This window comes from Pseudomonas sp. NFIX10 (genome assembly GCF_900111955.1).
Lineage (GTDB): Bacteria > Pseudomonadota > Gammaproteobacteria > Pseudomonadales > Pseudomonadaceae > Aquipseudomonas > Aquipseudomonas fluorescens_AA.
Genome location: NZ_FOKH01000007.1, coordinates 39,966 through 95,809, shown reverse-complemented (window position 1 = coordinate 95,809; position 55,844 = coordinate 39,966). Strand labels below are relative to the sequence as shown.

Genomic DNA, 55,844 nt, shown 5'->3' with positions numbered 1-55,844 from the left:
TGCGCGTGGTTGCCACTTAGCAACACGTCGGGAACACGCTGATCCGCATACACCTCCGGTCGGGTGTAGTGCGGGCAATCCAGCAGACCATCCGTAAAGGAATCTTCCTCAGCGGAATCTGCATGCCCTAAAGCTCCAGGCAGCAGTCGTGTAACCGCATCGATCAGGACCATCGCCGGCAGCTCGCCGCCAGACAGTACATAGTCGCCAATCGACCACTCTTCATCGACATGAGCTTCAATGAAACGCTCGTCAATGCCTTCATAACGGCCGGCAATCAGGATCAATGCATCCGATTTCGCCAGCTCGCGTACCGCCGACTGAGTCAGCTGGCGGCCTTGGGGCGACAGGTAGATCACCTTCGCACCCTCCCCGGCTGCCGTCCTGGCCTGAACCAGCGCATCTTCCAGGGGCTTGATCTTCATCACCATGCCCGGACCACCGCCAAACGGGCGATCGTCCACAGTGTGATGCCGATCCGTGGTGTAGTCCCGCGGATTCCAACAGGTGAGCTGCAACAGCTCCTGTTTCACCGCGCGGCTGGTTATGCCGTACTCGCTGATGGCGGAAAACATCTCGGGAAACAATGTAATGACTTCAACGCGCAAATTAGCCACGTTTAGAAATCCGCATCCCATTCCACCTTCATCTCGCCTGCGGCAAGGTCGACGGCCAACACGCATTGCTCGGTATAGGGCAACAGGCGTTCGCGATCATCCAGGCTGCCGACGCAAGGCTTGACCACCATGACATCGTTCGAACCGGTCTCGAGCAGGTGATCGATTTTCCCGAGCAATTGCCCGAGATGGTCGATGACCTTCAGACCCACCAACTGGTACCAGTAGTACTCGCCGTCGGTCAGTTCAGGGAACAGGTTGCGCGGCACGCAGATCTCATAACCGGCCAGAAGACGCGCTTCTTCACGATCATCGAGACCCTTGAGCTTCGCGACCAGGAACTTGTCGTTCCCGCGTCCGCTGACCAGCTCCACCTGTTTCACGCTACCTTCGCGCTTGAGCGTCCAGGTTTTGTAGTCCAACAGGTTCTTGATCGGATCAGTAAAGGAATACACCTTCACTTCGCCGCGAACGCCATGTACAGAATAGATCTTGCCGACAACGATCAAATCATCAGCATCTTTTGGCGTCGCGTTCATATTGCTCAGGCCGCAGCCTTAGCCGATTCCTTCAACAACTGAGCAACGCGCTCAGAAGGTTGTGCACCAACGCTCAGCCAGTAGGCTACGCGCTCTTGGTTCACGGACAGACGAACTTCCTGACCACGGGCAACAGGGTTGAAGAAACCAACCTGCTCCTTGTGGGAACCGTCACGCGGGTTGCGGCTGTCGGTTACGGTCAGGTGGTAAAACGGGCGCTTTTTGGAGCCGCCAAGGGCAAGACGGATTGTTAGCATGTGAACATCGTTCCTGTAGTCGGTGCTGCAAATCTAAATGCACAGCGGGCATAGGTGCCCGAAAGGCCGCATATTCTAAGGAATATCCGGACTTTTGCAAATGTCTTTTTCCGGCGCCATGCGCCATGCGATCAAGATTTGCCATAGAGCCGTCATGAAAAACGGCAGGTCAGCTCCCGCATAGCACGGGTTTGCTGGAGATCCCCGCATCCGTGCGGGGCAACGCCGGCACGACAGCCGGCGCAGATTCTTTACATTTTCGGCATGCCGCCGCCGGGCAACATACCGCCCATGCCGCGCATCATCTTGGCCATCCCGCCCTTGGCGGAGAATTTCTTCATCATCTTCTGCATCTGCTTGTGTTGCTTGATCAAGCGACCGATGTCCTGCACCTGGGTGCCGGAACCCATGGCGATGCGGCGCTTGCGCGAACCGCTGATCAGCTCAGGGTCGCGGCGCTCGGCCGGGGTCATGGAGTTGATGATCGCTTCCATCTGCTTGAACTGCTTTTCAGCCGCGCCCTGGGCATTGCCCATCTGCGCCAGGTTCACGCCACCGATGTTCGGCAGTTTGTCCATGAGGCCGCCAAGGCCGCCCATGTTCTTCATTTGTTGTAGCTGGTCGCGGAAGTCTTCGAGGTCGAAGCCCTTGCCCTTCTTCAGCTTCTTGGCCAGTTTGTCGGCCTTGTCCTTGTCGAGGGTCTGCTCGGCCTGCTCGATCAGGCTGAGCACGTCGCCCATGCCGAGGATGCGCGAGGCGATACGCTCGGGGTGGAACGGCTCGAGCGCTTCGCTCTTCTCGCCCATGCCGATGAACTTGATCGGCTTGCCCGTGATGGCCCGTACCGACAGCGCGGCACCGCCACGGGCGTCACCGTCGACTTTGGTCAGGATCACGCCGGTCAGCGGCAGTGCATCACCGAACGCCTTGGCGGTGTTGGCCGCGTCCTGGCCGGTCATGGCATCGACCACGAACAGGGTTTCCACCGGGTTGATCGCGGCATGCAGCGCCTTGATCTCGCCCATCATCTCTTCATCGATGTGCAGGCGACCGGCGGTATCGACGATGACCACGTCGATGAACTTGAGCTTCGCTTCCTTAATAGCCGCCTGGGCGATGTCCACCGGCTTCTGGCTCAGGTCGGACGGGAAAAACGTCACGCCGATGTCGTTGGCCAGGGTTTCCAGCTGCTTGATCGCCGCCGGACGGTAGATGTCCGCCGACACCACCATCACCGACTTCTTCTTGCGCTCTTTAAGGAAGCGCGCCAGCTTGCCGGCCGTCGTGGTCTTGCCCGCGCCCTGCAGACCGGCCATCAGCACCACCGCTGGCGGTACGGCGGCGAGGTTCAGGTCTTCGTTGGCGACGCCCATCAGGCTTTCGAGCTCGGCCTGGACGATCTTCACGAACGCCTGGCCCGGCGTCAGGCTGCGCGACACTTCGGTGCCGACGGCGCGTTCCTTGACCGAATTGACGAAGTCCTTGACCACCGGCAGGGCGACGTCGGCTTCGAGCAACGCCATGCGCACTTCGCGCAGGGTGTCTTTGATGTTGTCTTCGGTCAGTTTCGCCTTGCCGGTGACATGGCGCAGCGTCTGCGAGAGACGGTCGGTTAGGTTTTCAAACATGCGCGATCCTTTCAGGCCCAGATGAGACCGGGATAATGGCGGCCCAGACCGTGAAAAATGTGCTCGGCGAGCCTGCGGCGTGGGCAGGTCGCGGATTATAGCGAAGAAGCGTGCGGCGTACACCTGCTGTGGTCTTTCGTGTGGAGGGGGTTCTATGCCAAACTCAGCGCCTTTCGGGCTTGCCTAACAGGATTTATGCTCCCCTTGTCACCCAGCTTGCTTGCCACCCTCGCCGCCGCTTGCCTTTATGCCGCTGCGACCTTCTATCAAGGCACCCGCCTGGCCACCGGTGCCAAGGCGAACAAACGCCTGCTGGTCACGCTTGGCGTGCTGGCGGTGCTCGGCCACGCGGCCAGCCTTTATACCCACCTGATGACGCCGATCGGCCTGGGCCTGGATTTCTTCAACGCCGCCAGCCTGATCGCCGTCGCCGTGATCGCCCTGACGTTGCTGGCCTGCTCGCGCATCCCGGTGGAAAACCTGCTGGTGCTGCTGTTCCCACTGGGGCTGGCCACGGTGTTGCTGGCGCAGTTCGCGCCGTCGGGCACCGTGCAGATCATCGACGAAGAGCCGGGCATCCTCGCCCACATCCTGCTGTCGATCCTCGCCTACGGCCTGTTCACCATCGCCGTGTTCCAGGCCCTGTTGCTGCTGGTGCAGGATCACCAGCTCAAGAACAAGCACCCCTCCGGGCTGATCCGCAACTTCCCGCCGCTGCAAACCATGGAAAGCCTGTTGTTCGGTTTCCTCTGGGCCGGCTGGAGTCTGCTGTCGCTGTCATTGATCTCCGGCTGGTTGTTCGTCGAGAACCTGTTCGCCCAGCACCTGGTGCACAAGACCCTGCTGGCCTGCCTGGCGTGGGTGGTCTTCAGCGTGCTGCTGTGGGGCCGCAACCGCCTCGGCTGGCGTGGGCACAAAGCGATTCGCTGGACCCTGGCCGGTTTCTGCCTGCTGATGCTGGCGTACTTCGGCAGCAAGCTGGTCCGTGAATACATCCTGCATATCTGACGGACGGCCCTGATGGATACGTTGCCCGTAGCGCCGTTGTTCGCCGTGCTGGTGGTGCTGATCCTCTGGTCGGCCCTGTTCACGGCCATCGAAGCCGCCCAGCAATACCTGCTGGCGCAGCGCACGGCTTCGCGCGCCAGTGACAAACCACTGGCGACATTGAGCTTCCCGCTGCCCAGCCTGATCCTGTGCAATACCCTCTGTCGCGCCCTGGCCGTGGTCATCGGCACCTTGCTGGCGATTTTTACCTGGCTGGAAAACGGCCCCTGGGTCGCCTGGCTCGGCACCAGCGCCGCCCTGCTGGTGTTCGCCGACTACCTGCCGCGCACCCTGGCCAGCCGCCAGCCCGACGCGGTACTGGCACTGGGTAATACCTTGCTGGGCATACCATTGAAGATCCTCTATCCCTTTGCCTGGCTGTTGAATGGCACCAGTCAGTTGTTGCTGCGTCCATTTGCCCGCAAGCCCGGCATGGTGCAGCAGAGCGACGACGAAATGCCCGCGCCACCACGCAGCGAGCAGGAGTCAGAGCAAGGCAGTGGCCGGCTGCATCCGATTTCCGGCATCCACGCCCTGGACAACATCACCGTCAACGATATCCTCGTGCCCCGCAGCGAGGTCGATGGGATCAACCTCGACGACCCCATCGGCGAGATCATCGAACAGTTGCGCCTGAACCGACGAACGCGCCTGCCGGTGTTCCACAGCGATATCAACCAGGTCGAAGCGGTGCTCAACACCCGCCAGATCCGTCACCTGCTGGCGGACGCGAGCCTGACCAAGGAAGCGCTGCTGGCCGCCTCCCATGAACCCTACTTCGTGCCCGAAAGCACACCCTTGCAGCTGCAACTGCTGAATTTCCACAAGCAGCAGCGGCGCCTGGGCATGGTGGTGGACGAATACGGCGAAGTACTGGGCATCGTCACCCTGGAAGACATCCTCGAAGAAATCGTCGGCGAATTCGAGAGCCAGCACAGCCTCGACAACCCCCACGTCCATCCCCAGCCCGATGGCCGCCTGATGATCGATGGCGCGGCGTCGATCCGCGAATTGAACAGAACCCTGGGCTGGCATCTGCCTTGCGACGGCCCCAAGACCCTCAACGGGCTGGTGACCGAAGCCCTGGAAACCATCCCCGAAAGCCCGGTCTGCCTGAAAATCGGGCGTTATCGGCTGGAAATCATCGAGACCGTGGACAACCGCGTCAGCCAGGTGTTGGCGTGGCATAACAGTTCGGTGCCTGCCACCTCTTAGTTCCCAACAGTCCCAAAGTGAAACACAGTTGTGGCGAGGGGATTTATCCCCGTTGGGTCGCGCAGCGGCCCCAAACTGTTAGTCAGTTGCCTCAGATTCGGCGCAACGTCTTTTTGGGACTGCTTCGCAGTCCAACGGGGATAAATCCCCTCGCCACAAAAGCTCGTTTCGGCGTCAACAGGTATTGTTGATTCATTAGCCCCCTTCCTATACTCAACCCGCTTACCCAGCTCCGCCCGAACCCCGTGCCTACCCCGCGCCCGGTCGGTTCCGGCCAGACCATCGACAAAATCCGCATCAGCCCTGGGACTGTTCCTACCCGAAACAGCGACGGGATACCCGCCCCCATCCCTGGGCGTTCGACCATAATAATTCGCTCCAACGGAGCACATGACTGTCAGGGATAACCGCATGACGACCGCTACCTGCAACGAGGCTGTGCCTGCCCAGCCGACCAACTCGGCCACTCGCGTGGCGACCGCGAGTTTCATCGGCACTGCCATCGAGTTCTACGACTTCTACGTCTATGCCACGGCGGCGGCCCTGGTGATCGGGCCGGTGTTCTTCCCACAAACCTCAGGCACGGCACAGATGCTGTCGTCATTCCTGACGTTCGGCATCGCCTTCCTCGCCCGTCCGCTGGGTTCTGCGCTGTTCGGCCATTTCGGCGACCGGATCGGCCGCAAGTCGACGCTGGTGGCCTCCCTGCTGCTGATGGGGGTGTGCACCACGCTTATTGGCGTGCTGCCCGGCTACGCCAGCATTGGTGCCTGGGCGCCGATCCTGCTGTGCCTGCTGCGATTCGGCCAGGGCCTGGGGTTGGGGGGCGAATGGGGCGGAGCGGCGCTGCTGGCCACCGAGAACGCGCCCAAGGGCAAGCGCGCCTGGTTCGGCATGTTCCCCCAACTGGGGCCTTCCATCGGCTTCCTGGCGGCCAACGGGCTGTTCCTGACCCTGGCCATGAGCCTGGATGACGAGCAGTTCCGCGCCTGGGGCTGGCGGATTCCGTTCCTGCTCAGTGCCGTGCTGGTGATCGTCGGCCTCTACGTGCGGCTCAAGCTCCATGAAACCCCAGTGTTCGCCAATGCCATGGCCCGCCAGGAGCGGGTCAAAGTGCCATTGGTCGAGCTGTTCGGCCAATACTGGGCGCCGACCTTGCTGGGCGCGGCAGCGATGGTGGTGTGTTACGCGCTGTTCTACATCTCGACGGTGTTTTCCCTGAGCTACGGCGTGTCCACCCTCGGCTACAGCCGCGAGACCTTCCTGGGCCTGCTGTGCTTCGCCGTACTGTTCATGGCCGCCGCTACGCCGTTGTCCGCCTGGGCCAGCGACCGCTACGGGCGCAAACCGATCTTGATCATCGGCGGCCTGCTGGCGATTGCCTCGGGTTTCCTCATGGAACCGTTGCTGACCCACGGCTCGACCGGCGGCGTGGCGCTGTTCCTGTGCATCGAGCTGTTCCTGATGGGGGTGACCTTCGCCCCCATGGGCGCCTTGCTGCCGGAACTGTTTCCGACTCACGTGCGCTATACCGGCGCCTCGGCGGCCTACAACCTGGGCGGTATCGTCGGCGCCTCGGCGGCACCGTTCTTCGCCCAGAAACTGGTGGCGATGGGCGGCTTGAGCTATGTCGGAGGCTATGTTTCAGCAGCCGCGCTGCTCAGCGTCATCGCCGTACTGTGCCTGAAGGAAACGCGCCACAACGACTTGAACCGGGTCGCCTGACGCGCCTCTCGTAGGAGCTGCCGCAGGCTGCGATCTTTTGATCTTTCACTTGAGACTCAAGCGTCAGAGGAAAGATCGCAGCTTCGCTTCGCTCGGCAGCTCCTATTGGGTAAACCGGCCAATGAAATAACCGTTAACAATCGCCCACCATTGAAACCACCCCCCACCTGCCCCATCTAAGACCCATACCCCATTGCGCAGGTGCCCCATGAGCGACCAGCACTCTACTGAAGCCACTAACGACTACGCTGATTCCGAACACATCGAACACACGTCCTCCGGCACTGGCCTGGCGCTGCCCGGCCAGAACCTGCCGGACAAGGTCTACATCATCCCCATTCACAATCGCCCCTTCTTCCCGGCCCAGGTGTTGCCGGTCATCGTCAACGAAGAACCGTGGGCCGAGACCCTGGAACTGGTGGCCAAGTCCGATCACCACTCCCTGGCCCTGTTCTTCATGGACACGCCCCAGGAAGACCCGCGCCATTTCGATACCTCGAAACTGCCGCTGTACGGCACGCTGGTGAAGGTCCATCACGCCAGCCGGGAAGGCGGCAAGCTGCAATTCGTCGCCCAGGGCCTGACCCGCGTGCGCATCCGCACCTGGCTCAAGCACCATCGCCCACCGTACCTGGTGGAAGTCGAATACCCGCACCAGCCGAGCGAGCCAACCGACGAGGTCAAGGCCTACGGGATGGCGCTGATCAACGCGATCAAGGAACTGCTGCCGCTCAATCCGCTGTACAGCGAAGAGCTGAAGAACTACCTCAACCGCTTCAGCCCCAACGACCCTTCGCCGCTGACCGACTTCGCCGCCGCGCTCACCTCCGCCACCGGCAATGAGCTGCAGGAAGTGCTCGACTGCGTGCCCATGCTCAAGCGCATGGAAAAAGTGCTGCCGATGCTGCGCAAGGAAGTCGAAGTGGCGCGGCTGCAGAAAGAAATTTCCGCCGAGGTCAACAACAAGATCGGCGAACACCAGCGCCAGTTCTTCCTCAAGGAGCAACTCAAGGTCATCCAGCAGGAACTGGGGCTGACCAAGGACGACCGTAGCGCCGACATCGAACAATTCGAACAGCGACTGGAAGGCAAAGTGCTGTCGGCCCAGGCGCAGAAGCGTATCGAAGAGGAGATGAACAAACTCTCGATCCTGGAAACCGGCTCGCCGGAATACGCCGTCACCCGCAATTACCTGGATTGGGCGACTTCGGTGCCGTGGGGCGTGTATGGCCAGGACAAACTCGACCTCAAGCATGCGCGCAAGGTGCTCGATCAGCACCACGCCGGCCTGGACGACATCAAGGACCGCATCCTCGAATTCCTCGCAGTCGGTGCCTACAAAGGCGAGATCAGCGGTTCCATCGTGCTGCTGGTGGGCCCGCCGGGCGTGGGCAAGACCAGCGTCGGCAAGTCCATCGCCGAATCCCTGGGCCGGCCGTTCTATCGCTTCAGCGTCGGCGGCATGCGTGATGAAGCCGAGATCAAGGGCCATCGACGCACCTACATCGGTGCCCAGCCGGGCAAGCTGGTGCAGGCGCTCAAGGATGTCGAAGTGATGAACCCGGTGATCATGCTCGACGAAATCGACAAGATGGGCCAAAGCTACCAGGGCGACCCGGCCTCGGCCTTGCTGGAGACCCTCGATCCGGAGCAGAACGTCGAGTTTCTCGATCATTACCTGGATTTGCGCATGGACCTGTCCAAGGTGCTCTTCGTGTGCACCGCCAATACCCTGGACTCGATCCCCGGCCCGCTGCTGGACCGGATGGAAGTGATCCGCCTGTCGGGCTACATCACCGAAGAAAAAGTCGCCATCGCCAAGCGCCACCTGTGGCCCAAGCAACTGGCCAAGGCCGGTGTGTCCAAGGGCAGCCTGAGCATCAACGACAGCGCCCTCAAGGCCCTGATCGACGGTTACGCCCGTGAGGCCGGGGTGCGACAGCTGGAGAAACAGCTGGGCAAACTGGTGCGCAAGGCGGTGATGAAGCTGATCGACGACCCGAAAGCGGTGATCAAGCTCGGGCCGAAGGACCTCGAGGCCTCCCTGGGCAAACCCGTGTTCCGCAACGAGCAGGTGTTGTCCGGCATCGGCGTGATTACCGGCCTGGCCTGGACCAGCATGGGCGGTGCGACCTTGCCGATCGAAGCGACGCGCATCCACACCCTCAATCGCGGCTTCAAGCTGACCGGGCAACTGGGAGAGGTGATGAAGGAGTCGGCGGAGATCGCCCACAGCTACGTCAGTTCGCACCTGAAGCAATTCGGCGGCGATCCGAAGTTTTTTGACGAGGCCTTCGTCCACCTGCACGTACCGGAAGGCGCCACACCCAAGGACGGCCCGAGCGCCGGCGTGACCATGGCCAGTGCCCTGCTGTCCCTGGCCCGCAACCAGCCGCCGAAAAAAGGCGTGGCCATGACCGGCGAACTGACCCTCACCGGGCACGTCTTGCCAATTGGCGGCGTACGCGAGAAGGTCATCGCGGCGCGCCGGCAGAAAATCAACGAACTGATCCTGCCAGAAGCCAACCGGGGCAACTTCGAGGAATTGCCGGACTACCTCAAGGAAGGGGTGACGGTGCACTTTGCCAAGCGGTTTGCGGATGTGGCAAAGGTGTTGTTCTGAGGGTTTTGTAGCGGCTGTGCCGGCCTGATCGCGAGCAAGCTCGCTCCCACAGGGGATTTGTGATGTTCACAGCATTTGTGATCCACACCAAACCCTGTGGGAGCGAGCTTGCTCGCGATGGCGCCATCAGCAACAACACATCCCCACCTGACACACCCAGTAGCATCTTCGGTTATGCTCGCCGTTCGTCGTGAATGCCGGAGCCGTTGCCCTTATGTCCCCCACTCGCCTGCTCGTCCCCCTCAGCCTCGCCCTGCTGAGCGCTTGCGCCACGCAAACCAGCAACAACGTGACCGTGGAGAAACTGAGCCAGTGCCCCGTGAGGCTCAATAACGGACAGAGCCTGATCCTGAGCCTGCCCAGCAACCCCAGCACCGGTTATCGCTGGGCGATCCAGGATTCGGCCGGTGGCGTGTTGAAGGGCTTGGGGCCGGAGGTTTATCGCAACCCGGAAGACGCCGGCATCGTTGGCGCCGCGGGTGTCTCGACCTGGCGCTTCCAGGCGTTCAGCACCGGCACCGGGCGCTTGCGCCTGACTTATCAACAACCTTGGGCGCCGGAAGTACCGCCCGTGGAAACCTTTGACTGCGCTATCGCGGTGAACTGACCGTGGGTTGGCTGATCCTCGCACTGATGGGTGCGGCCACCTACCTGTACGGCCTGGCCATGCATGCCACGCTGCTGTGCCTGCTGGTCAAGCCCATGCCGGTGCTGGCCCTGCTCGGCTGGCTGCACGATGCGCCGCCCAGCGAATATCGGCGCTGGATCAGCCTCGGGCTGATTTTTTCGCTGATGGGCGATGTGTTGCTGGCCTGGCCGGGGGATCTGTTCGTGTTCGGCCTTGGTGCGTTTCTGCTGGCGCACCTGGCCTACCTGAAAGCCTACCTCAGCGACTGCCGCCGACCGGCGCTGCTGCCCTTGGTCCTGGCCTTGGGCATCGGCGCGGTGCTCCTGGCAATCCTGGTGGCGAGTGGTCTCGGGCCGTTGCTGGTGCCGGTGGTGATCTACGGCCTGGTCATCAGCGCCATGCTCTGGCGGGCGTTGGCACGACTGGGCACCGACGTCCCCAAACGTTCGGCGTGGCTGGCCGCCGCCGGGGCGCTGGCGTTTGTGTTTTCCGACAGCCTCATCGGCATCAACCGGTTCGTGCAACCCTTCCATGCCGCGCCTTACCTGATCATCGTCAGTTATTGGCTGGGCCAATGGGGCATTACCGCGTCGGCGTTCGCCCAAAAACCACACTGAGCCAAATAATGTGGGAGCGAGCTTGCTCGCGATAGCGGTCTGTCAGTCAACATTATGGCCGGCTGAACCATCGCCATCGCGAGCAAGCTCGCTCCCACTGGTTTTTTGGTTAAAATGCCGGCCTTTTCACCACCCATGCCGCTGGAACCGCCGTGAGCAAAGACCCTGATCGCCTATTCGCCCAACCCCTGGCCCAAGTGCCGGACTTCGCCTTCAACGAGGACGTGGTGCGGGTGTTTCCGGACATGATCAAGCGTTCGGTGCCGGGTTACCCGACCATCGTCGAAAACCTCGGCGTGCTCGCCGCGCAGTTCGCCCAGCCGGGCAGCGTGCTCTACGACCTCGGCTCGTCCCTGGGCGCGGTGACCCAGGCCCTGCGCCGCCATGTGCGCACCGACGGTTGCCGGGTGATCGCGGTGGATAACTCGACGGCCATGGTCGAGCGCTGCCGTGAATACCTCAACGGCCAGGACTCGATGTTCCAGGAGCTGCTGCCGGTGGAAGTGATCGAAGGCGATATCCTCGCCCTGACGTTCCAGCCAGCCTCGGTGGTGGCACTGAATTTCACTCTGCAATTCATCGCGCCGGACCAGCGCACCGCCCTGTTGAGCCGCATCCGCCAGTCGTTGCTGCCCGGTGGCGCCCTGATCCTGTCGGAAAAATTGCGTTTCAACGATGCAGAGGAACACGCCCTGCTCACCGACCTGCACGTGGCGTTCAAACGCGCCAACGGCTACAGCGAGCTGGAGATTGCCCAGAAACGCAGCGCCATCGAAAACGTCATGAAGCCCGACAGCCTCGAAGAACACCGCGAGCGCCTCTTGGCGGCCGGCTTCTCGAAAGTCGTGCCGTGGTTCCAGTGTCTTAACTTCGCCTCGTTGATTGCCCTGCCATGATTGATCTGTCTCCCCTCGCCCGCCATCTGGCCGGCACGCCCCTGGCCGATTGGGCCGCGACGCTGCAGACGCAACTCGACAGCAAGATGGAAAAGGGCCACGGCGACCTGGAGCGCTGGCAAAGCGCCCTCGATGCGCTGCCGGTTTTGCAACCCACCACCGTCGACCTGCTGAATGGCCTGACGCTCGACACCGATTGTTCCGACGAAACCCGCGGGCAAATGCGTACCGCGTTGATGGGCCTGTCACCCTGGCGCAAAGGGCCTTTCAACCTGTTCGGCGTGCACGTGGACACCGAATGGCGCTCGGACTGGAAGTGGTCGCGGGTGGCTCCGCACCTGGATCTTGCGGGCAAGCGCATCCTCGATGTGGGCTGCGGCAACGGTTACTACATGTGGCGCATGCTCGGCGCCGGGGCGGACACGGTGATCGGCGTCGACCCCAACTGGCTGTTCTTCTGCCAGTTCCAGGCGGTACAGCGCTACCTGTCGCAGCCCAACGCCTGGCATTTGCCATTCCCCTTCGAGGCCCTGCCAGCGGAACTGGAAGGCTTCGACACGGTGTTTTCCATGGGCGTGTTCTACCATCGCCGTTCGCCGATCGAACACTTGCTCGCCTTGAAGGATTGCCTGGTCAAGGGCGGCGAACTGGTCTTGGAAACCCTGGTGATCGAAGGCGACGAACACCAGGTGCTGGTGCCCGAGGACCGCTACGCGCAGATGCGCAACGTGTGGTTCCTGCCGTCGGTCCCGGCCCTGGAACGCTGGCTGCGCCGCGCGGGGTTCAGGGACGTGCGTTGCGTGGACGTGAGCCTGACGACCGTGGAGGAACAGCGCAGCACCGAGTGGATGAAGTATCAGTCATTGAGTGATTTCCTCGACCCCGCCGACCACAGCAAAACCATCGAAGGGCTGCCGGCGCCGATGCGGGCGGTGATTGTGGCGCGCAAATAATTAGCCCACACACCACAACCCCTGTGGGAGCGAGCTTGCTCGCGATGACGGACGGTCAGTTAAGACAAATGTTGACCGACCCACCGCTATCGCGAGCAAGCTCGCTCCCACAAGGGCTCGGTGTTAGTCCGGGGCTTTGGCTCTTCGGGCCTTGAAGAACTCACTCAGCACCGTACTGCACTCCTCGGCCAGCACCCCGCCCTCGAACATCACCCGATGGTTCAGGAAATCCTGGCTGAAAAACTGCCCCTGGCTCTGCACGATGCCAGCCTTGGGCTCCAGGGCGCCATAGACGACCCGGGCGATACGCGAGTGGACGATGAGGCCGGCGCACATGCTGCACGGCTCCAGCGTCACATACAGGGTGCTGCCGGGCAGGCGATAGTTGCTCACCGCCTGGGCGGCAGCGCGGATGGCGACCATTTCCGCATGGGCGCTGGGATCGTGGCCGCTGATCGGGCAGTTGAAGCCGCGCCCGATGATCTCGCCGTCCTGCACCAGCACCGCGCCCACCGGCACTTCCCCCAGGGCGGCGCCTTGGGCGGCGAGGGCCAGGGCTTCGCGCATGAAGTCCTGGTCACGACTGCGGTCGATGATCCTGGCGGGGCGAATCTGGCGCATCACGCCACCTCGATGGCGGCCATCAGGCCGGTTTCCATGTGGTCGATCACATGGCAGTGGAACATCCACACCCCTGGATTATCCGCCACCAGCGCCACCTGCGCCCGTTCGTTCTTGCCCAGCAAGTAAGTGTCAGTGAAATACGGCACGACCTTGTGCCGGTTCGACGCGATCACCTTGAAGCTCATGCCGTGCAAATGGATCGGATGCTGGTACTGAGTCATGTTCTTCAATTCGAAAATGTAGCTCTGGCCTTTCTTCAGCGTGGCGATCGGCCGGTCGGCGCAGGTCTTGTCGGTGATGTCCCAGGCCTTGCCGTTGATCTGCCACAGGCTCGGTGGCTTGCCGTTGTCGACATTGACCGACACCGAGCCGACCCATTCGAAATTGAAGTTGAGTTTCTCGGCATTGGCCAGGTCCGGCTCGGACACCGGGTTGGCTGGCAGCGCTGGCGGCCATTGGGTCGGGGCGTCACTGTTGGGCACCGAACGCAAGGTGCCCAGGCGCACCGGGCCATTGCGCAACGACAATTCCTCGCCGGCCGGCGGCGCCTTGATCGCCAGGCAAATGCGCATGCCCGGGCCCAGCCAGTATTCCTTGCCCAGCGGGCGCGGTTCGATGGGGTTGCCGTCCAGCGCATAGATCTGCGCTTCAACCCCTGGGATGTTGAGACGGTAAGTCAGGGTGTTGTCGAGGTTGAGCAAACGCACCCGGGTGATCTGCCCGGCCGGTAGGTCGATCACCGCCTGCGGCACACCGTTGATGGTCGCCAACCGCCCGGCCGTACCGCCACGGGCCGCTTCACGGGGAATGCTGAACGCGACGAACTCGCCCTGCTCATCCACATGCCAGCTCTTGAGGCTCAGGGTCTGTTCGTATTTGAAGCCGGTGGGCTCACGCTCTTCGATGATCAGCGGCCCCACCAGCCCACGTCCCAGCTCTTCGCTGCTGTTGACATGGGGGTGGTACCAGTAACTGCCGGCGTCCGGCACGCGGAATTTGTAATCGAAATACTCGCCCGGCAGCACCGGCAACTGCGAGACGTACGGTACGCCGTCCATCTCCAGCGGCAAACGGATACCGTGCCAATGAATGGTGGTGGCGACCGGCAGGTGATTGATGAAGCGCACCCGCAACCACTTGCCCTGGCGCACCCGCAGCTCGGTGCCCGGCGCCGAAGGGCCGAACGCCCAGGCCTGGGTCTTGTGCCCGGCCACCAGTTCCACGTCCAGGGGCGCCGCGATCAGTTCATAGTCGTGACCGGCTTCGGCGTCGGCCCGCTTGCCCAGCCAGTACCGCGACGCACCGCCTGCACCCACACCAACGACAACAAGACCGGCCAGGCCACCGAGTATTTGGCGACGGGTAAAGGACATGGACACAACCACCTATTGAATCTGCGGCGAACCGGGAGGTCCGCAAAAGGCGAATACGATACACCCGCAGATGAGAAACAGTAAGGCCAGCGAAAATGAAAAAAACAAAATGAAAATGCCCTGGGGAAGTTATCCACAGGGCATTATTTCGTGCACATCCAAGCAGGCCTTTTCGGCAGAAGTCAGTCCACTCGCGGGTTACGTATTGCTGCGCCGCGGCGTGAAGAAGGCCAACGCCGCCGCAACGATGAACAACGCGGGCACATCGCCCACCAGATGGCCGACGTGGCTTGTCCCGTCCATCCCGACGCCAAAAGACTGCACGGCCATGATCGCGCCGTGCACGACGCTCGACCACACGGTGAACCAGATCAGGCTCAAATGTTTCATCGGATCGCGCGACGCCATCAGCAAGAACACACCGAGCGTCGCATAGATGCCGACGATCATCAGCGGGTACTGGGAATGGCCGCTGTGCCACGCCCAGCCGGACGGCCACAGGATCATCAGCGGCCAGATCGCGAATATGGCGATCAGACCGACGATGATCAAAACGATGCGCAAGGCGGCCAGTTTCTGAGTGTCATTCATGGCAGGCTCCTTATTGCGACCTGTTCATCGCCGCAATGGGTGCCAAGAGTATAGAACGCATCTAGCCTCACCGACCCAGTACAGACCGTTCGACGACAACGTATTTGTACATGGCTGGTTTACCGAAAGACCGCTTCCGTAAGCCCTTGCGACTCAATCCACAGCCTCGCAGCGACGCTCGTATCCAGTGCTTGCGCAGGAACCTTGGCAATGGCCGGATAGCCGCGTGTTTCGCCGAGCCTGTCCGGGCCGTAATAGGCGCCGCCTTGAGCCTGCGGTGACGTCGCGGCGAAGAGGGTCGGCAACGCCCCCTGCGCTGCCGGCTGGAACAGGAACCACATATAACGACGAGCCATGCCCGGAACGCTCCGTGCGCCGGCGCCATTGGGCAACAGATCGGTGCGCGAAATGCCAGGATGGGCAGCGATGCTCTGGATGCCCCAGCCCGCAGCATTGCTGCGGCGTTGCAATTCAAGGGCGAACATCAGGCAAGCGAGTTTCGATTGGCTGTAAACCGGCATCGGCTTGTAGCTGCGCTGAGCTTGCAGATCATCGAAGTCGATCGTGCCGCTTCGGGCGGCGACGCTTGAAAGACTGACCACCCGTGGCTTGTTGCCTTTGCGCAGCAGCGGCAGCAGTTGGGCAGTCAAGGCGAAGTGCCCCAGGTAATTCGTGCCGAACTGCAACTCGAATCCGTCACAAGTCACCTGACGCTTCGGCGGCGCCATCACTGCCGCGTTGTTGATCAGCAAGTCCAGGCTGTCGCGCGAACTTCGCAGACGCTCGCCGAACGACTCGATGGATTCGAGGCTGGCGAGGTCCAGTGCCCCGAAAGTCACATTCGCGCCGGGAACCCTTTGGCGAATCTGATCGACTGCTGCGGCGCCTTTCGACGGATTTCGACCGGCGATGATGACATTCGCACCGGCACGGGCCAGCGCCAGCGCGTCTTGCAAGCCAAGGCCGCCAGTACCGGTGACGACCGCCGTACGGCCGCGTTGGGAAGGGATGTCGGAAACTGTCCAGTGGGTCATGATCCTTGCCTGCCGAGAAGTTGGAATATACACTAGGTGCACATAAATATGCACTCAGTGCTAACTCTGCTGCACTTAGTGCAGAAATGCAATAGGCCATCGGAATGTCAGAATCCTTCCCTCCCGCAGATGCGGCACCCACAGAAGGCTTGCGGGAAAGCAAGCGCCGCGAAACACGCCAGCGCATCGCCGAGGCCGGCCAGCGCTTGTTCCTCGCCAACGGTTACGAAGGCACAACGCTGGACACCATCGCGGCAGCGGCGGGTATCTCGCGCCGCACGTTTTTCTCGTACTTCAAATCGAAGGACGACATCATCTTGTTCTGGCAGGACGCCGATTCGGCCAGGCTGATTGCCGATCTGCTGAAGACATCGCCCGACGTACCGCCCCTCGATGCCGTTCGCGATGTGATGGTCAAGCACATCGCGCGCTACACGACCGAGCAGATGACAGCCGTGGACAATCTCATGCGTTCGAGCGAATCGCTTCTTGCGCGCAAGCAGGCGTACTACGCGCAACAGGAACAAGCGCTGTTCAACACGCTGTGTGAGGTCTGGCGGCAACCTGAGCGGCGGTTGGCCCTTCGGATGGTGGCTGTGGTGTCCGTCGGTGCGATGAGACTCGCGCTCCAGGCGTGGCGGGATCAGACCGGCCAGCGAAAGCCGGTGGCCAAATTCCTGCAGGACGCCTTTGACAGTTTGAAAACAGAGCTTTGACTGTAGCGACGGGGCGTTTGCGGGTGGACATTGATACCGGACGCGGCAGAACTGCCGCGTCCGGTTCGGGAGAAGCCTCGGCGCGCGCCGAGGCCATGCAGCGAGGTCACGGGACCCGTGTTCAGCCGATCGCGGCTGTTGGTTAAAGCGTCGGAACGGTGCCGCCGTCGATCCGATACTCGGCCCCTGCGATCGAAGCGGACCGAGGAGACGCCAGGAAGGCGATCAAATCGGCCACCTCTTGTGGTGTGGCCGGTCGGCCCACTGGAATTCCTCCCAGCCAATCCATGATGATTTTCTTGCCGCCCTCGTAATCCGTTCCGGCGTCTGCCGCCATCCGCTGCGCAAACGCTACGGAAGCCTCGGTCTCAATCCAGCCCGGCGCAACGCTCAGCACGCGAACGCCCTTCGGCGTCACCTCTCTCGCCAGAGACTTGCTGTAGGTCGTGAGGGCCCCCTTGGCTGCGGCGTAGGCGGTGGTGGACTCGGGCAGAGGCAGCACGCGCTGGATGGAGCTGACGTGGATGATGACGCCGGAGCCCTGAGCCAGCATCGCTGGCAGCAACGCACGATCCAGGCGTACGGCAGGCATCAAGTTCAGGTTCAGCTCGGCGAACCAGTGCTCATCACTGATCGCGGCGAAACCGCCACCGGGAGTCTTCGAACCGCCGAGCACGTTGATCAGGATATCGACGCCGCCCCAGTCCTGCAGGAGGGTCTGAGCAAGGTGATTCGTACCTTGCGCCGTCGACAGATCGGCCGCCACGTAGTTGACGCCCTCCACCGGCTCCGCTGGCAGGGTGCGCGCGGATGTCGCCACCCGAGCGCCGGCCTCCACAAGGGTTTTCACGACGGCAGCGCCAAGGCCCAGCGTGCCGCCGGTGACCAATGTCCGCAGGCCACTCAGATGAAGGTCGAAGCTCATGCCGTGATCTCCAGCGATGCGATCAGGCCGCGTTCAAGGCGAAAGCGGTAGGACATAACGATCGGGCTGCCAGGGAAGTTGCCGGTGACGTTGGCGCGGACAACTTGAAAGCCGTCCTCTTTTTCAATGGCGAACGGCACGCTCGTCGCGCTGTACTTGGCCGATGCCTCGGCCATAAAGGCCTTGATGGCATCGATGCCCGTGTAGGTACGACCGTCGTCCTTCATGACGGCTTGCGCGGTGAAGCAATGCGCCAAGGCGTCGGGGTCGTGTTCGGCCGCGAAGTACGCGGCAATAGGCTCAGGAAGGGTCAACGTGTTCAAGTTTTGGCTCCATGGGGTCAGCGAAGGCCTCAGGATGCGCGTCAACGTGAATTCAGTGAATATACTAGAATCTTTATAGGTTATTTAGGAAACGATACAGAATGCGCGGATCCGATTTCGCTGAGCTGAAGGCCTTCGTAGCCGTCGTGGAACGCCAGAGCTTTGCCCGAGCTGCCGAGCATTTGGGCCTATCGCCGTCAGCACTCAGCCAGACCATCCGGCAGCTCGAAGGCCGCATCGGCGCTCGCCTTCTGAATCGCACAACTCGAAGCGTCGCGCCATCGGCCAGTGGCGAACGGCTCTACAGGCGCATAGCGCCATTGTTTCGGGAGATGGCTGCTGCAGTCGCCCAAGCCAGTGAGGCGACAGGACAGATGAGCGGCACGCTTCGCATCAACACGCTGGGGATCGCAGCGCGAACCATCATCGCGCCCCGGCTTTCACGCTTTCATCAAGCACACCCTGACGTGGTTCTCGACATCGTGGTCGACGACGCGCTCGCCGACATCGTCGCTGGCCGCTTTGATGCCGGCATCCGCGTGGGTGGGCAACTCGAGAAAGACATGGTTGCCGTCCGCCTCACGCCGGACCTGAACATGGTGGCCGTGGCCTCCCCGGACTATATCGCGCGTAAAGGAACCCCCAAGTCTCCTGCCGATTTGCATAACCATACATGCATCAACTGGCGGCTCCAGATGGACGGCAGGCACTATCGCTGGGAGTTCAAGAAACGAGGGCAGCGGCTCGAAGTGGCGGTGGACGGCCCCGTCGTCACCAATCATGCCGACATCGGCATTGCTGCTGCGCTGAACGGGCTCGGCATTGCCTATCACTTCGAGCGAGATGGCGTGGGCGAGCTCTTGGCCCAGGGACGGCTGGTCCAGGTCCTGCCGGACTGGTCGATTTCACGCCCGGGGCTGTTCCTCTACTATCCGAGCCGCCAGCATCGACCAGCCCTCCTCGGGGCGTTCATCGACTGTCTCCTGGATCGAAAACCGTTCGATCGGCGCTAGGCCTCAGGACGAGTCGCCATAGCGTCGGCAAACACCATGGAGTGGCCTATGGCTTCCAGCACAAAAGAGATGGCAGCAGCATGCGCATTTCCGCTTTTAAAGCGGTAAGTTCCAGGATTTGGCCATAGCACATTTATACTATGGTTTCGATACGAGGCTTAATTCTAAACTACTGACAGAATTCTAACTCACCCTAAAAAAATGAGAAAACCATGACAAAATTAAAACTCGTTGCAGCGGTTTCTGTTTTGGTGGCATTAGCTGGATGCAATGTCATTGCCAGCAAAACTAATGTACTCACTGATGACCAAATAAAATCCCAGGCTGGCGGGGCCCTCGGGTATTCTCCTGAAGAGCTGACTTTGATAAGCCGCCGGACGGAAGGAACCAATACGTTCGCCGCGTTGAAGTCCAAAGATAATCAACAGTTTAATTGCATTATCAACGGCGGGAATCTCTTGACGTTTGGCATGACCAACCCACCATCCTGTGCTAAAAAAGGCCAGCCACCCGTTAGCGCCACCCCATTCGGTGGTTGATTTTTAAAGACACTGCATACCAAGAGCTTCTTTAATATTTAGTTGAGTTTTACTCCTTATATAGAGTTGCTCTTGGCTTCCTGGAGAGAAGTGATTTCGAGTTATGAGTTTTCATAACTTGAATTTTTTGATTTTGATTAGACTAGTGTGCTGTTCGCCAGATAGGCTTGGTATCGGTCAGCATGGCAATCAATCGGATTCCATGTAAAAAATACCATGCTTAGAAAAGCACTCGCGCACAATGATAAAACCCAACGAAACCGGGCTTGTCATGAGATTTGATACCACGCCCTAGCCTGCCAAGGCGAAGCCCGGTGCTCCGGCGTCGTTCAGCAGGCGATCGATGGCGCGCTGGTCTTGGGGTGTCGAAGCGCCCGCGAACGCGAGCGCGACCGGCCCCAGGTCGAGGTCGAACAGGCGATTGCCTGCGCGGGATTGGTAGTAGTAGTCGCGCTTGGGCTGCGCGGTGGCGACGATCTCGATCTGTCGGCTGGTGAGGCCGAAGCCTTCGTAGATCGTGCGAATCTGCGGCTCGGTGGCCTGCGGGTTCGGGAGGAAGGTGCGGCTGGCGCACGTTGTTCGAGTTTGTCTAGTCGGCGGGCGCAAAGAGCCAGATCATGCCCTTTCGCTGCGAACTGACGAGCCATCTCAAAACCGATACCTGAACTTGCGCCGGTGATGAGAATTTTTTTCGGGGAGCGCGAGACATGACACAGCTCCTTCTCAACGAGCCACTAGACCGTGAAGTATCAAGCTCTCTGCCGTCGATACGATGACTTCATCATTTGGCCTCGGATTCCATTCAAGTACCCGATGTGCCTTCTCGCTCGTAGAGTCACGCTTCTTGCCCAGGTTAGGAACCATCTGACGAGCGTTGTTACTGAACAGCGCAGCCAAGCGGATTTGCCAACTCGGCAATTTCTTCGTCGGAACTTTCGTCGCAGCTTCGCCCAAGCGGCTCCGCAGGATGGAAGCGATCCCCGCCATAGACATCAAAGGACCTGCGACGGCAACGAAGCGCTCCCCCTTCGCTTCGGGTTTCTCCATCGCCCTCAAGTGCAGATCGGCCACGTCGCGGACATCCACGACGCCGAAATAGACATCTGGTAAGCCGGGCATGGCCCCCTCAAGCATGCCTTTCACGATGGCGATGGACGTAGAGTAGTCCGCACCCAACACTGGCCCGAAGATGCCGACTGGATTAACGACAGCCAATTCCAAACTGCCGCCTTCCGAACTAATAAAGTCCCATGCGGCACGCTCAGCTATAGCCTTGGAACGAATGTAGGGGGGATTGGGAAGCGCTGGATCAGTCCAATCCAATTCGGTGTACGTGCCCCCGGACTTCGGTTTACCGCCATAACCCACGGCGGCAAACGATGAAGTGACGACCACGCGCTTGACTCCCGCGTCTCGCGCAGCACGCAGGACTCGCAGCGTACCGTCTCGGGCAGGATGAATGATCTCGTTTTCGTCTTTCGGAACCGCGGACGGAAACGGCGAAGCGACATGCAATACGTATTCACAGCCCCTTCATCGCCGCTTGCCAACCATCGTCGCTCGTCAGGTCGGCCCGAACGAACTCAACGTCGCTCGCCGATATGGCGCCGGCAGACGTAAGCATCTTTTGCGTTTCCTTCACCTTCTCCTGCGAGCGCACGGTCGCCCTGACGCTATGCCCAGCATCCAGCAGCTTGAGGATGCAATGGCTGCCAAGGAAGCCGGAACCCCCTGTCACAAGAACTTTACTCATCATCAAATCTCCGTTACGGCATGATATTGCGGGCTAACATCCGACTCGACAAGTAGGATGGTTTTTCTTACCTAGTATGAAATTTCAGACCGAGGAAAAAAAAATGAACATCCAGTCTGTGCTACCGAGAACCTACAAAAGCGAGGACTGTGATGGCTGCGTCGGGCCGAGCGACGTTGACATCCTTCGATTTCAGAGAGCCATCCGTTCAATCACTGGCAAGTGGAAAATCGAAATCGTCTGCATGCTGATCGAGGGGCCAATGAGATTCGGCGTACTGAGGCGATCGCTTCCTGGCGTAACGCAGCACATGCTCACGGAGCAATTGAAGGAGCTTGCCTCCAACGGAATAGTGATACGCCGGGCTTATGCAGAGATTCCCCCGAGAGTCGAGTATGAACTCTCCCAAGCCGGAATCGACTTGGTACCCATATTTCAAAAGATGTTGGAGTGGTCGCTCAAGTACGATTCGCTGTTGAGCGAAGATGTAGAAAGCGAGGGCTAATTGATAACCAGAGGTGCGATCGCATGGCAATCAACAACGTATCCGCGGCCACCTTCCAACAGATCAACTCGGCCTTCATCGCCGACGATTCCTGGCCTTTTCGCTAAGACTCCAGCCTTCAACCTGTCTGAACGCTCTGCTCATTTGTCGCAATAGGATAGCTAACTCGGCAGCATCGCCGTTCCGGCGCACTTCAGAAAGCAACTCGGCAGCGTAGTGCGGATCGGCGTTAATCTGCTCGGCCATGAAATCGTCATGTGTTCGACTTTTCATCTGGTGGCATCCTCTTTGTAGCTAGGCGGTACAGGGCGCGTGATACCCGCTTAGAAGCGCTTGGACTTTGGTGGCCACTACCAATCGGCAGCAGACGATCAACACTGCCTGACGTCACCCAGCCCGCTAGGGTCGTATCCGCGCTTACCCATCACGACGTACCCCCTCTCTCAAGCCAGGTCCTTTCGCCGTTAATCGTCAGAGGGTCAATTCCGCGACACCTGTCCGTTCCCTGCGTATTCGGGGTGCCCAGGCTCTGCTCGCTGTCAGATCTATCCCGCTCTGGTGCCCTCAATCATCCAGTAGTGGCGGCTGCTCTCATGCCGTCAGCAGCCTCGCCGCGGTAGCGACGTGGCGCCAGCTAAAAAAAAGTTCGCTCGAGCACTATCACTTTTTTCTTCTCGCCGCACAGACCCTATAGAGAAGAAAAGATGAGGTGAGCTTGAACACTGCATGCCCCCATACCTTGTCCCTGGCCTCTTGTGTCAGATCCCTCTACGGGTCGCTGAATGGCAGTGAGGCCGTGCTGATCGGGATTGACCGGCGTGGCTGCGGCGGTCCGGATCAGGCACCGATAGGACGCTGCTTTCAACCAGCGCGCCGTGACCTCTCTCGCCTGCGGGTAGCTCGCTCGAGTGCAGGCTCTGCCCATGAATGATAGAGCCGGAATGATGACCAGTCTGAACCTGCAACTGAAGAATCGCCCCGAGCACCAGCCTTGGGTAACCACAATCACCGGCGTGATAGTCAATGCCGTCGCCTATTCGATACTGCTCTGGAATATTTCAGGGACCTTGGATTTCAAGATCGATGACACCCAGGTATCGATACCGGGTTATATGGTCTTTGCTGCCTATACCTATTGTGCCCTGCACCCCTGGCTTTCCCATTGGCCAGGGAAGTTGCTGATTGGCTTGAACAACCACAGACAGACGGTCGAGGCGGATTTTCGCTACCAGGGCATGCAAGTCCGGGAATACGCGGAGCAAGTCGCCTTCTACCGCGGCGGCGATATCGAGAACAAGCACCTGACTGACCGCTTCCAACGGGTTCGCGCCAATACCATCAGCATTATCAAGCGAACCTTCAAGGTCATGTTCGGCCAGCACATGTTCTCTCACCTGTTCAGCCTGCTGCCCACCTTGTTGGCGCCGCCGTTACTGTTGAATGGCAAAATCACCTATGGCGACACGGTGCGCATCACCGGCGCCTACGCGATGCTCTCCAATACCATCGCCTATTTTCCCCAGGCCTATATATCGTTCACCAATTGGTTGGCGCTGACGAATCGGCTGCGCGATTTCCAGTGGGCCATCAACCAGGCAGAGAACAGGGTCAGTGCCATCGAGTACAGCCACACGGCAGACGAATCGCTGTCTTGCACCCGGTTGCAGCTCCATACCCCTACCGACTGCTACAGCGGCCCAAGTATCTCTTCCTGGATGAAGCAACGAGCGCCCTGGACCTGGAGACAGAGCATCGCCTCTATCCGCCCTGGTCGAGGCGCTTCCCGATACCACCCTCATCAGCGTTGCCCATCGCACCTCCCTGGCGCAATACCACAGTCAGACGCTCAATCTCACCCCCAAGACTTAAGGAATTAACATGTCCACAGTAGTTAAGATCACTGGAGAGACGCTCGAACAAGACGTCCTCCATTCAAGCATGCCTGTTCTTCTCGATCTATGGGCACCCTGGTGTGCTCCCTGCCGCTCACTGGCACCGAATCTGGAGAAATTAGCGGTGCTGTCCGTCGGGACCTTGAAAGTTGCCAAGTTGGATGTTGAGCAATATCCAGACGCCATGGCCAATTTCAATGTTCGCGGCATTCCCACCCTCCTGCTGTTCAAGGATGGAAAAGAAGTCAGCCGCGAGGTAGGCGTCAAAACCCTCGACCAGCTGACGAAATGGATGACCGGCAACGGTATCGTGCTCGAGCGTCCGCCCGTGCTTCGTGCAGATACCCCCAAATATCCTGCGTTCTACGGCGATCCTGAACTCAAGAAGTTCTTGTTTTCTCGCTTGGAGCAGCAGGCTCTTGAAGGGCTGGTTCAAGCCAGCCCCCATCCCTTTTGGATAGAAGGGAAAGGCACTCTCGCGGCCGCCATGGTCCATAACGCCGACATCGAGGTATTCGAACGTATCAGTGGTATTCCCGCGGCCGTGGGCCATGCCCTGGACTTTGTCCAGGCAAGCTCCCCGGAAACGATCAGGTCACTCTCGCTGGCGCTGACCGTAGGCACCGATCTTAGCCGGGTACCGGCACTCGTCATCTACGACTACCTCAAAGAGCCTACCTTTGACTGGCCTGGTCTGCTGGCAGTTGCCGCAGATGCGGATGCCTTGCGCTGTGCCTGGTTGAAGGAATGCAAAAAGCATCTGCAGGGCGACCCTGTCGATGAAGCGGCCATGGACGAGATAAAACGCCGGGCGGAAAGCCTGCAACAGCATCCTGACCGGGCAATCCAGCGGTTGGCGAAGGTGCTCCTCGAACTATCCCCGATGCCAGGTTGCAATCAGCATGATGAATGGGCGGCGGTTTTTCGCCTCGCCGGAGACCTTTCATTCAGTGTCGGTCAACATCAGTGTGGCTGGACAGCGGAAGACCGCGACATGGAAAGAAGACGCTTCTACTGGTTCTCGGAGCGCGAAGCTCAGACTGCCACCGGCAAGGCTTCTCCAGAAGAGCTAACCGCCTTGCGTGCCCAGTGGCTTGAGGAGAACGGTGAATACCAGGCCAAAGAAGCAAGATTCATCGAAAACAACCTTCAAGGGCTGCATGGGGTGCATTCGGCGACGCGGGCTCATCTGATCGCCGCACTCAAGCAGGCACCGCAGCTCCTGCGTATCTGATATCGAAAGGAATTCGTGATGAGTGTACGGGAGAAGAGCTGGGCGATATCGCGCAAGAGATACTGAGCCTTGCGCGCCAACAGGGTGCAGACAAAGCCCAGGTCAGTCTCTCGCGCAGCCAAGGGCTGGCAGCTCGCACTCAAGCATCCACCGGCGAGATTGAAAGTATGATCGGCGGAGTGCAGCAAACAGCTGATCGAGCAGTTCACGCCATGGGTAGTAGCCAGGCGCGCGCCCAAGACACTCAGCACCTGGCCAAGGAGGCCGACCAGGCTTTAGCGCGGATCAATGAAGCCGTCGCTGGCATCAACGAACGCAATCTGGTGATCGCCAGCGCCGCCGAGGAGCAGGCGCAGGTGGCACGTGAGGTGGACCGCAACCTGAGCAATATCCAGGACCTCTCCACCCAAACTGCGGCAGGTGCTAATCAAACGAGCGCATCGAGCCAGGACCTATCGCGCTTGGCAACTTCCTTCAACCAGATGGTTGCCCGTTTCCATCTCTAAAACTGCATTTCAAGCAGCCAGCGGCCTTGGCCAGCGCTGCGCTAGTGCCAGCAATTAGCCAAGCCGCCCTTCCCCAAGCGCAAGCTCCCTCGCGAGGCGAAGGTTCTACCTGGCTGGAGACACTGAAAAACTACGGATTCGACCTCATCTCGCTGTTTGCCCTGGCCTTGTGCGCCCTCTGCCTGATCGTCGTCAAAGGCGACATGGTATCGAGCACTAAGCATGGCATTTGGCTCAGTCAATGCCCCGTACCATGCCACATAAACACAGTGCTTGGCGATGCACAAAGCTGCCAGAACTTGCCAGACCCAAAAAACCAAAAGCCCGCAATTACGCGGGCTCCAGGGCATTTCTTGCTAGATCGTGCCCGGCAATGCCGGACGTCCAATCATTCCCACTCAATCGTCGCCGGCGGCTTGCTCGACACGTCATACGTGACGCGAGAGATGCCTTCGATTTCGTTGATGATGCGTCCGGAAACGGTTTCCAGCAGCTCGTACGGCAGGTGTGCCCAGCGAGCGGTCATGAAGTCGATGGTTTCCACGGCACGCAGGGCCACGACCCAGGCGTAACGACGGCCATCGCCAACCACGCCCACCGATTTCACCGGTTGGAACACCACGAATGCCTGGCTGACCTTGTGGTACCAGTCGGCCTTGCGCAGTTCTTCGATGAAGATGTGGTCGGCGCGACGCAGCAGGTCGGCGTATTCCTTCTTCACTTCACCGAGGATCCGCACGCCCAGGCCCGGGCCCGGGAATGGGTGGCGGTAGACCATGTCGTAGGGCAGGCCCAGTTCCAGGCCGAGGCGACGCACTTCGTCCTTGAACAGTTCGCGCAGCGGTTCGACCAGCTTGAGGTTCATTTCCTCTGGCAGGCCGCCGACGTTGTGGTGGGACTTGATCACGTGGGCCTTGCCGCTCTTGGCACCGGCCGACTCGATCACGTCGGGGTAGATGGTGCCCTGGGCCAGGTACTTGATGTTGTCCAGCTTGCAGGATTCGGCATCGAACACGTCGATGAAGGTGCGGCCGATGATCTTGCGCTTCTTCTCCGGGTCGGACTCGCCGGCCAGGTTGTTCAGGAACTGCTCTTCGGCGTTGGCGCGGATCACCTTGACGCCCATGTTCTCGGCGAACATGGCCATCACTTGCTCGCCTTCGTGCAGGCGCAGCAGACCGTTGTCGACAAAGACGCAGGTCAGTTGGTCGCCGATGGCCTTGTGCAGCAATGCGGCAACCACCGAGGAGTCGACGCCGCCGGACAGACCCAGCAGCACGTTGTCGGTGCCGACCTGGGCGCGGACCTGGGCGATGGCGTCTTCAGCGATTTTCGACGGGGTCCACAGGGCTTCGCACCCACAGATGTCGAGGATGAAGCGCGACAGGATGCGGCCGCCCTGCTTGGTGTGGGTCACTTCAGGGTGGAACTGCACGCCGTAGTAACGGCGATCATCGTTGAACATGCCGGCGATCGGGCAGCTCGGGGTGCTGGCCAGGATGTGGAAGTCTTCCGGCATCTTGGTGACCTTGTCACCGTGGCTCATCCACACGTCCAGGCCGAACAGGCCGTCGGCGTCGATGTGGTCTTCGATGCCATCCAGCAGGCGACTCTTGCCGACCACGTCGACGCGGGCATAACCGAACTCACGCAGGTCCGAACCTTCGACCTTGCCGCCCAGCTGTTCCGCCATGGTCTGCATGCCGTAGCAGATACCGAAGACCGGCACGCCCAGGTCGAACACCGCCTGCGGGCAGCGCGGGCTGTCGGCTTCGTGCACGGACTCGGGGCCGCCGGCGAGGATGACGCCTTTCGGAGCGAATTCGCGAATCGCTTCGTCATCCATGTCGAACGGATGCAGTTCGCAGTACACGCCGATTTCACGCACGCGGCGGGCGATCAGCTGGGTGTACTGGGAACCGAAGTCGAGGATCAGGATGCGGTGAGCGTGAATGTCGAGGGCCATGACTCATTCTCATGTAGTGAATCAGAAACAACTCGGGGCTGAATGAACAGCCCCGGTGATTAACGTTTTGCTGGAAGCCTTAACCTACGCGGTAGTTCGGCGCTTCCTTGGTGATCTGCACGTCGTGGACATGGGACTCGGCCATACCGGCGCCGGTGATGCGCACGAATTCCGGCTTGGTGCGCATCTCTTCGATGTCGGCGCTGCCGGTGTAGCCCATGGAGGAACGCAGGCCGCCCATCAGTTGATGGATGATGGCGCTCAGGGTGCCTTTGTACGGCACGCGACCTTCGATGCCTTCCGGCACCAGCTTCTCGGCACCCGCAGAGGAGTCCTGGAAGTAACGGTCGGAAGAGCCCTGGGCCTGGGACATGGCGCCCAGCGACCCCATGCCGCGATAAGCCTTGTAGCTACGGCCCTGGAACAGCTCGATCTCGCCCGGCGCTTCTTCGGTACCGGCGAACATCGAACCCATCATCACGCAGTAGGCACCGGCGACGATGGCCTTGGACAGGTCACCGGAGAAGCGGATACCGCCGTCGGCGATCAACGGCACGCCCGTGCCTTCAAGGGCGGCGGCGACGTTGGCGATGGCGCTGATCTGCGGCACGCCGACACCGGCGACGATACGGGTGGTGCAGATCGAGCCAGGGCCGATACCGACCTTGACCGCGTCGGCGCCGGCTTCGGCCAGGGCCTTGGCGGCTTCGCCGGTGGCGATGTTGCCGCCGATCACCTGCACGTCAGGGAAGTTCTGCTTGACCCAGCGAACGCGGTCGATCACGCCTTTGGAGTGACCGTGGGCGGTGTCGACCACCACCACGTCGACGCCGGCATTGACCAGGGCAGCGACGCGGTCGCCGGTGTCCTTGCCGGTGCCGACCGCAGCGCCGACGCGCAGACGACCCTGGTCGTCCTTGCTCGCCAGCGGGTAGGCCTTGGCTTTTTCGATGTCGTTGACGGTCATCATGCCCTTGAGGGCGAATTTGTCGTCGACGATCAGCACACGCTCGATACGGTGCTTGTGCAGCAATTCGCGGACTTCGTCCTTGTCGGTGCCTTCCTTGACCGTGACCAGGCGCTCTTTAGGCGTCATCACTTGGCGGACGGAAGCATCGAGACGGTTCTCGAAACGCACGTCGCGGGAGGTGACGATGCCGACCAGGTCGCCATCGTGCAGTACCGGAACGCCGGAGATGTTGTGCATGCGGGTCAGTTCGAACAGATCCCGGACCGTGGCGTCAGCCTCGATGGTGATCGGGTCCTTGACCACGCCAGCCTCGAACCGCTTGACCTTGCGCACTTCGGCGGCCTGCTGTTCGATGGTCATGTTCTTGTGGATGATACCGATACCGCCTTCCTGGGCCATGGCAATGGCCAGACGGGCTTCGGTCACGGTGTCCATGGCGGCGGAAACCAGGGGGATATTCAGTTCGATGCCACGGGTGAGACGGGTTTTGAGACTGACTTCGTTAGGCAGTACTTCGGAATAACCGGGCACTAGGAGAATGTCGTCGAAGGTCAGAGCTTCTTGGCTGATACGCAGCATCGCGGGGGCTCCCGAGCGGGAAAATGGAAGCGCGCCATTATACTCATGGACCCCGCCTGGCTCAATGTAAAACTCTGTCTATTATTGCCGGGCTGATTGACGGGCTAAATCACTGACTGCATGCCAACCCATATTCCCTGTGGGAGCGAGCTTGCTCGCGATAGCGGCGTATCAGTCAACACCGTATCAACTGCCCCGACGCCATCGCGAGCAAGCTCGCTCCCACATTGGCTCATCGGCGCCCTTACAACTCCACCCGCACCCAACTCACCGGCTGATCGAGCCAATCGGCGAATTCATCGAGAAAGTCCTGCTTGAACCCCGCCTCCAGCCAATTATTGAAGATGAATCCCAGGTTGGAAAAGCCGCACGGCTGCAGGAACAGAAAACCGTTGATGTCATCTTCATGTCCGCATTCGGGGCAGGTGAAGTTGTCGGTGCGCGCTGGCATCCAGTCTTCCAGGCTTTCGAACAACGCTTCACCGATTTCCCTGCGGCACTCGGCACAGCCGGCTTCTTCGAGAAAGCCCTTGGCCGGTGTATAGATGCAGCGCGTGGTGATGATCTCCAGGCCGTTGACCGACTCGCCGAACGGCAAGGCTTGCGGGTACAAAACCACATCGCGGGCACCGGGGGCGATGGCGTGGGCCATGCGATTGCCGGTGCGCCCGCAGGTGGTCAGTTGTTCTTCGACGATATTTTTGCGCACCAACCAGCGCACGATCGCCCGGGCCCGGGGCTCGTGGACCGGCAGGGTGGAAATTTTCGGGACGATGATGCTTTGCGAATTCATGACGAGGCCTGGAGGTTCCCATGAGGGCGAATAAGGCCGGCAGCTTAATCCCTGGCCGAGCCAGGTCAAGCACTCAGGTAACGCCCGATCAAGGCAATGCCGCTGGCGAGCACCAGCCAGGTCACCAAGCGCACGAACGCCTCGCGCGACAACCTCATGGTCAGGCGACGACCCACCCACAGCCCCAGCGCCATGGCCGGCAACAAACACAGCGCCAGTACCAGCAAGGGTAGCTCGGCATACACGCCGGCGACGATAAACAGGCTCAAGCGCACCACGGTGCTGCAACTGATCAAGGCACTTTGCGTGGCCCGGGCCGGGTCCTTGGGCAGGCGGCTATTCAAGTAGATGGCATATAGAAAGCCGCCACTGCCAAACAACGCCCCGAACATCCCGCCGACCGTGCCCAGCGGAAACGCCCACCGCGATGACAGCTGCGCCGGCCGGGTTTTTATCGACAGGCTATAAATGGCATAGCTGCAGATGAACAACCCCATCAACAGTAACAAAAGGTCGGACTTGAGGTTGAGCAGGAAAATCACCCCCAGGGTGCAGCCCAGTGCCATGCACGGCAGCAACCGCAGCAGCTCCGGCCGGGACACATCCCGACGCGATGGCAACAGGTTGCCGAAGGCCGCGACAAAATCCAGCAGGACCAGCAGCGGGATGATCTTCGACAATGGCATGAACAGCAGCAGGATGGGCGCGGCCACCAGCGCCGTGCCGAACCCGGCGATGCCGAACACGATGTAGGCCAGTGCGATGGCCAGGCCGATCACCAGCCATTCCATGGGCGCGAATGCCCACTGGCCCAACCACGACAGAAGATTCATCCGGCACTTCCTTGATGGCGAAGCGGCGACTTTAGCCAGAGGCTGGGTGGTATATCCAGCATTTGTGGGGGCTGATCCACAGCATTCGCGAGCAAGCCCGCTCCCACAGGTACAGCGTCAACCTTGAGAGCGCTGATATCCCCTGTGGGAGCGGGCTTGCTCGCGAAGGGGACGACTCGATCTGACAGAAAGCGCACAGAAGGAATTGTCTGCACACATGGAGATTCACCAGCGAATGCCCTTATCATGCCGCCCATGATTAAAGATCCCTTTGCCCGACTGGGCCTGGACCGCGAGGTCCTGACTGTCAGCCAGCTCAACGGCCGTGCGCGGGTGTTGCTTGAAGACGTGTTCAGCAACATCTGGGTCGAGGGCGAAATCTCCAACCTTGCCCGTCCGGCCTCCGGCCATGTGTACTTCACCCTCAAGGACAGCGGTGCCCAAGTTCGTTGCGCACTGTTCCGGCAGAATGCCGCGCGGGTGCGCCAGGCCTTGAAGGATGGGCTGGCGGTGAAAGTACGCGGCAAGGTTTCGCTGTTCGAAGGCCGGGGCGATTATCAGTTGATCCTCGACACCGTGGAGCCGGCCGGCGATGGCGCCCTGCGCCTGGCCTTCGATGCCCTGAAGGAAAAACTCAGCGCCGAGGGCCTGTTCAGTGCCGAACGCAAGGTGCCGTTGCCGGCCCATCCGCAACGCATCGGCATCATCAGTTCGCCCACGGGCGCGGTGATCCGCGACATCATCAGCGTGTTCCGCCGCCGGGCGCCGCAGATCGCCTTGACCCTGATTCCCACCGCCGTGCAAGGCCGCGAAGCCACCGGGCAAATCGTCCGCGCCCTGAAACTGGCCGATGCCCGTGGCTTCGATGCGCTGATCCTGGCCCGGGGCGGCGGTTCGCTGGAAGACTTATGGTGCTTCAACGAAGAAGCCGTGGCCCGGGCGGTGGATGCCTGCGTCACGCCAATCGTCAGCGCCGTCGGCCATGAAACCGACGTGTCCATCAGTGATTTCGTCGCCGACGTGCGCGCCCCGACCCCGTCCGCCGCCGCCGAACTGCTGGCGCCGGATGCCGGCGACCTGGTGCGCCGGGTCGAAAGCCTGCATCGCCGGCTGGTGATGCGCATGCGCGACCGGCTGATGCGCGATCAACTGCGCCTCGAAGGCCTCACCCGGCGCCTGCGTCATCCCGGTGAACGCCTGCGCCAGCAAGCCCAGCGCCTCGACGACCTGGACATGCGCATGCGCCGGGCCTTCGAGCGCAGCCTCAATACCCGCCGTGAACGATTGATCCGCCTGGAAACCCGCCTCGCCGGGCAACACCCGGGCCGACAGCTGGCCATGTTGCGCCAGCGCCTGGACAGCCTGGCCGAACGCCTGCCCCGGGCCATGCGCGAAGGCCTCAAGGCGCGCCGTGTGCAACTGCACAACCAGATGCAGACGCTGCACATCGTCAGCCCCCTGGCGACCCTTGGCCGCGGCTACAGCATCTTGCTCGACGAACGTGGCCATGCGATCCGCAGCGCCGGGCAAACCCAGACCGGCCAGCGCCTGACCGCCAAGCTCGGCGAAGGCGAACTGCTGGTGCGGGTCGAAGACAATCACCTGACGCCAGTCACCCTTTCTTTACTGGACTGATTCATGCCGCGCTATCTCGCCCCATTGTTCTTGCTGTGCCTGACCTTCAACGCCCACGCCGACAGTTACATCACCCGTTTATTGAACAAGCCGGTGCCCGGCGGCGTGGCCGTGGTGGACCTGGGCAGCGCGGCCCAGGCCCCCAAAGCCACTTACCAGGGCAAGCCGGTGCTGGTGGTCAAGGAACAAAACAACTGGCTGGCGATTGTCGGCATCCCGCTGACGGTCCAGCCCGGCACCCAACAAATCAGCAGTGGCGGCGCCACCCAGCCGTTCGTGGTCGGCTATAAAAAGTACCCCGAGCAACACATCACCCTGAAAAACAAGCGCCAGGTCAACCCGAACCCGGCGGACCTCAAGCGCATCGACGCCGAACTGGCGGTACAACTGAAGGCCTATCGCAGCTTCAGCCCGAACACTCCCAGCAACCTGCTGCTGGACAAACCGGTCAACGGCCCGCTGTCGAGCAAGTTCGGCGTGCGCCGCTTCTTCAACGGCGAAGAGCGCAACCCCCATGCCGGCCTGGACTTCGCCGTGCCCGCTGGGACACCGATCAAGACCCCGGCCGCGGGCAAGGTGATCCTCACCGGCAATTACTTCTTCAATGGCAACACGGTGTTCGTCGACCATGGCCAGGGTTTCATCAGCATGTTCTGCCACATGTCGAAGATCGACGTGAAGGTCGGCCAGCAACTGGCCCGGGGCACCGTGGTGGGCAAGGTCGGCGCCACCGGCCGCGCGACCGGGCCGCATATGCACTGGAATATCAGCCTGAATGATGCGCGGGTGGATCCGGCGATTTTCATCGGGGCGTTCCAGCCCTGAGATTTGTGCTGAGGCTACTGGCCCCATCGCGAGCAAGCTCGGCTCCCACAGGTACGGCGCTGTTCTTAAAAGTACCTACTTCCACAGGTTCAGCGCTATTTCAGAAGTACCGAGCTACCCTGTGGGAGCCGAGCTTGCTCGCGATGGGGCCAGCAGTAGCACCGCCTCCCCCTGAATTGCCGAGCCACAAACATCGACGCAATAAAACTACAAATTTCCGAAGAACTCGCGATTAAATCTCGCAAAACCTCCCCAAAGCAAAACTTCTCTCAATTTTTCCCGACTGCTTGCGATCCGTCCCCCACGCGGTTAGGGTTGAGGCATGAAAACCTCTCACACCCTCATCCAGCTTCGCCAGCACCGCAGCCTGTGCCTCGTCAGCGCACGACTGCCGGGCTGAATCGCGGCACCTCGTCCCGGCTGTGAAGCCACCCCATTCGAACCACCGGCAGGCCGCCTTTTTCCGGCCACGACAATAAGGATTTCCCCATGAGCATGCTCAAAGACCCGTCTTCCAAATACCGTGCCTTCCCGAGCATCAACCTGCCGGATCGCACCTGGCCGTCGAAGACCATCACCGCCGCGCCGATCTGGTGCAGCTCCGACCTGCGCGACGGCAATCAGTCGCTGATCGAGCCGATGGACGCGGTCAAGAAGCTGCGTTTCTGGAAAACCCTGGTCGCGGTAGGCGTGAAGGAAATCGAGGCTTCGTTCCCGGCCGCTTCCCAGACCGACTTCGACTTCGTGCGCACCCTCATCGAAGAAGGCCACATCCCGGACGACACCACCATCCAGGTGCTGACCCAGGCCCGTGAAGACCTGATCGCCCGTACGTTCGAATCCCTGCGCGGTGCGAAAAAAGCCATCGTCCACCTGTACAACGCCACCTGCCCGTCGTTCCGCCGCATCGTGTTCAACCAGGACAAGGAAGGCGTGAAGGAAATCGCGGTGAACGCGGCCAAGCTGTTCGTCAAATACGCCGCCCAGCAGCCGGAAACCCAATGGCAGTTCGAATACTCGCCAGAAACCTTCAGCGCCACTGAGCTGGAGTTCGCCAAGGAAGTCTGCGACGCGGTGATCGAAGTCTGGAACCCGACGCCCGAGCGCAAGGTGATCCTCAACCTGCCCGCTACCGTGGAAGTCGCCACCCCGAACATCTACGCCGACCAGATCGAGTGGTTCCACCGCAACATCAGCCGGCGTGACAGCGTGCTCATCAGCCTGCACACCCACAACGACCGTGGCACCGGCGTGGCCGCCACCGAACTGGGCCTGATGGCCGGCGCCGACCGTGTCGAAGGCTGCCTGTTCGGCAACGGCGAACGCACCGGTAACGTCGACCTGGTGACCGTGGCGCTGAACCTCTACACCCAGGGCATCGACCCGGAACTGGACTTCTCCGACATCGACGGCGTGCGCAAAGTGGTCGAGGAATGCAACCAGATCCCGGTGCACCCGCGTCATCCGTACGTCGGCGACCTGGTCCATACCGCGTTCTCCGGCTCGCACCAGGATGCCATCCGCAAGGGCTTCGCCCAGCAGAAGCCGGACACCCTGTGGGAAGTGCCGTACCTGCCGATCGACCCGGCCGACATCGGTCGCAGCTACGAGGCGGTGATTCGCGTCAACAGCCAATCGGGCAAAGGCGGTATCGCTTACCTGCTGGAACAGGAATACGGCATCAGCCTGCCGCGTCGCATGCAGATCGAGTTCAGCCAGGTGGTACAGCGCGAAACCGATCGCCTGGGCCTGGAAATGACCGCCCAGCAGATCCACGGCCTGTTGCAGCGTGAATACCTGCAAGCCAACACCCCGTACGCGCTGGTCAGCCATCGCCTGCAGGAAGAGAACGGCAACAGCGCCGTAGAGGTGGAAGTGGCGAGCAAGGGCCAGGGCGAGACCAACCTGCACTGGCGCGGCAAGGGCAACGGCGCCCTGGAAGCGCTGGTGGCCGGCCTGCCGATTCCGGTGGAGATCATGGACTACAACGAACACGCCATCGGCGCCGGCACCCATGCCAAGGCAGCGGCCTACATCGAACTGCGCGTCAACGGCGAGCGTGCGGTGCATGGCGTGGGTATCGATGAGAACATCACCACGGCGAGCTTCAAGGCACTGTTCAGTGCGCTGAACCGCTCCCTGAGCCAGCCGGAAGCCAAGGCAGCCTGATTCCTGGGCTGAAATGCAAAAAGGCCCCGGGGTTGCGAACCCTGGGGCCTTTTTGTTTGGCTGATGGTTGGGTGCTGACTGTACTGGCCTCATCGCGAGCAAGCTCGCTCCCACATTGGGTCTTCAGTGGAGCCGAAATCCTGTGCCCACCTCAGCCCCCTGTGGGAGCGAGCTGGCTCGCGATGGCGGCCTGTCAGTCAATACAAGTCGCAACACCGTTCTTTAAGGCTGAGTCGTTTCAATTCGTGAATTCGAAGCGATCGGCATCCAGGTTCGCCGGAAACCGCGTGCGATACGCCGCCAGGTCCGCCGCCTGCAAACACACGGTGAACACGCCATCCGCGTCACCGGCGCTGAGCAAGGTTTCACCCTGGAAATCCAGCACCTGGCTGTCACCGGTGTAGGCGAAGCCCTTGCCGTCGGTGCCGACGCGGTTGACCGCCGCCACGTAGCACAGGTTCTCGATCGCCCGGGCCGGCAGCAGCCGGTTCCAGTGCATACGCCGCGCTCCGGGCCAGTTGGCGGTGTACAGCAACAGGTCGGTGTCCTCGGCGTCGCGGCTCCACACCGGAAAGCGCAGGTCATAGCAAATCAACGGACGAATCCGCCAGCCCTTGAGCTCGAACAGCACCTGTCGCTCACCCGGCGTGTAGTGGTTGTGCTCGCCGGCCATGCGAAACAGATGGCGCTTGTCGTAATGCAGCATTTCACCGTCCGGTCGCGCCCACAGCAAGCGGTTGCGGTGGCTGCCGTCAGCGTCCTGGATGATCACACTGCCAGTGATGACCGCGTCCAACTTCGCGGCCTGGGCCTTGAGCCAGTGGCGCGTCGGGCCGTTCTCCGGCTCCGCCAGGGTCTCGGACTCCATGGAAAAACCCGTGGTGAACATTTCCGGAAGGATGATCAGGTCAGCCCCGCGCGCCTGCTCCAGCAGCGCTTCGAAATGTTCCAGGTTGGCCTCGCGGTCGTGCCAGGCCAGGGTGGTCTGGACCAGGGCAATGTCGAGGTCCGGCAACGCACTCAAATCACGCATAGTTTTTCCGCCGCTTCGCGCAGCGTCTCCTCGCGTTTGGCAAAGCACAGGCGCACCAGGCGCTGGCCTTGGGGTGGGTCCTGGTAGAACACCGAGATCGGAATCGTCGCCACGCCATGCTCGCGGGTCATCCACACCGCCATGTCGACGTCGTTGAGGTCCGGGCGAATCCGCGAATAATCCACCAACTGGAAATAAGTGCCGGTCACGCGCTTGAAGCTGAACCGTGATGGGGCCAGCAGATCGCAGAACAGGTCGCGCTTGGCCTGGTAGAAGTCCGGCAGTTCGTCGACGTGTTCCGGACGCTCGGCCATGTAGTCGGCCAGGGCGTACTGCAACGGCGTCACGCCGCAGAAGCTGACGTACTGGTGCACCTTGCGCAGCTCTGCTGTCAGGGCCGCTGGCGCCACCACGTAGCCGGTTTTCCAGCCGGTGACGTGGTAGGTCTTGCCAAACGAGCTGACCACGAAGGCGCGGCGGTACAGTTCTTCGTGGGCCAGGACACTGGCGTGGGCGACGCCGTCGAACACCAGGTGTTCGTAGACCTCATCACTGACCAGGTAGATGTCACGGTCCCAAATCAGCGTCGCCAATTGATCGAGTTCGGCGCGGCTGATCAGGGCGCCGCTGGGATTGTGCGGCGAGTTGAGGATAATCATGCGCGTGCGCGGGCTCAGCGCTTCGCCGAGCTTCTCGAAGTCGATGGCGAAGTCATCCAGGCCCAATGGCACGTGCACGCAGCGCCCACCGGCCAATAGAACGGAAGGCTCGTAGCTGTCATAGCTCGGATCGAAAACGATCACTTCGTCACCGCTGTGGACCACCGCCGCGATGGCACAGAAAATCGCCTCGGTCGCGCCAGGGGTCACGGTGACCTCTTGATCGGCATCGACGTTGGCGCCGTAATTGCGGGCGATCTTCGCCGCGATCTGCTGGCGCAGCGCCGGCAGGCCGGTCATCGGCGAGTACTGGTTATGGCCTTGAGCAATGTGCCGGCCAACCGCATCGCGCAGGGCCTGCGGGCCATCGAAATCGGGAAAGCCTTGGGACAGGTTCAGCGCGCCCGTCTGCGCGGCGAGCTGGGACATCTGGGTGAAAATCGTGATGCCGACGTTCGGCAACTTGCTGGTGATCATGGAGGGTCCCTGCTCTGCACCCGGCTCTGGTGCGGCGCGGGAGAGGTCGAGGATAGCCCAATCGCCGGGCATGAAAAAGGGTGCCACAAAGGGCACCCTTCCTACGCTGACACAACTCATACCTTGTGGGAGCGAGCTTGCTCGCGATAGCGGTGGATCAGCCTGCATCCCTGTTGATGTACTGCCGCTATCGCGAGCAAGCTCGCTCCCACAGAGGATCTGCGCTGACTATCGATCAACGCTTGTCGCGGCGCTTCTTGTCGGCCTTCTTGTGGTGCGACATCAAGCGGCGCTTCTTGTTGACCTGGCGGTCGGTGAGCGTGTTCTTGTTGCCTTCGTACGGGTTCTCGCCGCCCTTGAACTCGATGCGGATCGGCGTGCCGACCAGCTTCAGGACGCGACGGTAGGTGTTTTCCAGGTAACGGACGTACGACTTGGGCACCTTCTCGATCTGGTTACCGTGGATCACGATAATCGGCGGGTTGGCACCACCCAAGTGGGCGTAGCGCAGCTTGATCCGACGGTTGTTGACCATCGGTGGCGCGTGCTCGCCTACCGCATCTTCGAGGATCTGGGTCAGGCGGTTGGTCGGCCAGCGGGTAACCGCCGACTTGAACGAGTTCTGCACCGAAGCGTAGAGGTTGCCCACGCCCGTGCCGTGCAGGGCCGAGATGAAGTGGATGTCGGCGAAGTCGACGAAGAACAGCCGGCGCTGCAGTTCGACCTTGACGAAATCCCGCTCGCTCGGCGTCATGCCGTCCCACTTGTTGATCGCGATGACCAGCGCACGACCGGCTTCCAGGGCGAAGCCCAGCAGGTTCAGGTCGTGATCGACCACGCCTTCGCGGGCGTCCATCACGAAGATCACCACGTTGGCGTCTTTGATCGCCTGCAAAGTCTTGACCACGGAGAACTTTTCAACTTCTTCGTGGATCTTGCCGCGCTTGCGCACACCGGCGGTGTCGATCAGCGTGTACTTCTCTTCGTTACGCTCGAAAGGAATGTAGATGCTGTCACGGGTGGTGCCGGGCTGATCGTAGACGATGACCCGGTCTTCACCGAGCATGCGGTTGACCAGCGTCGACTTGCCCACGTTGGGACGGCCGATGATGGCGATCTTGATCCCGTCTTTTTCGCTCGGGCCCGGAATGCGCTTGGCTTCCTCACCCTCGGCAACGATCTCTTCCTCGCCCTCTTCCGGCTCTTCCGTGTCGTCCTTGGGGAAACTCTCCAGGGCGATTTCCAGCATCTGGGTGATGCCACGACCGTGGGCGCCGGCGATCGGGATCGCCTGGCCCATGCCCAACGGTGCGAACTCGGCGCGGGCCATGTCCGGGTCGATGTTGTCGACCTTGTTGGCGACCACGTAGGAACGCTTGTTACGCTTGCGCAAATGCTCGGCGATCATCTGGTCGGCGGCGGTAAAACCCGCCTTGGCGTCTACCAGGAACAGCACCACATCGGCTTCTTCAATGGCGAGCAGCGACTGCTCGGCCATTTTTTCGTCCATGCCATGTTCATCACCGGAGATGCCGCCGGTGTCGACCAGAATATAGGTACGCCCTTGCCACTTGGCCTCACCGTATTGGCGATCACGGGTCAGACCGGACAAGTCGCCGACAATGGCGTCGCGAGTCCTGGTCAGGCGGTTGAACAAGGTGGACTTGCCGACGTTCGGTCGGCCCACCAGGGCGATTACGGGAACCATGCGGCTCTCCACTTCGTTATTTCAGAAAATACAAAAGCCGCTGCGAGGCAGCGGCTGGTGCTCGGGGCAGTCTGTGCAAGCCCTGCAAACCTTGAGAACAAGGCCGCTTGGGGGGATTAGCCCCAAGCATAGTCTTACTTGATGGTCAGGGCTTCCAGTTTGCCGCTATTGCCATACACATAGATCGTGTTGCCCACCACCAGCGGACGGGCACGCAGGCCGTCGCTGTCGATGCGCTCACGGCCGACGAAACGACCGTCCACCTGGCTGAGCAGGTGCAGGTAACCTTCCAGGTCACCCACTGCGACGTAGCTGGAGAACACTTCCGGGGCCGACAGTTGACGACGGGCCAGGGAGTCGTTGCTCCACAGGGCAGTGGTGGAACGCTCGTCAACGCCTTCGACCGTGCCCGAGGACAGGCTCACGTAGACGCTGCCAAAGCCTTGGGCGACGCCGGCGTAGCTGGACGCATCGCGCTGCCACAACGGACGACCGCTTTCCAGGTCCAGTGCCGCCACGCGACCCTGGTAGCTGGCGACGTACAACGTACCGCCGGACAGCAGCAAGCCGCCGTCGATATCGACCACGCGCTCCAGTTCCGACCGACCTTGTGGAATCGCCACGCGCTGTTCCCAGACCGGCACGCCATTGGAGATATCCAGCGCCACCACTTTACCGGTCGACAAGCCAGCCACCGCGAGGCGGTTGGTGACGACAGGCGCACTGGTGCCACGCAGGGTCAGCACCGCCGGGGTACTGTCGTACACCCAGCGCTGGTTACCGGTGGCGGCATCCAGGCCGATCAGACGGTCATCCTGGGTCTGGACCACCACCACGTCACCGTTGGTGGCCGGCGGTGCGAGCACTTCGCTGGTCACGCGAGCGCGCCATTTCTCTTCACCGCTGCTCGCGTCCAGGGCGACGATCTCGCCCTTGAGCGTGCCGATCATGACCAGGCCGTAACCCACGCCAACGGCGCCGGAAACGGGCAGTTCAAGATCTTTCTTCCATTTGACGTCGCCATTGCTGCGATCCATCGCCATGACCACGCCCGTGACGTCGCCGGCATAGATGGTGTCGCCATCGATGGCCGGCACCAGCATGTTGTAGGTTTCACCCTGGCCATCGCCAATGGAACGGCTCCACTGCTTCTGCAGCACGACTTCTTCTTTGAAGTCGGTCAGTTCGGCTGGCGGCAGTTCTTTCTTGCTGTTGCTGCTGCAACCCGCGGCCAGAATGGCCAGGGCCAGCAATGCTGCATGTTTCCAACGGATCACGTCACGCATCCCCTTTGGCCAGGTCGTCCAGCTTGATTTGCAGGCCACCGACTGCGGCTTCATCCGACAGCGCAGCCTTGGCTTTTTGGTAGGCCGCATAGGCCTCATCGGCACGACCCAGCTGTACCAGCAGGTCGCCCTTGAGTTCTTCGCGGGTCGCCAGAAACGCCTTGTCGGCATCGCCGTCGAGCAGTTTCAAGGCGTCTTCGGCCTTGTTCTGTGCCGCGAGCACCTGCGCCAGGCGCTGACGCGCCACTTCGCCCAGGGTCGGGTTGGCCGGTTTGTCGACGATACCTTTGAGCTCGGTGGCCGCGTCGTCCAACTTGCCGCTGTCCACCGCCACCTTGGCCACGAACAGGCGACCGTACTGCGCGTAGGCAGTGCCGCCGAATTCCTTGTCCAGCTTGCCGGCCAGGTCCGCCACACGGGCAGGGTCAGGCTTGCCGTCCGGGGTCAGGGTGGTTTCCAGCAATTGCTGGTAGAGCACCGAGGCGCCTTGCGACTGGTTGCTCTGGTATTTCTGGTAGGCCTGCCAGCCGAACACGATGACCAGCGCCAACAGGCCGCCAGTGACCAGCGGCTTGCCGTTGCGCGTCCACCAGTCCTTCAAATCCGCCAGCTGTTCATCTTCGGTACTCGACACCCCAATACTCCTTAATCGCTAAATCGGCTGTTTGACAGCTTCAACCCTGCACGACGCAGGTGGCCAGGTGTGCAGCAAGCGCATCCCAGGCAATGCTTTGTTGTTCGCCCTGGCCACGCAGGGGTTTGAAACCTACCACTTGTTGGGCCAGTTCGTCGTCACCGAGGATCAGTGCATACAGCGCACCGCTCTTGTCGGCCTTCTTGAATTGGCTCTTGAAGCTGCCGGCGCCGGCGTTGATCTGCAAGCGCAGGTTGGGCAACTGGTCGCGGATCCGCTCGCTCAACGACAAGGCGGCCAGTTCGGCGGCCTCGCCAAAGGCGCACAGGTAGACGTCGACCTGACGGGACAGTTCTTCGGGCACCTTGTCCAGGGCTTCCAGCATCAGTACCAGGCGCTCGATGCCCATGGCAAAGCCCACGCCCGGGGTCGGCTTGCCGCCCATCTGCTCCACCAGCCCGTCGTAGCGGCCACCGGCACAGACGGTGCCCTGGGCGCCGAGTTTGTCGGTGACCCACTCGAAGACCGTCTTGCTGTAGTAATCCAGGCCGCGAACCAACTTGGGGTTGATCACGTAGGGAATGCCCACGGCGTCCAGGCGCGCCTTCAGCCCTTCGAAGTGCGCACGGGACTCGTCGTCGAGGTAGTCGGCCATTTTCGGCGCGTCGACCAGGACCGCCTGGGTGTCGGCATTCTTGGTGTCGAGCACACGCAGTGGATTGGTCTTCAGACGGCGCTGGCTGTCTTCGTCGAGCTTGTCCAGGTGCGCGGATAGAAACGCCACCAACGCTTCACGGTAGCGGCCACGGGACTCACTGGTGCCCAGGCTGTTGAGCTCGAGCTTGACCGCATCACGCAGCCCCAGCTCGCCCCACAGGCGCCAGGTCATGACGATCAGCTCGGCGTCGATGTCCGGGCCATCGAGATTGAACACTTCCAGGCCAATCTGGTGGAACTGGCGATAACGGCCTTTCTGCGGGCGCTCGTGACGGAACATCGGGCCGATGTACCAGAGCTTCTGCACCTGGCCGCCGCCGGTGATGCCGTGTTCGAGCACCGCACGCACGCAGGCCGCCGTGCCTTCGGGGCGCAGGGTCAGGGAATCGCCGTTGCGGTCGTCGAAGGTGTACATCTCTTTTTCGACGATGTCGGTCACTTCACCGATGGAGCGCTTGAACAGCTCGGTGAACTCGACGATTGGCATGCGGATCTGCCGGTAACCGTAGTTATCCAGCAGGCGCGCCACGGTGCCCTCGAAATAGCGCCACAGGGGCGTCTGCTCGGGCAGGATGTCGTTCATGCCACGAATGGCTTGCAGAGACTTGCTCACGTCTATTCCTTAATCTTTCGACTTAACCGCGCGCGATGACCGCAGCGTCGGCTTCGACCTTTTCGGCCGCTTTCTGGCGAATCAGCCGTTCCAGCTCATCCACCAGATTGTCATTCGTCAGTTTCTGCGACGGTTTGCCGTCGATGTAAATCAGGTTCGGTGTGCCGCCAGTCAGGCCGATATGGGCCTCCTTGGCTTCGCCCGGGCCGTTGACCACGCAACCGATCACCGCGACATCCAGCGGCACCAGCAGGTCTTCGAGGCGCCCCTCCAGTTCGTTCATGGTCTTGACCACATCGAAGTTCTGCCGCGAGCAGCTCGGGCAGGCGATGAAGTTGATGCCACGGGAACGCAGGTGCAGGGACTTGAGAATGTCGTAGCCGACTTTCACTTCCTCGACCGGGTCAGCCGCCAACGAGATGCGGATGGTATCGCCAATCCCTTCGGCGAGCAGCATACCGAGGCCGACGGCGGATTTCACCGTGCCCGAACGCAACCCACCGGCTTCGGTGATGCCCAGGTGCAGCGGCTGGACGATTTCCTTGGCCAGCAGGCGGTAGGCTTCGACGGCCATGAACACGTCGGAGGCCTTCACGCTGACCTTGAAGTCCTGGAAATTCAGGCGCTCCAGGTGCTCGACGTGGCGCAGCGCGGATTCCACCAGCGCCGCCGGGGTCGGTTCGCCGTATTTCTTTTGCAGGTCTTTTTCCAGGGAACCGGCGTTGACGCCGATGCGGATCGGGATGCCGCGGTCGCGGGCGGCATCCACCACGGCGCGGACCCGGTCTTCGCGACCGATGTTGCCCGGGTTGATGCGCAGGCAATCAACGCCCAACTCGGCCACGCGCAGGGCGATGCGGTAGTCGAAGTGAATGTCGGCGACCAAGGGGACCTTGACCAGTTGCTTGATCTTGCCGAACGCCTCAGCGGCGTCCATGTCCGGCACCGATACCCGCACGATGTCGACACCGGCGGCTTCCAGGCGGTTGATCTGCGCGACCGTGGCGGCCACGTCATTGGTGTCGCTGTTGGTCATGCTCTGCACAGCGATAGGCGCATCGCCGCCCACGGGCACGTTACCGACCCAGATCTTTCGGGATTCGCGACGCTTGATTGGAGATTCGCCGTGCATGACTTATTGACCCAACTTCAGGCGAGCGGTCTCGCCACTGGTGAACGGAGCGATGTCGACCGGCTGGCCGTTGTAGCTGACCTGCGCGCCACGGGCATAACCCAGGCGTACGGCAAACGGCGGCTTGCCGTTGACGGCGGTGCTGTCGCCCTTGCGCTTGAGGCCGCTGAACAGCACCTTGCCGTTGCCGTCGGTGATCTGCGTCCAGCAGTCGGCGACAAACTGGATCTGCACCTGGCCTTCACCCGCGACTGGCGCCGGGGTCGGAGCCGCCGGGGCGACTGGAGCGGTAGGCGCGGCGTGGGTCGCTGGCGCGGTCGTTGCTGGCGTGCCCGGCGCGGCCGGTGCCGTGGCCATCGGTGTGCTGCCGGTGTTCGGGGCAGCCGGTGCCGTCGGTGCCGGAGCTGGAACAGCCGGCTCGGCACCGGCCTGGGCATCGGCGTCGTCCTGGCTTTGCGGCAACGCCAGGGCGGTTTCGCCTTCGGCCTGGCCTTCGACGACAGCTTGGTCTTCCGGCTCGTCCAGCGGATGGATCTGGGTGGTGCCGTCAGCGCCCTCGACCTCGACATGCTCGGGGTTCATGGCGACCGACTCCTTGTTGCGCAAAGAAGCCTGGTCCTGCCACCAGACAAAACCGCCACCGATCACCGCGATCAGCAGCAACAGGCTGACGATTCGCAAAATGGTGTGGGAAACACGAACCGGTTCCTCGATGCGCCCCAGGCTGTGCACATTGCTGCCCTGGGCATCGGAACCGGTGTATTGATCGAATTGCTGGACCAGCACGGTCTGGTCCATGCCGAGCAACTTGGCATAGGCGCGGATATAGCCCCGGGCGAAGGTGTGCCCAGGCAGCTTGTCGAACGCGCCCGCTTCCAGATTGCCGAGGGAAGCCACGGTAAGATTGAGCTTGAGGGCCACTTCGGCCAACGACCAACCATTGCTTTCGCGGGCTTGACGCAGGGTCTCACCGGGATTTACGCGAGTCGCTGCTACAACTTCGGGATGCGCCGCTTTCATCATTGCTCCGACAGGTATTGCTGATATTCCGGCGTACCGGGATAGAGTCTTTTGAGTTGCAAGCCGTAACTCGCAGCTTTGTCGCGATCTTCAAACACATGTGCCAGCCGAACGCCGAGCAATAGACTACGTGCATTTTGCTCGCTCAGCAGGCTAAAACGCTCGTAGTAGTCACGCGCGGGCACATAATGCCTGTCTTCGTAAGACAACTCAGCCATTTCCAGCAGCGCCCGCGGTTGCTGGCGGTTGAGCCGCAGCGCCTTTTCGAGCTGCTGGCGGGCCAGGTCACGCTGGCCCAACTGCGCGGCCGTCATGCCGAGGTTCTCGAAAACCCGCGAACGCTCGGGGTAAAGGGTATCGGCGGCCGCCTGCTCGAAGCGCTCGTAGGCTTCCTTGTAGCGTTTCTGCTCGAAAAGAAAGCTGCCGTAGTTGTTCAGGATCCGTGCATCCTGGGGCCGGCCGGACAGCGCCTTGCGAAAATGCTGGTCGGCCAGTTCCGACTCCATCTCGGCCTGGAACACCAGGGCCAGGGCCGCGTTGGCATCCGGGTCGGAATCGTCCAGCTCCAGGGCCTTCTTGAGCGGCACCTTGGCCCGCTCGGTCATGCCCTGCTGCAGGTAGCCGATGCCCAGTTGCACATAGGCCACGCGTGCCTCGTCACGCCCTTTGCTGGTCTTCATCGGGTTGTAGTCACCCGACAGGACACAACCGGAACAAAGGCCGGCCAACAGCAAAACGAGCGCGAAGCGCAGGGACATAGAGTTCCTCTCTTAGTGACTGTTCGCAGCGTTTTGCACCGCATCGTCCGCGGCGTTCAACTCACGCACGGCAATGTAGCGTTCGCTGCGACGGGTGCGATCCAGCACCTGTCCTACCAATTGGCCACAGGCGGCGTCGATGTCTTCGCCGCGGGTGGTGCGCACGGTGACGTTGAAGCCAGCGTGGTGAAGCTGATCCTGGAAGCGACGAATCGCGTTGTTGCTCGGACGCTCGTAACCGGAATGCGGGAACGGGTTGAACGGGATCAGGTTGATCTTGCACGGGATGTTCTTGAGCAACTCGATCATCTCGACCGCATGCTCGACCTTGTCGTTCACGTCCTTGAGCAGCGTGTACTCGATGGTCAGCACGCGTTTTTCGCCCAGGGACGACATGTAGCGCTGGCACGACTCGAGCAGCATCTTAAGCGGATACTTCTTGTTGATCGGCACCAATTGGTTACGCAATGCGTCATTGGGTGCGTGCAGCGACAACGCCAGGGAGACGTCGATGTGCTTGGCCAGCTCATCGATCATCGGCACCACGCCGGAGGTGGACAGGGTCACGCGGCGCTTGGAGATGCCGTAGCCCAGGTCGTCCATCATCAGGTGCATGGCGGAAACGACGTTGTCGAAGTTCAGCAGCGGCTCACCCATGCCCATCATCACCACGTTGGTGATGGCACGGTCGACGGTCGCCGGGACGCTGCCAAAGGATTTGTTGGCAATCCACACCTGGCCGATCACTTCGGCGGCGGTGAGGTTGCTATTGAAGCCTTGCTTGCCGGTGGAGCAGAAACTGCAATCCAGGGCACAGCCTGCCTGGGACGAAACGCACAAGGTGCCGCGCTTGCCCTGGGGAATGTAGACGGTCTCGACGCAGCTGCCGGACGCCACGCGCACCACCCACTTGCGGGTGCCGTCGCTGGAAATGTCCTGGCTGACCACTTCGGGGCCGCGAATCTCGGCAACAGCCTTGAGCTTTTCACGCAGGGCCTTGCCGACATTCGTCATGGCGTCGAAGTCGTCGACGCCAAAATGGTGAATCCATTTCATCACTTGGCCGGCACGGAAACGCTTCTCCCCGATCGAGTCGAAGAATTTCTCCATTTCCGGCTGGGTCAGGCCCAACAGGTTGGTTTTGCCGTTCGATGTAGTCATGGATTCACCTTCACTCAAAAGCCTGGGCTTAGCGAGTGGTTACTTCAGTAGCGGAGAAAAAGTAAGCGATTTCGCGAGCAGCAGCGGCTTCGGAGTCCGAACCGTGGACGGCGTTGGCGTCGATGGACTCGGCGAAGTCGGCACGGATGGTGCCGGCAGCAGCTTCTTTAGGGTTGGTGGCGCCCATCAGTTCACGGTTGCGAGCGATGGCGTTTTCGCCTTCCAGCACCTGAACGACAACCGGACCGGAAGTCATGAAGGCAACCAGCTCACCGAAGAAACCGCGCTCGCTGTGCTCGGCGTAGAAGCCTTCGGCTTCGGCTTTGGACAGTTGCTTCATTTTCGAAGCTACAACGCGCAGGCCAGCGTCTTCGAAGCGGGTAACGATCTTGCCGATCACGTTTTTAGCAACGGCGTCAGGCTTGATGATGGAGAAAGTACGTTGAACAGCCATGGTGTAACTCCAGAAACGGTAATTTGCGAAAAATTAAACCCGCGAATTATACGCGGGTTCTTGGGTATTGCCTAACTGCGTAAGATGGGCTTCAGTCCTGCTCTTCTTTCCAGGCAGTCTGTATTGCTTCGAGGACCTTTTCACCGCCGCGATCCCGCTCATCCTCAAACCCTGGCAAAGCCATGACCATGTCACGCAATGCTACAAAGTTCACCGAATAGGGATCCATATCCGGATGACCATCGGCCAACAGAATAGCGATCTCTTGTACATCAACCCATTTTAGGCCCATGACAGTTCCTTGAATCAGTGCGGCGCTTCGGCGGCGTGGTTAAGCGAGTATCTCGGAATTTCGACGGTCAGGTCCTCGGTGCCGACAATCGCCTGGCAGGCCAGGCGCGATTGCGCTTCCAGGCCCCAGGCCCGGTCGAGGAAATCTTCTTCCAGCTCGTCCGCCTCTTCCAGCGAGTCGAACCCTTCACGAACGATACAATGACAGGTCGTGCACGCACAGACACCGCCACAGGCACTTTCCATCTCAATGTGATGCTCATGAGCCAGTTCAAGAATGGACGTCCCGGGCTCAGCCTCCACGACCATACCCTCCGGGCAGAACTTCTCGTGGGGCAAAAAAATCACCTGCGGCATCAGTTATTCCTCGATTTCATTCAGGTTGCGCCCCGCCAGGGCGGCTTTCACCGTCGAGTCCAGGCGGCGGGCAGCAAAGGCATCGGTGACGTGCGACAGACGCTTGGTCTGCTGCTCGATGGCATAACCATCGGTGCCTTTGATCAATTCGGACAATTCCTGCATCTGCAGCTCGATGACCATGCGCTCTTCAGCGTCGAGCAAACGCTCGCCGTCGGCTTCAAGGGCGCCTTGCACGGCTTCAATCAGGCGCTGGGCGTCGACCTGTTGCTCGCGCAGCACACGCGCCACCTTGTCGTCGCTGGCGTGCTGGAAGGAATCCTTGAGCATCTTGGCGATTTCGCCGTCGGTCAGGCCATAGGACGGCTTGACCTGGATGCTCGCTTCCACGCCCGAAGCCAGTTCGCGGGCGGAAACGTTGAGCAAACCGTCGGCATCGACCTGGAAGGTCACGCGGATCTTCGCCGCACCGGCCACCATCGGCGGGATGCCGCGCAATTCGAAGCGGGCCAGGGAACGGCAGTCGCTGATCAGTTCACGCTCGCCTTGCAGCACGTGGACCATCATGGCCGACTGGCCGTCTTTATAGGTGGTGAAGTCCTGGGCGCGGGCAACCGGGATGGTGGTGTTGCGTGGAATCACCTTCTCCATCAGGCCGCCCATGGTTTCCAGCCCCAGGGACAACGGAATCACGTCGAGCAACAGCAGTTCGCCGCCGTCGCGCTTGTTGCCGGCCAGGGTATCGGCCTGGATCGCGGCGCCGATGGCAACCACCTGGTCCGGGTCGATTTCGGTCAGCGGCTGGCGGCCAAAGGCCTCGGCAACAGCTTCGCGAACCCGCGGCACGCGGGTCGAACCGCCCACCATGACCACGGCCTTGACGTCTTCGAACTCGATGCCGGAATCGCGCACGGCACGGCGGCAGGCCTTGAGGCTGCGGGCGACCATGGGCTCGATCAGGGCATCGAAGGCTTCGCGGGTCAGCGCGGCTTTCCAGTCGCCATAAGCGACTTCAACGGTAGCGGCGTCGGTCAAGGCTTCCTTGGCGGCGCAGGCGGTTTGCAGCAGCTGGCGTTGCGCACCCGGGTCGAGGTCGGCGGACAAGCCGGCTTGCTCGATGATCCAGCCGGCGATGGCGTGGTCGAAGTCATCGCCGCCCAGGGCACTGTCGCCACCGGTGGCCAGGACTTCGAAAACACCGCCGGTCAGGCGCAGGATCGAAATATCGAATGTGCCGCCGCCCAGGTCGTAGATCGCGACCAGGCCTTCGGCGTGCTGGTCCAGGCCATACGCCACGGCAGCGGCAGTCGGCTCGTTGAGCAGGCGCAGCACGTTCAGGCCGGCCAGCTTGGCGGCGTCCTTGGTGGCTTGGCGCTGGGCGTCGTCGAAATAGGCCGGGACGGTAATGACCGCGCCCACCAGCTCACCGCCCAACGCCGCTTCGGCACGCTGACGCAGGACCTTGAGGATGTCGGCGGAAACCTCGACCGGGCTTTTCGGGCCCTGCACGGTTTCGATGAACGGCATGTGGGATTCGCCACCGACGAAGCGGTACGGCAGCTGGTCGCCCAATTGCTTGACGTCGGACAGACCACGACCCATCAAGCGCTTGACCGAGACAATGGTGTTCAGAGGGTCGGTGGCGGCGGCCAGCTTGGCCAACTCGCCCACTTCGACGCGGTCGGCGTGATAACGCACGGCGGACGGCAGGATCACCTGCCCCTGCTCATCGGCCAGCGGCTCGGAAAGACCGCTGCGCAAAGCAGCGACCAGGGAATTGGTGGTACCCAAGTCGATCCCGACAGCCAGGCGACGCTGGTGCGGTTGTGGACTTTGGCCGGGTTCGGCGATCTGCAGTAGGGCCATCGTAATCAGGACTTATCTGTAATCAGGCGTGCGACCGGAGCGGCACTGGGTTAATCGTCGAGGCGCTCTTCTAGCTGGCGCACTTCGTAGGTGAGCTTGTCGAGGAACTGCATGCGCCGCATCAGGCGCTCGGCCTGTTCGCGTTGCGCGGCATCGTTCCAGCAGGCTGCGAAGCTATCGTTCAGTGTTTGCTGGGCGTCTTTCAAGCGCCGCTTGAATACCGCGACACCGGCCAGGTCGGCGCTGTCCTGCAGGTCCTCGAGCTCTTCGCGCCACTGCATCTGCTGCAAAAGAAACTCGGGATCGTGGACCGTGACCTCCAGCGGCAACTCATGGCCGCTGATGGCGAGCAGGTAACGCGCGCGCTTGGCAGGACTCTTGAGCGTCTGGTAAGCCTCGTTGAGGTTCGCCGACTGCTCGAGCGCCCGCCGCTGCTCCGCCTCGGAGGCATCGGCAAAGCGGTCGGGATGGACGCCACGGGCCAATTCAAGATAACGCGCGGACAACTGCTCGAGATCCAGCTGGAACGCAGGCTGCATCTGGAACAACGCAAAATGACAAGGAGTACCCACAAGCCGCCTCAGATGTTGAAGCTTTCGCCGCAGCCACACTCACCGCGCACGTTGGGGTTGTTGAACTTGAAGCCTTCGTTCAACCCTTCCTTGACGAAATCCAGTTCGGTGCCGTCCAGGTACGTCAGGCTTTTCGGGTCGATGATCACTTTCTGACCATGACTTTCGAATACCTGATCGTCTTCGCCCACTTCGTCGACGAACTCCAGTACATAGGCGAGACCAGAACAGCCCGTGGTGCGAACACCCAGGCGGATACCCTCGCCCTTGCCGCGCCCCGCGAGGGAACGCTGCACATGCTTAGCTGCCGCTTCTGTCATCTGGATAGCCATGGAAAACTCCTTACCGTAACGCGGATCAGATCAAGCCTTTCTTCTGCTTGTAATCGCGAACGGCGGCCTTGATGGCGTCTTCGGCGAGTACCGAGCAGTGGATCTTCACTGGCGGCAGGGCCAGTTCTTCGGCCAGCTGGGTGTTCTTGATGGTTTCGGCTTCATCAAGGGTCTTGCCCTTCATCCACTCGGTGGCCAGGGAGCTGGACGCGATGGCCGAACCGCAGCCGTAGGTCTTGAACTTGGCATCTTCGATGATGCCTTGCTCGTTGACCTTGATCTGCAGACGCATCACGTCGCCGCACGCCGGCGCGCCGACCATGCCGGTGCCGACATCAGGGTCCTGCGCGTCCATCTTGCCGACGTTGCGCGGGTTCTCGTAGTGGTCGATGACCTTTTCGCTATATGCCATTTGCTTCAATCCTCATCAGTGAGTCGCTCTGGTGGCGACTTCTTCAGTGCGCCGCCCACTCGATTTTCGAAATGTCGACGCCGTCTTTGTACATGTCCCACAGCGGCGACAGAGCGCGCAGCTTGGTAACGGCCTCGCAGACTTTCTGCGCGGCGTAATCGATTTCTTCTTCGGTGGTGAAGCGGCCGAAGGTAAAGCGAATGGAGCTGTGGGCCAGTTCGTCGTTGCGACCCAGGGCGCGCAGTACGTACGAAGGCTCCAGGGACGCCGAGGTGCATGCCGAACCGGACGACACGGCCAGATCCTTGAGCGCCATGATCAGCGACTCGCCTTCAACGTAGTTGAAGCTCAGGTTCAGGTTGTGCGGTACGCGGGCAGTCAGGCTGCCGTTGACGTAGAGTTCTTCGAGGTGCTCGACCTGCTTGAAGAAGCGGTCGCTCAGGGCCTTGATGCGTACGTTCTCGGCGGCCATGTCTTCCTTGGCGACGCGGAAGGCTTCGCCCATGCCGACGATCTGGTGGGTCGCCAGGGTACCGGAACGCATGCCGCGCTCGTGACCGCCGCCGTGCATGGTCGCTTCGAGGCGAACACGCGGCTTGCGGCTGACGTACAGGGCGCCGATGCCTTTAGGGCCATAGGTTTTGTGGGCCGAGAACGACATCAGGTCGACTTTCAGCTTGGACAGGTCGATGTCGACCTTGCCGGTGGACTGGGCCGCGTCGACGTGGAACAGGACGCCCTTGGAGCGGGTCAGTTCGCCGATGGCCGCGATGTCGTTGACGGTGCCGATTTCGTTGTTCACGTGCATGATCGAGACCAGGATGGTGTCGTCGCGCAGGGCGGCTTCGACCATGGCCGGGGTGATGATGCCGTCTTCGCCGGGCTCGATGTAGGTGACTTCGAAGCCTTCACGCTCCAGTTGGCGCATGGTGTCCAGGACAGCCTTGTGCTCGATCTTGGAGGTGATCAGGTGCTTGCCCTTGGTGTGGTAGAAATGCGCGACACCCTTGATTGCCAGGTTGTCGGATTCGGTGGCACCGGAGGTCCAGACGATTTCACGCGGGTCGGCGTTGACCAGGTCGGCGACCTGGCGACGGGCGTTTTCGACCGACTCTTCGGCCTTCCAGCCAAACACGTGGGAACGGGACGCCGGGTTACCGAAGTTTCCGTCGACCAGCAGGCATTCACTCATTTTTTGCGCAACACGCGGATCAACCGGGGTGGTCGCAGAGTAATCAAGGTAAATCGGCAATTTCATGGACTTTCTCCTAAATCAGGCTGGCTGGCGTTCCGCGTGCTCTGCGGCAGTCATTCGACGGCGGACGCTTCAATCTTGTCCAGGTGCGGCGCCTTGCTGTTGCAACGGCGCTGGTCCTGACGCTGGGCTACTTCTTGCACCTCACGGCGAGTTACAAGGTCAGCCAAGCTGATACCGCTCAGAAATTCGTGAATCTGCAGGCTCAGGTCGCACCACAAGTGGTGGGTCAGGCAAGTATCGCCGCCATGGCAGTCGCCAAGGCCCTGGCACTTGGTCGCATCGACCGATTCGTTCACCGCATCGATCACCTGGGCGACCTGGATGCCTTGCATGTCCCGCGACAGCTGGTAGCCGCCGCCGGGGCCGCGAACGCTGGACACCAGGTTGCTGCGGCGCAGCTTGGCGAACAGCTGTTCGAGGTAAGACAGGGAAATGCCCTGGCGCTCGGAGATATCGGCCAGGGACACCGGCCCGTGCTGCGCATGCAATGCCAGATCCAGCATTGCGGTCACGGCGTATCGGCCTTTTGTAGTCAGTCGCATGGACAATTACCACGGAGTTCGGAATGGGGGCGAGTATGCAATTCCCGAGTATTTAAGTCAAGTATAAGACCTAGTGCTTTACTCAGGTTTACCCGCGAAAGAGCGCGCGCATGATAGCAAAGGCTGGTTGGCGGCGACCAGTGATACCGCGTTGTCGTTTATCGCGAGCAAGCTCGCTCCCACATTGGATCACGGGTGCTGATGCGATCCCTGTGGGAGCGAGCTTGCTCGCGATGAGGCCAGCAGGGTTTCAGCTAGCCTGGCTCTCATCCTTGTCCTTCACACACGCGAAGTCTTCCTCGCGCAGTTCAGGCAGGTCCTTGGCACAGTAATTACTGCCCAGGTCCTTCAGGGCGCCGCACATCCCCTCCAGGCGCCCATCGACGGCCTGCAGGTGATCGAGCAACTGGTTGATGGCCCGGGCGACCGGGTCGGGCATGTCTTCGCCGACACCGTAGGCGTCGAAGCCGATCTTCTCGGCCATGGCCTTGCGGCGAGCATCCTGCTCCTCATCGGACTTGACGATGATCCGTCCAGGGATCCCCACCACGGTCGCACCCGGCGGCACGGCCTTGGTCACCACGGCGTTGGAGCCGACTTTCGCCCCCGCCCCCACCGTGAACGGCCCGAGCACCTTGGCGCCGGCACCGACCACCACGCCGTCTTCCAGGGTTGGGTGACGCTTGCCTTTGTTCCAGCTGGTGCCGCCGAGGGTCACGCCCTGATACAGGGTCACGTCGTCGCCGATCTCGGCGGTTTCGCCGATGACGATGCCCATGCCGTGGTCGATGAAGAACCGGCGGCCGACCTTGGCGCCCGGGTGGATCTCGATCCCGGTCAGCCAGCGGCCGAAGTTCGAGACCAGCCGCGCCAGCCACTTCCAGCCCATGTTCCACAAGGCGCCGGACAGGCGATGGATCCAGATGGCGTGCATGCCCGGGTAGCAGGTCAGCACTTCAAAGGCATTGCGCGCCGCTGGGTCGCGATGGAAAACGCTTTGGATATCTTCACGCAAACGTTCGAACATTTTATTTCTTCCGCTTAATCAGCTCGCCACGGGCCGCCTTCTGGGTTTCCGTGAGGATGCCGCGCAATATATTCATCTCCGCCCGGCTGACCGAGCTTCGTCCGTACAACCGACGCAGGCGCGCCATCAAGTGTCGCGGCTTTTCCGGGTCGAGGAACTCGATGTCCACCAGGGTCTGCTCCAGGTGCTCATAGAATCGTTCCAACTCGTCCATGGTCGCCAGTGTCTCACTGCGCGGCGACGTGACCTCGGTTTTTTCGACTTTGCTGGGCTTGCCTTCGGCTGCCAGCCAAGCCATGCGCACTTCATAACTCAACACCTGCACCGCCGCCCCCAGGTTCAAGGAACTGAATTCGGGGTCGGAAGGGATATGCACGTGAAAGTGACATCGCTGCAGCTCGTCGTTGGTCAGGCCGGAGTCTTCACGGCCGAACACCAGGGCGATTTCAAAGCCTTGCGCGGCTTCCTCGACCACTTTGGTGCCGCATTCCCGGGGGTCGAGCAGCGGCCAGGGAATACGCCGGTCGCGGGCGCTGGTGCCGAGCACCAGGTTGCAACCCACCAGGGCATCTTCGAGGGTGGCGACGACTTGCGCGTTGGCCAGGATGTCGCCGGCGCCAGAGGCCCGGGCGTCGGCTTCGTGATGGGGAAACAAGCGCGGCTCGACCAGCACCAGGCGCGACAGGCCCATGTTCTTCATGGCCCGCGCAGCTCCGCCGATGTTACCCGGATGGCTGGTATTGACCAGGACGACACGAATGTTCTGCAACAAGGGAGGCGCTCTCGAACACGATAAAGGGAGCAAATCTTACAGAAGCACCTACCGTTAAGCTATGAAAGCGAACACCAACCTTCTCCTGATAAAACTTTCTGATAGAATGCGCGGCTTTCTTTAACAACCTTAGGTGACACATCCATGCAGCCCATGCTGAATATCGCGCTGCGCGCCGCCCGCAGCGCCAGTGAACTGATCTTCCGCTCCATCGAGCGCCTGGATACCATCAAGGTCGATGAAAAAGACGCCAAGGACTACGTGTCCGAGGTCGATCGCGCCGCCGAGCAAAAGATCGTCGACGCCCTGCGCAAGGCTTACCCGAACCACTCCATCCTCGGTGAAGAGACCGGCATGCACGCCGGTACCGGCATCGAAGGCGAAGAGTACCTGTGGATCATCGATCCGCTGGACGGCACCACCAACTTCTTGCGCGGCATTCCTCATTTCGCTGTCAGCATCGCCTGCAAATACCGTGGCCGCCTGGAACACGCTGTCGTGCTGGACCCGGTTCGCCAGGAAGAATTCACCGCCAGCCGTGGCCGTGGCGCCCAACTGAACGGTCGTCGCCTGCGCGTCAGCGGTCGCACCAGCCTGGACGGCGCCCTGCTGGGTACCGGCTTCCCGTTCCGTGATGACCAGATGGACAACCTGGACAACTACCTGGGCATGTTCCGCGCCCTGGTCGGCCAGACTGCCGGCATCCGCCGCGCCGGCGCTGCGAGCCTGGACCTGGCTTATGTGGCTGCTGGTCGTTTCGATGCGTTCTGGGAATCGGGCCTGTCCGAATGGGACATGGCAGCGGGCGCCCTGCTGATCCAGGAAGCCGGTGGTTTGGTGAGCGACTTCACCGGCGGCCACGATTTCCTTGAAAAAGGCCACATCGTTGCCGGCAACACCAAATGCTTCAAGGCTGTGCTGACTGCTATCCAGCCGCATCTGCCGGCTTCGTTGAAGCGTTAAGCCGCTCGGCTACAGAAAAAGCACCTTTCGGGGTGCTTTTTTATGCCTGAATTTCGGTAATTGATTGATCGTTCCCACGCTCCGCGCGGGAATGCCACCAGGGACGCTCCGCGTTCCGCTTCTGTAAGGTGACGCAGAGCGTCACGGGATGCATGCCCACGCAGAGCGTGGGAACGATCGGGTCGCGAGGGCGGTGGAAGATCGTTCCTCACGCTCCGCGTGGGAATGCCGCCAGGGACGCTCCGCGTTCCGCTTCT

56 protein-coding genes and 4 pseudogenes (1 of these 60 only partly in view) are annotated in these 55,844 nt (G+C 61.2%); 20 read left to right on the top strand and 40 right to left on the bottom strand.

What is annotated here, in order from left to right; translation table 11 throughout:
• The 4 genes from trmD to ffh all read right to left on the bottom strand — a co-directional run.
• Positions 1 to 638: the 5' portion of a tRNA (guanosine(37)-N1)-methyltransferase TrmD gene (trmD, locus tag BM321_RS08790; RefSeq protein WP_170842268.1), read on the bottom strand. Its footprint begins 136 nt before the window's first position; the window shows 638 of its 774 coding nt (coding positions 1-638); the start codon lies at positions 636 to 638; the stop codon falls past the left edge of the window.
• On the bottom strand, positions 620 to 1,156 hold the full coding sequence (rimM, locus tag BM321_RS08785; protein ID WP_058544503.1) for a ribosome maturation factor RimM: 537 nt from the start codon (positions 1,154 to 1,156) through the stop codon (positions 620 to 622). Before rimM ends, trmD begins: the two co-directional genes overlap by 19 nt.
• A gap of 5 nt (positions 1,157 to 1,161) precedes the next feature.
• Entirely contained in the window at positions 1,162 to 1,413 is a 252-nt protein-coding gene (rpsP, locus tag BM321_RS08780; protein ID WP_003198088.1) for a 30S ribosomal protein S16, read from the bottom strand.
• A 251-nt stretch (positions 1,414 to 1,664) separates the two neighbouring features.
• Positions 1,665 to 3,041 carry a signal recognition particle protein gene (ffh, locus tag BM321_RS08775; RefSeq protein WP_092331543.1) on the bottom strand — a complete coding sequence of 459 codons (1,377 nt, stop codon included), beginning with the start codon at positions 3,039 to 3,041 and terminating at the stop codon, positions 1,665 to 1,667.
• Between the two features lie 195 nt (positions 3,042 to 3,236).
• On the opposite strand from ffh, the gene BM321_RS08770 reads away from it, so the two are divergent.
• From BM321_RS08770 to cmoB, 8 genes are all read left to right on the top strand, one after another.
• Positions 3,237 to 4,049 (top strand): cytochrome C assembly family protein, encoded by an 813-nt coding sequence (locus BM321_RS08770; RefSeq protein ID WP_092202315.1) that lies wholly within the window; start codon positions 3,237 to 3,239, stop codon positions 4,047 to 4,049.
• Positions 4,050 to 4,061: 12 nt separating this feature from the next.
• Complete coding sequence (locus BM321_RS08765; protein WP_092442230.1) at positions 4,062 to 5,303, top strand: HlyC/CorC family transporter; 1,242 nt, start codon at positions 4,062 to 4,064, stop codon at positions 5,301 to 5,303.
• A 411-nt stretch (positions 5,304 to 5,714) separates the two neighbouring features.
• Complete coding sequence (locus BM321_RS08760; RefSeq protein WP_092442229.1) at positions 5,715 to 7,028, top strand: MFS transporter; 1,314 nt, start codon at positions 5,715 to 5,717, stop codon at positions 7,026 to 7,028.
• A gap of 208 nt (positions 7,029 to 7,236) precedes the next feature.
• On the top strand, positions 7,237 to 9,651 hold the full coding sequence (gene lon, locus BM321_RS08755) for an endopeptidase La (RefSeq protein WP_092331554.1): 2,415 nt from the start codon (positions 7,237 to 7,239) through the stop codon (positions 9,649 to 9,651).
• Positions 9,652 to 9,865: 214 nt separating this feature from the next.
• On the top strand, positions 9,866 to 10,258 hold the full coding sequence (locus tag BM321_RS08750; protein WP_092442228.1) for a protease inhibitor I42 family protein: 393 nt from the start codon (positions 9,866 to 9,868) through the stop codon (positions 10,256 to 10,258).
• Positions 10,259 to 10,260: 2 nt separating this feature from the next.
• The gene (locus tag BM321_RS08745; RefSeq protein ID WP_092442227.1) at positions 10,261 to 10,896 is read left to right on the top strand and encodes a lysoplasmalogenase; all 636 of its coding nucleotides are present in this window, start codon (positions 10,261 to 10,263) and stop codon (positions 10,894 to 10,896) included.
• Positions 10,897 to 11,048: 152 nt separating this feature from the next.
• Positions 11,049 to 11,792 carry a carboxy-S-adenosyl-L-methionine synthase CmoA gene (gene cmoA / locus BM321_RS08740; RefSeq protein WP_092253852.1) on the top strand — a complete coding sequence of 248 codons (744 nt, stop codon included), beginning with the start codon at positions 11,049 to 11,051 and terminating at the stop codon, positions 11,790 to 11,792.
• Positions 11,789 to 12,745, top strand: coding sequence for a tRNA 5-methoxyuridine(34)/uridine 5-oxyacetic acid(34) synthase CmoB (gene cmoB, locus BM321_RS08735; RefSeq protein WP_092442226.1), 957 nt, complete (start codon positions 11,789 to 11,791; stop codon positions 12,743 to 12,745). The genes cmoA and cmoB overlap by 4 nt, the downstream gene beginning before the upstream one ends.
• 123 nt (positions 12,746 to 12,868) lie before the next feature.
• On the opposite strand, the gene tadA is transcribed toward cmoB, so the two are convergent.
• The 4 genes from tadA to BM321_RS08715 form a co-directional block, all read right to left on the bottom strand.
• Positions 12,869 to 13,366: a tRNA adenosine(34) deaminase TadA gene (gene tadA / locus BM321_RS08730; protein ID WP_092202329.1), complete on the bottom strand. Its 498-nt coding sequence runs from the start codon at positions 13,364 to 13,366 to the stop codon at positions 12,869 to 12,871.
• Positions 13,366 to 14,742 (bottom strand): multicopper oxidase family protein, encoded by a 1,377-nt coding sequence (locus BM321_RS08725; RefSeq protein ID WP_092442225.1) that lies wholly within the window; start codon positions 14,740 to 14,742, stop codon positions 13,366 to 13,368. The genes tadA and BM321_RS08725 overlap by 1 nt, the downstream gene beginning before the upstream one ends.
• A gap of 198 nt (positions 14,743 to 14,940) precedes the next feature.
• On the bottom strand, positions 14,941 to 15,333 hold the full coding sequence (locus tag BM321_RS08720; RefSeq protein ID WP_092442224.1) for a DUF6632 domain-containing protein: 393 nt from the start codon (positions 15,331 to 15,333) through the stop codon (positions 14,941 to 14,943).
• 119 nt (positions 15,334 to 15,452) lie between these two features.
• Entirely contained in the window at positions 15,453 to 16,367 is a 915-nt protein-coding gene (locus BM321_RS08715; protein WP_092442223.1) for an SDR family oxidoreductase, read from the bottom strand.
• 104 nt (positions 16,368 to 16,471) lie between these two features.
• Here BM321_RS08715 and BM321_RS08710 point away from each other — a divergent pair, with 104 nt between their 5' ends.
• Positions 16,472 to 17,083 carry a TetR/AcrR family transcriptional regulator gene (locus BM321_RS08710; protein WP_092202335.1) on the top strand — a complete coding sequence of 204 codons (612 nt, stop codon included), beginning with the start codon at positions 16,472 to 16,474 and terminating at the stop codon, positions 17,081 to 17,083.
• 142 nt (positions 17,084 to 17,225) lie between these two features.
• Here the strand turns inward: BM321_RS08710 and BM321_RS08705 are convergent, their stop codons facing one another.
• Entirely contained in the window at positions 17,226 to 18,008 is a 783-nt protein-coding gene (locus tag BM321_RS08705; RefSeq protein WP_092442222.1) for an SDR family oxidoreductase, read from the bottom strand.
• Entirely contained in the window at positions 18,005 to 18,331 is a 327-nt protein-coding gene (locus BM321_RS08700; RefSeq protein WP_092442221.1) for a nuclear transport factor 2 family protein, read from the bottom strand. The genes BM321_RS08705 and BM321_RS08700 overlap by 4 nt, the downstream gene beginning before the upstream one ends.
• Before the next feature lie 101 nt (positions 18,332 to 18,432).
• On the opposite strand from BM321_RS08700, the gene BM321_RS08695 reads away from it, so the two are divergent.
• Positions 18,433 to 19,344, top strand: a complete 912-nt coding sequence (locus tag BM321_RS08695; RefSeq protein ID WP_092442220.1) for a LysR family transcriptional regulator — start codon at positions 18,433 to 18,435, stop codon at positions 19,342 to 19,344.
• A gap of 212 nt (positions 19,345 to 19,556) precedes the next feature.
• The gene (locus tag BM321_RS08690) at positions 19,557 to 19,883 is read left to right on the top strand and encodes a hypothetical protein (RefSeq protein WP_092442219.1); all 327 of its coding nucleotides are present in this window, start codon (positions 19,557 to 19,559) and stop codon (positions 19,881 to 19,883) included.
• A 303-nt stretch (positions 19,884 to 20,186) separates the two neighbouring features.
• Here the strand turns inward: BM321_RS08690 and BM321_RS30820 are convergent.
• The 4 genes and pseudogenes from BM321_RS30820 to BM321_RS30810 form a co-directional block, all read right to left on the bottom strand.
• Positions 20,187 to 20,459, bottom strand: a pseudogene (locus BM321_RS30820) (conjugal transfer protein TrbE); the annotation flags it as partial.
• A gap of 2 nt (positions 20,460 to 20,461) precedes the next feature.
• Positions 20,462 to 20,599, bottom strand: a pseudogene (locus tag BM321_RS30815) (SDR family NAD(P)-dependent oxidoreductase); the annotation flags it as partial.
• Positions 20,600 to 20,606: 7 nt separating this feature from the next.
• Positions 20,607 to 21,398 carry an NAD-dependent epimerase/dehydratase family protein gene (locus tag BM321_RS08675; RefSeq protein WP_256573425.1) on the bottom strand — a complete coding sequence of 264 codons (792 nt, stop codon included), beginning with the start codon at positions 21,396 to 21,398 and terminating at the stop codon, positions 20,607 to 20,609.
• Between the two features lie 7 nt (positions 21,399 to 21,405).
• Positions 21,406 to 21,639, bottom strand: coding sequence for an SDR family NAD(P)-dependent oxidoreductase (locus BM321_RS30810; protein ID WP_256573424.1), 234 nt, complete (start codon positions 21,637 to 21,639; stop codon positions 21,406 to 21,408).
• 100 nt (positions 21,640 to 21,739) lie between these two features.
• Here BM321_RS30810 and BM321_RS08670 point away from each other — a divergent pair, with 100 nt between their 5' ends.
• Positions 21,740 to 22,141: a winged helix-turn-helix transcriptional regulator gene (locus tag BM321_RS08670; RefSeq protein ID WP_092442289.1), complete on the top strand. Its 402-nt coding sequence runs from the start codon at positions 21,740 to 21,742 to the stop codon at positions 22,139 to 22,141.
• 75 nt (positions 22,142 to 22,216) lie between these two features.
• On the opposite strand, the gene BM321_RS08665 is transcribed toward BM321_RS08670, so the two are convergent.
• Positions 22,217 to 22,414: a transcriptional regulator gene (locus BM321_RS08665; RefSeq protein WP_092331582.1), complete on the bottom strand. Its 198-nt coding sequence runs from the start codon at positions 22,412 to 22,414 to the stop codon at positions 22,217 to 22,219.
• A 668-nt stretch (positions 22,415 to 23,082) separates the two neighbouring features.
• Between BM321_RS08665 and BM321_RS08660 the strand changes: the two genes are divergently transcribed.
• The 4 genes and pseudogenes from BM321_RS08660 to BM321_RS30490 all read left to right on the top strand — a co-directional run.
• Positions 23,083 to 24,018, top strand: coding sequence for an SbmA/BacA-like family transporter (locus BM321_RS08660; protein ID WP_175534922.1), 936 nt, complete (start codon positions 23,083 to 23,085; stop codon positions 24,016 to 24,018).
• A 1-nt stretch (position 24,019) separates the two neighbouring features.
• Complete coding sequence (locus tag BM321_RS30685; RefSeq protein ID WP_092442217.1) at positions 24,020 to 25,267, top strand: thioredoxin family protein; 1,248 nt, start codon at positions 24,020 to 24,022, stop codon at positions 25,265 to 25,267.
• A gap of 71 nt (positions 25,268 to 25,338) precedes the next feature.
• Positions 25,339 to 25,773, top strand: a pseudogene (locus tag BM321_RS30680) (methyl-accepting chemotaxis protein); the annotation flags it as partial.
• A 44-nt stretch (positions 25,774 to 25,817) separates the two neighbouring features.
• Positions 25,818 to 25,958 (top strand): annotated as a pseudogene (locus BM321_RS30490) (DUF2976 domain-containing protein); the annotation flags it as partial.
• Between the two features lie 203 nt (positions 25,959 to 26,161).
• Here the strand turns inward: BM321_RS30490 and guaA are convergent.
• From guaA to BM321_RS08625, 4 genes are all read right to left on the bottom strand, one after another.
• On the bottom strand, positions 26,162 to 27,739 hold the full coding sequence (guaA, locus tag BM321_RS08640) for a glutamine-hydrolyzing GMP synthase (protein ID WP_072408106.1): 1,578 nt from the start codon (positions 27,737 to 27,739) through the stop codon (positions 26,162 to 26,164).
• Positions 27,740 to 27,818: 79 nt separating this feature from the next.
• Positions 27,819 to 29,288 carry an IMP dehydrogenase gene (gene guaB, locus BM321_RS08635; protein WP_092331595.1) on the bottom strand — a complete coding sequence of 490 codons (1,470 nt, stop codon included), beginning with the start codon at positions 29,286 to 29,288 and terminating at the stop codon, positions 27,819 to 27,821.
• Positions 29,289 to 29,532: 244 nt separating this feature from the next.
• Positions 29,533 to 30,081 (bottom strand): sugar ABC transporter ATPase, encoded by a 549-nt coding sequence (locus BM321_RS08630; RefSeq protein WP_092442215.1) that lies wholly within the window; start codon positions 30,079 to 30,081, stop codon positions 29,533 to 29,535.
• Positions 30,082 to 30,146: 65 nt separating this feature from the next.
• A complete protein-coding gene (locus BM321_RS08625) occupies positions 30,147 to 30,914 on the bottom strand; it encodes a sulfite exporter TauE/SafE family protein (protein ID WP_092331600.1) in 768 nt (255 codons plus the stop codon).
• A gap of 255 nt (positions 30,915 to 31,169) precedes the next feature.
• Here BM321_RS08625 and xseA point away from each other — a divergent pair, with 255 nt between their 5' ends.
• The 3 genes from xseA (at position 31,170) to leuA (ending at position 35,543) form a co-directional block, all read left to right on the top strand.
• Entirely contained in the window at positions 31,170 to 32,549 is a 1,380-nt protein-coding gene (gene xseA / locus BM321_RS08620; RefSeq protein WP_092442214.1) for an exodeoxyribonuclease VII large subunit, read from the top strand.
• A gap of 3 nt (positions 32,550 to 32,552) precedes the next feature.
• On the top strand, positions 32,553 to 33,374 hold the full coding sequence (locus BM321_RS08615) for a peptidoglycan DD-metalloendopeptidase family protein (RefSeq protein ID WP_092442213.1): 822 nt from the start codon (positions 32,553 to 32,555) through the stop codon (positions 33,372 to 33,374).
• 489 nt (positions 33,375 to 33,863) lie between these two features.
• Complete coding sequence (gene leuA, locus BM321_RS08610) at positions 33,864 to 35,543, top strand: 2-isopropylmalate synthase (protein WP_092442212.1); 1,680 nt, start codon at positions 33,864 to 33,866, stop codon at positions 35,541 to 35,543.
• Between the two features lie 238 nt (positions 35,544 to 35,781).
• Here the strand turns inward: leuA and BM321_RS08605 are convergent, their stop codons facing one another.
• From BM321_RS08605 to trmJ, 21 genes are all read right to left on the bottom strand, one after another.
• Positions 35,782 to 36,576, bottom strand: coding sequence for an amidohydrolase (locus tag BM321_RS08605; RefSeq protein ID WP_092442288.1), 795 nt, complete (start codon positions 36,574 to 36,576; stop codon positions 35,782 to 35,784).
• A complete protein-coding gene (locus BM321_RS08600; RefSeq protein ID WP_092442211.1) occupies positions 36,564 to 37,712 on the bottom strand; it encodes a pyridoxal phosphate-dependent aminotransferase in 1,149 nt (382 codons plus the stop codon). Before BM321_RS08600 ends, BM321_RS08605 begins: the two co-directional genes overlap by 13 nt.
• 235 nt (positions 37,713 to 37,947) lie before the next feature.
• Positions 37,948 to 39,420, bottom strand: coding sequence for a ribosome biogenesis GTPase Der (gene der, locus BM321_RS08595; RefSeq protein ID WP_092331616.1), 1,473 nt, complete (start codon positions 39,418 to 39,420; stop codon positions 37,948 to 37,950).
• A 134-nt stretch (positions 39,421 to 39,554) separates the two neighbouring features.
• Positions 39,555 to 40,706, bottom strand: a complete 1,152-nt coding sequence (bamB, locus tag BM321_RS08590; RefSeq protein ID WP_092331619.1) for an outer membrane protein assembly factor BamB — start codon at positions 40,704 to 40,706, stop codon at positions 39,555 to 39,557.
• On the bottom strand, positions 40,699 to 41,340 hold the full coding sequence (locus BM321_RS08585) for a YfgM family protein (RefSeq protein WP_092442210.1): 642 nt from the start codon (positions 41,338 to 41,340) through the stop codon (positions 40,699 to 40,701). The genes bamB and BM321_RS08585 overlap by 8 nt, the downstream gene beginning before the upstream one ends.
• Before the next feature lie 40 nt (positions 41,341 to 41,380).
• Positions 41,381 to 42,670 (bottom strand): histidine--tRNA ligase, encoded by a 1,290-nt coding sequence (hisS, locus tag BM321_RS08580; protein ID WP_092331621.1) that lies wholly within the window; start codon positions 42,668 to 42,670, stop codon positions 41,381 to 41,383.
• Positions 42,671 to 42,692: 22 nt separating this feature from the next.
• Positions 42,693 to 43,802, bottom strand: a complete 1,110-nt coding sequence (gene ispG, locus BM321_RS08575; protein WP_003185136.1) for a flavodoxin-dependent (E)-4-hydroxy-3-methylbut-2-enyl-diphosphate synthase — start codon at positions 43,800 to 43,802, stop codon at positions 42,693 to 42,695.
• A 3-nt stretch (positions 43,803 to 43,805) separates the two neighbouring features.
• Entirely contained in the window at positions 43,806 to 44,822 is a 1,017-nt protein-coding gene (locus tag BM321_RS08570; RefSeq protein WP_092442209.1) for a RodZ domain-containing protein, read from the bottom strand.
• A complete protein-coding gene (pilW, locus tag BM321_RS08565; protein WP_072408090.1) occupies positions 44,822 to 45,580 on the bottom strand; it encodes a type IV pilus biogenesis/stability protein PilW in 759 nt (252 codons plus the stop codon). Before pilW ends, BM321_RS08570 begins: the two co-directional genes overlap by 1 nt.
• 12 nt (positions 45,581 to 45,592) lie before the next feature.
• Positions 45,593 to 46,741 carry a dual-specificity RNA methyltransferase RlmN gene (gene rlmN / locus BM321_RS08560; protein WP_053118626.1) on the bottom strand — a complete coding sequence of 383 codons (1,149 nt, stop codon included), beginning with the start codon at positions 46,739 to 46,741 and terminating at the stop codon, positions 45,593 to 45,595.
• Between the two features lie 28 nt (positions 46,742 to 46,769).
• Entirely contained in the window at positions 46,770 to 47,195 is a 426-nt protein-coding gene (ndk, locus tag BM321_RS08555; protein ID WP_042727994.1) for a nucleoside-diphosphate kinase, read from the bottom strand.
• A gap of 91 nt (positions 47,196 to 47,286) precedes the next feature.
• Entirely contained in the window at positions 47,287 to 47,487 is a 201-nt protein-coding gene (iscX, locus tag BM321_RS08550; RefSeq protein ID WP_092442208.1) for a Fe-S cluster assembly protein IscX, read from the bottom strand.
• Positions 47,488 to 47,501: 14 nt separating this feature from the next.
• Complete coding sequence (gene fdx / locus BM321_RS08545) at positions 47,502 to 47,843, bottom strand: ISC system 2Fe-2S type ferredoxin (RefSeq protein ID WP_092442207.1); 342 nt, start codon at positions 47,841 to 47,843, stop codon at positions 47,502 to 47,504.
• A gap of 3 nt (positions 47,844 to 47,846) precedes the next feature.
• Positions 47,847 to 49,709, bottom strand: a complete 1,863-nt coding sequence (hscA, locus tag BM321_RS08540; RefSeq protein ID WP_092442206.1) for a Fe-S protein assembly chaperone HscA — start codon at positions 49,707 to 49,709, stop codon at positions 47,847 to 47,849.
• Positions 49,710 to 49,759: 50 nt separating this feature from the next.
• Positions 49,760 to 50,281 carry a co-chaperone HscB gene (gene hscB, locus BM321_RS08535; RefSeq protein ID WP_072408084.1) on the bottom strand — a complete coding sequence of 174 codons (522 nt, stop codon included), beginning with the start codon at positions 50,279 to 50,281 and terminating at the stop codon, positions 49,760 to 49,762.
• A gap of 8 nt (positions 50,282 to 50,289) precedes the next feature.
• Entirely contained in the window at positions 50,290 to 50,613 is a 324-nt protein-coding gene (iscA, locus tag BM321_RS08530; RefSeq protein ID WP_030139597.1) for an iron-sulfur cluster assembly protein IscA, read from the bottom strand.
• Between the two features lie 25 nt (positions 50,614 to 50,638).
• Entirely contained in the window at positions 50,639 to 51,025 is a 387-nt protein-coding gene (gene iscU / locus BM321_RS08525; protein WP_003185157.1) for a Fe-S cluster assembly scaffold IscU, read from the bottom strand.
• A 43-nt stretch (positions 51,026 to 51,068) separates the two neighbouring features.
• Positions 51,069 to 52,283, bottom strand: a complete 1,215-nt coding sequence (locus tag BM321_RS08520) for an IscS subfamily cysteine desulfurase (RefSeq protein ID WP_072408082.1) — start codon at positions 52,281 to 52,283, stop codon at positions 51,069 to 51,071.
• 50 nt (positions 52,284 to 52,333) lie between these two features.
• Positions 52,334 to 52,825 carry a Fe-S cluster assembly transcriptional regulator IscR gene (gene iscR / locus BM321_RS08515; protein ID WP_003185160.1) on the bottom strand — a complete coding sequence of 164 codons (492 nt, stop codon included), beginning with the start codon at positions 52,823 to 52,825 and terminating at the stop codon, positions 52,334 to 52,336.
• Between the two features lie 250 nt (positions 52,826 to 53,075).
• Positions 53,076 to 53,852: a serine O-acetyltransferase gene (cysE, locus tag BM321_RS08510; RefSeq protein WP_092165673.1), complete on the bottom strand. Its 777-nt coding sequence runs from the start codon at positions 53,850 to 53,852 to the stop codon at positions 53,076 to 53,078.
• A 1-nt stretch (position 53,853) separates the two neighbouring features.
• Complete coding sequence (gene trmJ / locus BM321_RS08505; protein WP_038856918.1) at positions 53,854 to 54,624, bottom strand: tRNA (cytosine(32)/uridine(32)-2'-O)-methyltransferase TrmJ; 771 nt, start codon at positions 54,622 to 54,624, stop codon at positions 53,854 to 53,856.
• Between the two features lie 144 nt (positions 54,625 to 54,768).
• Here trmJ and suhB point away from each other — a divergent pair, with 144 nt between their 5' ends.
• Entirely contained in the window at positions 54,769 to 55,587 is an 819-nt protein-coding gene (suhB, locus tag BM321_RS08500) for a type III secretion system regulator SuhB (protein WP_003185165.1), read from the top strand.
• Positions 55,588 to 55,844 lie beyond the last annotated feature (257 nt).

Excerpts from the sequence above, each read along its gene's own strand:
- BM321_RS08570 (WP_092442209.1), bottom strand. The coding sequence starts at position 44,822 with ATGAAAGCGGCGCATCCCGAAGTTGTAGCAGCGACTCGCGTAAATCCC.
- BM321_RS08665 (WP_092331582.1), bottom strand. The coding sequence starts at position 22,414 with ATGAAAAGTCGAACACATGACGATTTCATGGCCGAGCAGATTAACGCC.
- BM321_RS30810 (WP_256573424.1), bottom strand. The coding sequence starts at position 21,639 with ATGATGAGTAAAGTTCTTGTGACAGGGGGTTCCGGCTTCCTTGGCAGC.
- cysE (WP_092165673.1), bottom strand. The coding sequence starts at position 53,852 with ATGTTCGAACGTTTGCGTGAAGATATCCAAAGCGTTTTCCATCGCGAC.
- fdx (WP_092442207.1), bottom strand. The coding sequence starts at position 47,843 with ATGCCGCAGGTGATTTTTTTGCCCCACGAGAAGTTCTGCCCGGAGGGT.
- cmoB (WP_092442226.1), top strand. The coding sequence starts at position 11,789 with ATGATTGATCTGTCTCCCCTCGCCCGCCATCTGGCCGGCACGCCCCTG.
- BM321_RS08725 (WP_092442225.1), bottom strand. The coding sequence starts at position 14,742 with ATGTCCTTTACCCGTCGCCAAATACTCGGTGGCCTGGCCGGTCTTGTT.
- bamB (WP_092331619.1), bottom strand. The coding sequence starts at position 40,706 with ATGCGTGACGTGATCCGTTGGAAACATGCAGCATTGCTGGCCCTGGCC.
- rimM (WP_058544503.1), bottom strand. The coding sequence starts at position 1,156 with ATGAACGCGACGCCAAAAGATGCTGATGATTTGATCGTTGTCGGCAAG.
- BM321_RS08600 (WP_092442211.1), bottom strand. The coding sequence starts at position 37,712 with ATGATCACCAGCAAGTTGCCGAACGTCGGCATCACGATTTTCACCCAG.
- iscX (WP_092442208.1), bottom strand. The coding sequence starts at position 47,487 with ATGGGCCTAAAATGGGTTGATGTACAAGAGATCGCTATTCTGTTGGCC.
- der (WP_092331616.1), bottom strand. The coding sequence starts at position 39,420 with ATGGTTCCCGTAATCGCCCTGGTGGGCCGACCGAACGTCGGCAAGTCC.
- BM321_RS08660 (WP_175534922.1), top strand. The coding sequence starts at position 23,083 with ATGATGACCAGTCTGAACCTGCAACTGAAGAATCGCCCCGAGCACCAG.
- ndk (WP_042727994.1), bottom strand. The coding sequence starts at position 47,195 with ATGGCTGTTCAACGTACTTTCTCCATCATCAAGCCTGACGCCGTTGCT.
- ffh (WP_092331543.1), bottom strand. The coding sequence starts at position 3,041 with ATGTTTGAAAACCTAACCGACCGTCTCTCGCAGACGCTGCGCCATGTC.
- rpsP (WP_003198088.1), bottom strand. The coding sequence starts at position 1,413 with ATGCTAACAATCCGTCTTGCCCTTGGCGGCTCCAAAAAGCGCCCGTTT.
- xseA (WP_092442214.1), top strand. The coding sequence starts at position 31,170 with ATGATTAAAGATCCCTTTGCCCGACTGGGCCTGGACCGCGAGGTCCTG.
- iscA (WP_030139597.1), bottom strand. The coding sequence starts at position 50,613 with ATGGCTATCCAGATGACAGAAGCGGCAGCTAAGCATGTGCAGCGTTCC.
- rlmN (WP_053118626.1), bottom strand. The coding sequence starts at position 46,741 with ATGACTACATCGAACGGCAAAACCAACCTGTTGGGCCTGACCCAGCCG.
- BM321_RS08520 (WP_072408082.1), bottom strand. The coding sequence starts at position 52,283 with ATGAAATTGCCGATTTACCTTGATTACTCTGCGACCACCCCGGTTGAT.
- pilW (WP_072408090.1), bottom strand. The coding sequence starts at position 45,580 with ATGTCCCTGCGCTTCGCGCTCGTTTTGCTGTTGGCCGGCCTTTGTTCC.
- ispG (WP_003185136.1), bottom strand. The coding sequence starts at position 43,802 with ATGCACGGCGAATCTCCAATCAAGCGTCGCGAATCCCGAAAGATCTGG.
- guaA (WP_072408106.1), bottom strand. The coding sequence starts at position 27,739 with ATGGCCCTCGACATTCACGCTCACCGCATCCTGATCCTCGACTTCGGT.
- BM321_RS08750 (WP_092442228.1), top strand. The coding sequence starts at position 9,866 with ATGTCCCCCACTCGCCTGCTCGTCCCCCTCAGCCTCGCCCTGCTGAGC.
- iscR (WP_003185160.1), bottom strand. The coding sequence starts at position 52,825 with ATGCGACTGACTACAAAAGGCCGATACGCCGTGACCGCAATGCTGGAT.
- leuA (WP_092442212.1), top strand. The coding sequence starts at position 33,864 with ATGAGCATGCTCAAAGACCCGTCTTCCAAATACCGTGCCTTCCCGAGC.
- BM321_RS08715 (WP_092442223.1), bottom strand. The coding sequence starts at position 16,367 with ATGACCCACTGGACAGTTTCCGACATCCCTTCCCAACGCGGCCGTACG.
- BM321_RS08670 (WP_092442289.1), top strand. The coding sequence starts at position 21,740 with ATGAACATCCAGTCTGTGCTACCGAGAACCTACAAAAGCGAGGACTGT.
- BM321_RS08760 (WP_092442229.1), top strand. The coding sequence starts at position 5,715 with ATGACGACCGCTACCTGCAACGAGGCTGTGCCTGCCCAGCCGACCAAC.
- guaB (WP_092331595.1), bottom strand. The coding sequence starts at position 29,288 with ATGCTGCGTATCAGCCAAGAAGCTCTGACCTTCGACGACATTCTCCTA.
- suhB (WP_003185165.1), top strand. The coding sequence starts at position 54,769 with ATGCAGCCCATGCTGAATATCGCGCTGCGCGCCGCCCGCAGCGCCAGT.
- BM321_RS08770 (WP_092202315.1), top strand. The coding sequence starts at position 3,237 with ATGCTCCCCTTGTCACCCAGCTTGCTTGCCACCCTCGCCGCCGCTTGC.
- tadA (WP_092202329.1), bottom strand. The coding sequence starts at position 13,366 with ATGCGCCAGATTCGCCCCGCCAGGATCATCGACCGCAGTCGTGACCAG.
- lon (WP_092331554.1), top strand. The coding sequence starts at position 7,237 with ATGAGCGACCAGCACTCTACTGAAGCCACTAACGACTACGCTGATTCC.
- BM321_RS08615 (WP_092442213.1), top strand. The coding sequence starts at position 32,553 with ATGCCGCGCTATCTCGCCCCATTGTTCTTGCTGTGCCTGACCTTCAAC.
- hscA (WP_092442206.1), bottom strand. The coding sequence starts at position 49,709 with ATGGCCCTACTGCAGATCGCCGAACCCGGCCAAAGTCCACAACCGCAC.
- BM321_RS08695 (WP_092442220.1), top strand. The coding sequence starts at position 18,433 with ATGCGCGGATCCGATTTCGCTGAGCTGAAGGCCTTCGTAGCCGTCGTG.
- BM321_RS08765 (WP_092442230.1), top strand. The coding sequence starts at position 4,062 with ATGGATACGTTGCCCGTAGCGCCGTTGTTCGCCGTGCTGGTGGTGCTG.
- BM321_RS08710 (WP_092202335.1), top strand. The coding sequence starts at position 16,472 with ATGTCAGAATCCTTCCCTCCCGCAGATGCGGCACCCACAGAAGGCTTG.
- BM321_RS08705 (WP_092442222.1), bottom strand. The coding sequence starts at position 18,008 with ATGAGCTTCGACCTTCATCTGAGTGGCCTGCGGACATTGGTCACCGGC.
- BM321_RS30685 (WP_092442217.1), top strand. The coding sequence starts at position 24,020 with ATGTCCACAGTAGTTAAGATCACTGGAGAGACGCTCGAACAAGACGTC.
- BM321_RS08605 (WP_092442288.1), bottom strand. The coding sequence starts at position 36,576 with ATGCGTGATTTGAGTGCGTTGCCGGACCTCGACATTGCCCTGGTCCAG.
- BM321_RS08630 (WP_092442215.1), bottom strand. The coding sequence starts at position 30,081 with ATGAATTCGCAAAGCATCATCGTCCCGAAAATTTCCACCCTGCCGGTC.
- BM321_RS08690 (WP_092442219.1), top strand. The coding sequence starts at position 19,557 with ATGACAAAATTAAAACTCGTTGCAGCGGTTTCTGTTTTGGTGGCATTA.
- BM321_RS08625 (WP_092331600.1), bottom strand. The coding sequence starts at position 30,914 with ATGAATCTTCTGTCGTGGTTGGGCCAGTGGGCATTCGCGCCCATGGAA.
- BM321_RS08720 (WP_092442224.1), bottom strand. The coding sequence starts at position 15,333 with ATGAATGACACTCAGAAACTGGCCGCCTTGCGCATCGTTTTGATCATC.
- iscU (WP_003185157.1), bottom strand. The coding sequence starts at position 51,025 with ATGGCATATAGCGAAAAGGTCATCGACCACTACGAGAACCCGCGCAAC.